Annotated in this window: 48 protein-coding genes (2 of these 48 running past the window's edge); 22 read left to right on the forward strand and 26 right to left on the reverse strand. The window is 73.1% G+C overall.

Annotation, left to right across the window (positions count from 1 at the left end; translation table 11 throughout):
- The 3 genes from ITX44_RS29780 to ITX44_RS29790 form a co-directional block, all read left to right on the forward strand.
- Positions 1-288, forward strand: partial view of a helix-turn-helix domain-containing protein gene (locus ITX44_RS29780; RefSeq protein WP_205360923.1) — the end only. It extends 582 nt beyond the left edge of the window; the window shows 288 of its 870 coding nt (coding positions 583-870); the start codon falls outside the window, past its left edge; the stop codon is at positions 286-288.
- Between the two features lie 78 nt (positions 289-366).
- Positions 367-858 (forward strand): FBP domain-containing protein, encoded by a 492-nt coding sequence (locus ITX44_RS29785; protein ID WP_205360925.1) that lies wholly within the window; start codon positions 367-369, stop codon positions 856-858.
- 180 nt (positions 859-1,038) lie between these two features.
- The gene (locus ITX44_RS29790) at positions 1,039-2,085 is read left to right on the forward strand and encodes an aldo/keto reductase (RefSeq protein WP_205360927.1); all 1,047 of its coding nucleotides are present in this window, start codon (positions 1,039-1,041) and stop codon (positions 2,083-2,085) included.
- Positions 2,086-2,126: 41 nt separating this feature from the next.
- Here the strand turns inward: ITX44_RS29790 and ITX44_RS29795 are convergent, their stop codons facing one another.
- The 7 genes from ITX44_RS29795 to ITX44_RS29825 form a co-directional block, all read right to left on the reverse strand.
- Positions 2,127-2,345 (reverse strand): hypothetical protein, encoded by a 219-nt coding sequence (locus tag ITX44_RS29795; protein WP_205360929.1) that lies wholly within the window; start codon positions 2,343-2,345, stop codon positions 2,127-2,129.
- Positions 2,342-3,166 (reverse strand): TMEM165/GDT1 family protein, encoded by an 825-nt coding sequence (locus tag ITX44_RS29800; protein ID WP_205360931.1) that lies wholly within the window; start codon positions 3,164-3,166, stop codon positions 2,342-2,344. Before ITX44_RS29800 ends, ITX44_RS29795 begins: the two co-directional genes overlap by 4 nt.
- Positions 3,167-3,290: 124 nt before the next feature.
- On the reverse strand, positions 3,291-3,653 hold the full coding sequence (locus ITX44_RS29805; protein ID WP_205360934.1) for a hypothetical protein: 363 nt from the start codon (positions 3,651-3,653) through the stop codon (positions 3,291-3,293).
- On the reverse strand, positions 3,650-4,513 hold the full coding sequence (locus ITX44_RS29810; protein ID WP_205360935.1) for a DODA-type extradiol aromatic ring-opening family dioxygenase: 864 nt from the start codon (positions 4,511-4,513) through the stop codon (positions 3,650-3,652). Before ITX44_RS29810 ends, ITX44_RS29805 begins: the two co-directional genes overlap by 4 nt.
- A 65-nt stretch (positions 4,514-4,578) precedes the next feature.
- Entirely contained in the window at positions 4,579-5,481 is a 903-nt protein-coding gene (locus tag ITX44_RS29815; protein ID WP_205360937.1) for a citryl-CoA lyase, read from the reverse strand.
- Complete coding sequence (locus tag ITX44_RS29820) at positions 5,474-6,649, reverse strand: CaiB/BaiF CoA transferase family protein (protein WP_205361068.1); 1,176 nt, start codon at positions 6,647-6,649, stop codon at positions 5,474-5,476. Before ITX44_RS29820 ends, ITX44_RS29815 begins: the two co-directional genes overlap by 8 nt.
- Positions 6,650-6,958: 309 nt before the next feature.
- Positions 6,959-7,768, reverse strand: coding sequence for an IclR family transcriptional regulator domain-containing protein (locus ITX44_RS29825; protein ID WP_205360939.1), 810 nt, complete (start codon positions 7,766-7,768; stop codon positions 6,959-6,961).
- Positions 7,769-8,061: 293 nt separating this feature from the next.
- Here ITX44_RS29825 and ITX44_RS29830 point away from each other — a divergent pair, with 293 nt between their 5' ends.
- On the forward strand, positions 8,062-9,516 hold the full coding sequence (locus ITX44_RS29830; RefSeq protein WP_205360949.1) for an amidohydrolase family protein: 1,455 nt from the start codon (positions 8,062-8,064) through the stop codon (positions 9,514-9,516).
- An 81-nt stretch (positions 9,517-9,597) separates the two neighbouring features.
- On the opposite strand, the gene ITX44_RS29835 is transcribed toward ITX44_RS29830, so the two are convergent.
- Together ITX44_RS29835 and ITX44_RS29840 are read right to left on the reverse strand one after the other, a co-directional pair.
- Entirely contained in the window at positions 9,598-11,247 is a 1,650-nt protein-coding gene (locus ITX44_RS29835; protein ID WP_205360951.1) for an ABC-F family ATP-binding cassette domain-containing protein, read from the reverse strand.
- A gap of 270 nt (positions 11,248-11,517) precedes the next feature.
- The gene (locus tag ITX44_RS29840) at positions 11,518-12,036 is read right to left on the reverse strand and encodes a hypothetical protein (RefSeq protein ID WP_205360953.1); all 519 of its coding nucleotides are present in this window, start codon (positions 12,034-12,036) and stop codon (positions 11,518-11,520) included.
- A 246-nt stretch (positions 12,037-12,282) separates the two neighbouring features.
- Between ITX44_RS29840 and ITX44_RS29845 the strand changes: the two genes are divergently transcribed.
- From ITX44_RS29845 to ITX44_RS29860, 4 genes are all read left to right on the forward strand, one after another.
- Positions 12,283-12,996 (forward strand): hypothetical protein, encoded by a 714-nt coding sequence (locus tag ITX44_RS29845; RefSeq protein ID WP_205360955.1) that lies wholly within the window; start codon positions 12,283-12,285, stop codon positions 12,994-12,996.
- A 107-nt stretch (positions 12,997-13,103) separates the two neighbouring features.
- Positions 13,104-14,267 carry a sensor histidine kinase gene (locus ITX44_RS29850; RefSeq protein ID WP_236061974.1) on the forward strand — a complete coding sequence of 388 codons (1,164 nt, stop codon included), beginning with the start codon at positions 13,104-13,106 and terminating at the stop codon, positions 14,265-14,267.
- The gene (locus tag ITX44_RS29855) at positions 14,237-14,953 is read left to right on the forward strand and encodes a response regulator transcription factor (protein WP_307795555.1); all 717 of its coding nucleotides are present in this window, start codon (positions 14,237-14,239) and stop codon (positions 14,951-14,953) included. Before ITX44_RS29850 ends, ITX44_RS29855 begins: the two co-directional genes overlap by 31 nt.
- Before the next feature lie 160 nt (positions 14,954-15,113).
- Positions 15,114-15,641, forward strand: a complete 528-nt coding sequence (locus ITX44_RS29860; protein WP_205361071.1) for an NUDIX hydrolase family protein — start codon at positions 15,114-15,116, stop codon at positions 15,639-15,641.
- A 46-nt stretch (positions 15,642-15,687) separates the two neighbouring features.
- Here the strand turns inward: ITX44_RS29860 and ITX44_RS29865 are convergent, their stop codons facing one another.
- Positions 15,688-16,305, reverse strand: coding sequence for a TetR/AcrR family transcriptional regulator (locus tag ITX44_RS29865; protein ID WP_205360958.1), 618 nt, complete (start codon positions 16,303-16,305; stop codon positions 15,688-15,690).
- A gap of 228 nt (positions 16,306-16,533) precedes the next feature.
- Between ITX44_RS29865 and ITX44_RS29870 the strand changes: the two genes are divergently transcribed.
- The 6 genes from ITX44_RS29870 to ITX44_RS29895 all read left to right on the forward strand — a co-directional run bounded on the left by ITX44_RS29870 (position 16,534) and on the right by ITX44_RS29895 (position 22,123).
- Positions 16,534-16,902, forward strand: a complete 369-nt coding sequence (locus ITX44_RS29870; protein ID WP_205360959.1) for an STAS domain-containing protein — start codon at positions 16,534-16,536, stop codon at positions 16,900-16,902.
- A gap of 176 nt (positions 16,903-17,078) precedes the next feature.
- Positions 17,079-17,561: an ATP-binding protein gene (locus ITX44_RS29875; RefSeq protein ID WP_205360960.1), complete on the forward strand. Its 483-nt coding sequence runs from the start codon at positions 17,079-17,081 to the stop codon at positions 17,559-17,561.
- A 176-nt stretch (positions 17,562-17,737) separates the two neighbouring features.
- Positions 17,738-19,387, forward strand: a complete 1,650-nt coding sequence (locus ITX44_RS29880) for a PP2C family protein-serine/threonine phosphatase (RefSeq protein WP_372441028.1) — start codon at positions 17,738-17,740, stop codon at positions 19,385-19,387.
- Positions 19,384-20,520, forward strand: coding sequence for a cobalamin B12-binding domain-containing protein (locus ITX44_RS29885; RefSeq protein ID WP_205360963.1), 1,137 nt, complete (start codon positions 19,384-19,386; stop codon positions 20,518-20,520). Before ITX44_RS29880 ends, ITX44_RS29885 begins: the two co-directional genes overlap by 4 nt.
- On the forward strand, positions 20,517-21,026 hold the full coding sequence (locus tag ITX44_RS29890; protein ID WP_205360964.1) for an STAS domain-containing protein: 510 nt from the start codon (positions 20,517-20,519) through the stop codon (positions 21,024-21,026). Before ITX44_RS29885 ends, ITX44_RS29890 begins: the two co-directional genes overlap by 4 nt.
- A gap of 386 nt (positions 21,027-21,412) precedes the next feature.
- On the forward strand, positions 21,413-22,123 hold the full coding sequence (locus tag ITX44_RS29895) for an HAD family hydrolase (RefSeq protein ID WP_205360966.1): 711 nt from the start codon (positions 21,413-21,415) through the stop codon (positions 22,121-22,123).
- Between the two features lie 84 nt (positions 22,124-22,207).
- Here the strand turns inward: ITX44_RS29895 and ITX44_RS29900 are convergent, their stop codons facing one another.
- Positions 22,208-22,969 (reverse strand): SDR family oxidoreductase, encoded by a 762-nt coding sequence (locus ITX44_RS29900; protein ID WP_205360968.1) that lies wholly within the window; start codon positions 22,967-22,969, stop codon positions 22,208-22,210.
- Positions 22,970-23,145: 176 nt separating this feature from the next.
- Here ITX44_RS29900 and ITX44_RS29905 point away from each other — a divergent pair, with 176 nt between their 5' ends.
- The 4 genes from ITX44_RS29905 (at position 23,146) to ITX44_RS29920 (ending at position 26,821) form a co-directional block, all read left to right on the forward strand.
- Positions 23,146-23,562 carry a hypothetical protein gene (locus ITX44_RS29905; protein ID WP_205360970.1) on the forward strand — a complete coding sequence of 139 codons (417 nt, stop codon included), beginning with the start codon at positions 23,146-23,148 and terminating at the stop codon, positions 23,560-23,562.
- 87 nt (positions 23,563-23,649) lie between these two features.
- A complete protein-coding gene (sigJ, locus tag ITX44_RS29910; RefSeq protein WP_205360972.1) occupies positions 23,650-24,594 on the forward strand; it encodes an RNA polymerase sigma factor SigJ in 945 nt (314 codons plus the stop codon).
- Positions 24,595-25,066: 472 nt separating this feature from the next.
- Positions 25,067-26,314, forward strand: coding sequence for an NAD(P)/FAD-dependent oxidoreductase (locus tag ITX44_RS29915; protein ID WP_205360980.1), 1,248 nt, complete (start codon positions 25,067-25,069; stop codon positions 26,312-26,314).
- Positions 26,315-26,350: 36 nt separating this feature from the next.
- Positions 26,351-26,821 carry an SRPBCC family protein gene (locus ITX44_RS29920; protein WP_205360981.1) on the forward strand — a complete coding sequence of 157 codons (471 nt, stop codon included), beginning with the start codon at positions 26,351-26,353 and terminating at the stop codon, positions 26,819-26,821.
- A gap of 324 nt (positions 26,822-27,145) precedes the next feature.
- Here ITX44_RS29920 and ITX44_RS29925 read toward each other — a convergent pair whose 3' ends face one another.
- The 6 genes from ITX44_RS29925 to ITX44_RS29950 form a co-directional block, all read right to left on the reverse strand.
- A complete protein-coding gene (locus ITX44_RS29925) occupies positions 27,146-28,210 on the reverse strand; it encodes a LacI family DNA-binding transcriptional regulator (protein ID WP_205360982.1) in 1,065 nt (354 codons plus the stop codon).
- Between the two features lie 217 nt (positions 28,211-28,427).
- The gene (locus ITX44_RS29930) at positions 28,428-29,483 is read right to left on the reverse strand and encodes a LacI family DNA-binding transcriptional regulator (RefSeq protein ID WP_205360983.1); all 1,056 of its coding nucleotides are present in this window, start codon (positions 29,481-29,483) and stop codon (positions 28,428-28,430) included.
- Positions 29,484-29,790: 307 nt separating this feature from the next.
- Positions 29,791-31,803: an ATP-dependent zinc metalloprotease FtsH gene (ftsH, locus tag ITX44_RS29935; protein ID WP_205360988.1), complete on the reverse strand. Its 2,013-nt coding sequence runs from the start codon at positions 31,801-31,803 to the stop codon at positions 29,791-29,793.
- Between the two features lie 123 nt (positions 31,804-31,926).
- A complete protein-coding gene (locus ITX44_RS29940; protein ID WP_205360990.1) occupies positions 31,927-33,375 on the reverse strand; it encodes a caspase, EACC1-associated type in 1,449 nt (482 codons plus the stop codon).
- Positions 33,372-33,854: a hypothetical protein gene (locus ITX44_RS29945; RefSeq protein ID WP_236061953.1), complete on the reverse strand. Its 483-nt coding sequence runs from the start codon at positions 33,852-33,854 to the stop codon at positions 33,372-33,374. The genes ITX44_RS29940 and ITX44_RS29945 overlap by 4 nt, the downstream gene beginning before the upstream one ends.
- 74 nt (positions 33,855-33,928) lie before the next feature.
- Positions 33,929-35,293 carry a cryptochrome/photolyase family protein gene (locus tag ITX44_RS29950; protein WP_205361075.1) on the reverse strand — a complete coding sequence of 455 codons (1,365 nt, stop codon included), beginning with the start codon at positions 35,291-35,293 and terminating at the stop codon, positions 33,929-33,931.
- 676 nt (positions 35,294-35,969) lie between these two features.
- Here ITX44_RS29950 and ITX44_RS29955 point away from each other — a divergent pair.
- The 4 genes from ITX44_RS29955 to ITX44_RS29970 all read left to right on the forward strand — a co-directional run bounded on the left by ITX44_RS29955 (position 35,970) and on the right by ITX44_RS29970 (position 41,349).
- Positions 35,970-37,571 carry a right-handed parallel beta-helix repeat-containing protein gene (locus ITX44_RS29955; RefSeq protein WP_205360991.1) on the forward strand — a complete coding sequence of 534 codons (1,602 nt, stop codon included), beginning with the start codon at positions 35,970-35,972 and terminating at the stop codon, positions 37,569-37,571.
- A gap of 411 nt (positions 37,572-37,982) precedes the next feature.
- A complete protein-coding gene (locus tag ITX44_RS29960) occupies positions 37,983-39,155 on the forward strand; it encodes a PP2C family protein-serine/threonine phosphatase (RefSeq protein ID WP_307795556.1) in 1,173 nt (390 codons plus the stop codon).
- A 185-nt stretch (positions 39,156-39,340) separates the two neighbouring features.
- Complete coding sequence (locus ITX44_RS29965) at positions 39,341-40,882, forward strand: sensor histidine kinase (protein ID WP_236061980.1); 1,542 nt, start codon at positions 39,341-39,343, stop codon at positions 40,880-40,882.
- On the forward strand, positions 40,879-41,349 hold the full coding sequence (locus ITX44_RS29970) for a response regulator (protein WP_205360993.1): 471 nt from the start codon (positions 40,879-40,881) through the stop codon (positions 41,347-41,349). Before ITX44_RS29965 ends, ITX44_RS29970 begins: the two co-directional genes overlap by 4 nt.
- Before the next feature lie 89 nt (positions 41,350-41,438).
- On the opposite strand, the gene ITX44_RS29975 is transcribed toward ITX44_RS29970, so the two are convergent.
- The 9 genes from ITX44_RS29975 to ITX44_RS30015 all read right to left on the reverse strand — a co-directional run.
- Entirely contained in the window at positions 41,439-45,140 is a 3,702-nt protein-coding gene (locus tag ITX44_RS29975) for a discoidin domain-containing protein (protein ID WP_307795557.1), read from the reverse strand.
- A gap of 125 nt (positions 45,141-45,265) precedes the next feature.
- Positions 45,266-48,154: a glycosyl hydrolase family 95 catalytic domain-containing protein gene (locus tag ITX44_RS42375; protein WP_205360996.1), complete on the reverse strand. Its 2,889-nt coding sequence runs from the start codon at positions 48,152-48,154 to the stop codon at positions 45,266-45,268.
- 497 nt (positions 48,155-48,651) lie between these two features.
- Positions 48,652-49,623: an acetylxylan esterase gene (locus tag ITX44_RS29985; RefSeq protein ID WP_372441031.1), complete on the reverse strand. Its 972-nt coding sequence runs from the start codon at positions 49,621-49,623 to the stop codon at positions 48,652-48,654.
- 7 nt (positions 49,624-49,630) lie between these two features.
- The gene (locus ITX44_RS29990) at positions 49,631-50,545 is read right to left on the reverse strand and encodes a carbohydrate ABC transporter permease (RefSeq protein ID WP_205360998.1); all 915 of its coding nucleotides are present in this window, start codon (positions 50,543-50,545) and stop codon (positions 49,631-49,633) included.
- Between the two features lie 10 nt (positions 50,546-50,555).
- On the reverse strand, positions 50,556-51,488 hold the full coding sequence (locus tag ITX44_RS29995; RefSeq protein WP_205361000.1) for a carbohydrate ABC transporter permease: 933 nt from the start codon (positions 51,486-51,488) through the stop codon (positions 50,556-50,558).
- Entirely contained in the window at positions 51,485-52,876 is a 1,392-nt protein-coding gene (locus ITX44_RS30000; RefSeq protein ID WP_205361002.1) for an ABC transporter substrate-binding protein, read from the reverse strand. Before ITX44_RS30000 ends, ITX44_RS29995 begins: the two co-directional genes overlap by 4 nt.
- A 46-nt stretch (positions 52,877-52,922) precedes the next feature.
- Positions 52,923-54,020, reverse strand: coding sequence for an enolase C-terminal domain-like protein (locus ITX44_RS30005; RefSeq protein WP_205361004.1), 1,098 nt, complete (start codon positions 54,018-54,020; stop codon positions 52,923-52,925).
- A gap of 126 nt (positions 54,021-54,146) precedes the next feature.
- Entirely contained in the window at positions 54,147-57,200 is a 3,054-nt protein-coding gene (locus tag ITX44_RS30010) for a discoidin domain-containing protein (protein ID WP_236061982.1), read from the reverse strand.
- A 408-nt stretch (positions 57,201-57,608) separates the two neighbouring features.
- Positions 57,609-57,671, reverse strand: the 3' portion of a protein-coding gene (locus tag ITX44_RS30015) for a FadR/GntR family transcriptional regulator (RefSeq protein ID WP_307795558.1). It continues 789 nt past the right edge of the window; 63 of the gene's 852 nt are visible here — the last part of the coding sequence; its start codon lies beyond the right edge, outside the window; it ends in the stop codon at positions 57,609-57,611.

Below are 57,671 nucleotides of genomic sequence, written 5' to 3' on the forward strand. Positions count from 1 at the left end.
GATCCGCGGCTGGCCGAGCTGGTGGGCGAGCTGTCGCTCCAGGATCCCGACTTCCGGCGGTGGTGGGGCGCCCATCACGTCGCCGGCCCGGGTTCGGGCACGAAGACCCTGAACCATCCGGTCGTCGGACAGCTCACCCTCGACTGGTCCTTCCTCACCAGCACCGACGATCCCGACCAGCGGCTCGTCACCTTGACCGCCGAGCCGGGCACGCCCAGCCACGACCGGCTGCGCATCCTCGCTTCCTGGACCGCGCAGGCCGCCGGCCAGCCTTCGGCGGACCACTGAAGCCCATCACCTTCCCCCCACCCAACGACAACCATATTCCATTTGCCTAAAGTATTTAGGCAAACTAGCCTCGGGTTCATGAAGCCACTGACCGAGCGGGAGATCCGTGCCGCCTTCGTGAACTGCAGCAAGGGCGAGGCGAAGCGCCTGTCCGTCCCGCACGACCTGGCCGAGCGGCCCTGGGACGACCTGGACTTCTTCGGCTGGCGGGACCCCCAGGCCGCCGAGCGGGCCTACCTCGCCGCCGAACTGGACGGCCGCCTGGTGGCGCTCGTGCTGCGCGCCCCCGGCGCCGGCTCGTGGCAGACGCGGCGCAGCATGTGCTCGATGTGCATGACCGTCCACACCGGCGGCGTCTCGCTCATGGTCGCCACCAAGCCGGGCCGGGCCGGCCAGCGGGGAAACAGCGTGGGCACGTACATCTGCAGCGACCTCGCCTGCCCGCTCTACGTACGGGGCAAGAAGGACGCCGGCGCCGGCGCACGCCTCCCCGAGTCCCTCACCCTGGAGCAGAAGATCCAGCGCACCGTCACGAACCTCGCCGGGTTCGTCGCCAAGGTCACCGCATAACGGCACCACGTAAAGGCAATCGCTCACGCGCCGCTCGCCGCGCCGCCGGTGCGGTGGGTCGCCCGAGTGGCCGGGGCAGGGGGTCGGCCCTACCGTGAACCGGGGGAAGGGCGCGCCCGTCGAGACGGTCGGCCGGGACGGTGAACGGGGACGAGGACGGCGAGCGAGCGGAGGACCCCCATGGAGTACCGACAGCTCGGCAGGTCGGGCCTGCTGGTGTCCACGGTGGCGATGGGCACGATGACCTTCGGCGGCAAGGGCATGTTCCAGGACCTGGGACACACGGACGTGGCCGGGGCGCGGCGGCAGATCGACATGTGCCTGGACGCCGGGGTGAACCTGATCGACACCGCCAACATGTACTCGTCGGGCACCGCGGAGGAGATCCTCGGGGAGGCCCTCGCCGGGCGCCGCGACCAGGTGCTGATCTCCTCGAAGGTGCGGATGCGGATGGGGACGGGGCCCAACGAGGAGGGCGTGTCCCGGCTGCACATCCTCGAGCAGGTCGAGGGGAGCCTGCGCCGGCTGGGCACGGACCACCTGGACATCTACCACGTGCACGAGTGGGACGGGCTGACGCCGCCCGAGGAGACCATGGAGACCCTCGACGGCCTGGTGCGCTCCGGCAAGGTCCGCTATCTCGGTGTGTCCAACTACAGCGGCTGGCAACTGATGAAGGCGCTGGCGGTCGCCGACGCCCGCGGCTACCAGCGGTTCGTCAGCAACCAGATCTACTACTCGCTCGAATCCCGCGACGCGGAGTACGAGTTGGTGCCGGTGTCGATCGACCAGGGCCTCGGCGTGATGGTGTGGAGCCCGCTGGCCGGCGGGCTGCTCAGCGGGAAGTACCGGCGCGGGCAGCAGCCGTCCGACGGCCGTCGCCTGACGGAGTGGTCCGAGCCGCCGGTACGCGACGAGGAGAAGCTGTACGACACGATCGAGACCGTGGTGGACGTGGCGAACGCGCACGGTGCCTCGCCCGCACAGGTCTCGCTCGCCTACCTGCTGGCCAAGCCCTGCGTGACCTCGGTGGTGGTGGGCGCCCGCCGGGACGAGCAGCTCGCCGACAACCTGGGCGCGCTCGACGTCCACCTCACCGGTGCGGACATGGACCGGCTCGACAAGGTCAGCGCGCCCGACCTGATCTATCCGCACTGGCACCAGGCGAACCTGGCCGCCGGCCGCTTCGGCCCGGCCGACCTCGCGCTGCACGGCCCGGCTCGCTGAACCGTACGGCCGCTGACCTGCGACGTACGACCCCGGCGCCGCTACTTCCCGCGCCGCCGCACGTCCACGAGCAGGCCGACGGAGAAGGCGAGGACCACGAGCGCGCCGCCGAGCAGGGCCAGGCCGTGGTCACCGAGCAGATGGGTCTCGAGGGCGGCCGGCAGGAGGCCGAGGGCGCAGGCCACGCCCGCGGCGATCTTCCAGTCGTCGCCGATGACGAAGTCGTACCAGAAGCGGGCGAAGGCCCGGAGGAACCTCATCGTGTCCTCTCCCGGTCCGGGGCGTCGGCCCGCGCGGCCCGGTCCGGCGCGCCGGAGCTGCTCTCCGGGCCGGCGGGGACGCGCAGTACGGCGACGAACAGGCGGCTGAGCAGGAACCACACCGCGAGCAGGCCCAGGACGGCCGCCTCGCCGCCGGGCCAGGCCAGACCGTGCCGGCCGGCGCGGAAGACGCCGATGCCCTCCACCGCCCAGAAGGTGCCGAAGGAGGCGAGCAGCAGCCCGACACCGTACTTGAGCAGGTTCTCGTCGATCATCGACAGCGGGCGGCGCACCGCGAAGGCGAGGCCGAGCACGGCGACCACGGCGGCCGCGGCGCCGACTCCGGCGGCGGGCACGTCCTTCGCGTTGAGCCCGAAGGTGATCACGATGAAGACCACTTCCATGCCTTCGAGGAAGACGCCCTTGAAGGACACCATGAAGGAGAACATGTCGAGGCCCGTTTCGCCGCGGCCGGCCGCCTCGGCGGCGGCGGTCCGCTCGCGGTAGATCGCGTCCTCGTCGTGCACGGCCTTGCGGCCCGAGGCGCGCAGGATCGCCTTGCGCAGCCATTGCAGGCCGAAGATCAGCAGCAGCCCGCCGACCACGAGCTGGAGCGCGGTCTGCGGGAACCAGCGGTCCAGGGCGTAGCCGGCCGCCGAGGTGACCACGACGAGCAGGCCCAGCGCGGCGGCGACGCCGGTCAGCGCCGACCGCCAGCTCCGGGTGAACCCCATGGCCATGACGATCGTCGTGGCCTCGACCATCTCCACGAAACAGGCGGCGAAGGTCGCGGCGACGAGTCCCCAGGTTGCGGCGGACACGGCGGCTCCTTCCGTCTCCGGAGGGTAGCCCGTCCGGGCCCGCCGCCGGGAGGGCCGTACCACGCTCAGCCGGTCAGTTCACCCGGCCGCGCACATCACCCGGCCGCGCACGTCACTGGTCCGCTCACGTCGCGATGTCCGGATACGGCAGCGTCATGTGCGACAGCCGACGCGCGTACTCGTGCTGGAAGCCGAGCGGCTCGGGGTAGTCCCGTTCGAACATGCCGATGAAGAGGGTGAGGGTCAGGAAGGGGTGGGCGCCGAGGGCGAACAGGGCCGGGTAGTCGTGGGCGGTCAGCGCGGCGCGCTCGGCGTCGTCGAAGGCCAGCCAGGTGGTGGCCTCGTCGCCGACGCAGTTGAGCAGCCGGCCGGCGTACTCGGCCTCCCACCGGGCCACGGCGCCGGCCGGGTCGGTGCGGTAGCGTTCGACCAGGTCGGGGTCGCGGTCGACGGTGTACAGGAACTTGTTCAGCAGGTACTTGCTCACGCCGGCACTCCCTTCGGGTACCAGGTGAAGTAGGCCTCCATGGTGTGGAACAGGTCGTACGTGTCCACGTAGTCGGCCTTCCGGCCCCCGCCGGCCACGCCCATCATCAGCATGAAGTCCATGAATCCGTGGGTGGCGTTGCCCGGCAGGTGCAGGCTCTCCAGGCTGACCTGGCCGAGGCATTCCTCGATGTCGCCGCCGGCGATCCAGCCGACGGCCTTGCGGTCGAACTCCGGGTCGGGGCCGGCCGGGCCGAACTGGCGGGGGCCGCCGAGCTCCAGCGAGAGGTGCCCGGTGCCGATCACGGCCACCCGCAGGTGCGAGGGCCAGGACTCGACCATCTCCCGGATCGCGCCGCCGAGCTGGACGAAACGTTTCGGCTGAGGCAGCGGCGGCGCGAAGATGTTGGTGTAGATCGGCACGATGGGCAGGTCGGCCTCGGGGCGCAGGGTGATGATCGGGCACGTGATCGAGTGGTCGATCCGCAGCTCGTTGGAGAACGCGAGGTCGAAGCCGGCGTCCAGGCCCTCGCGCAGGATGTGCGCGGACAGGTCCTCCTGCCCCTTGAGCAGCATCCTGGGCAGCCCGAACTCGCGTTCCTCGTTGTAGAAGTTCGCGTCGTACATGGGCGCCTTGCCGACCAGGAACTGCGGCATGTTGTCCAGCCAGAGCTGGTGGAAGTGGTCGGAGCCGACCATCACCAGCACGTCGGGCGCGGCGCGGGTGAGGGTGGCGCGAAAGGCCTCGATCTTGCGCACCCACTCGTCGGCGAAGGGCGGCCGGTCGGGCCCGACGGAGGTGCTGGCGCGGTAGTAGAAGGGATGGTGGGTGGACGCGATCACCGCGACCAGCTCGGCCATCTCGGCTCTCCTTCCTGTACTGCCGGGTGCCGGGGCACCCGGATTCCCCGGGGACGTGCCCGGGGTCAGTGCTGCTCGCGTTGCTCGCGGGGGTCGGGGTCGGGCGGAACCGACCGGTTGTTGAGGTCCACCGACAGGAAGATGTCGTTGGCCACCGGATGCCGCAGTTCCTCCGCGAGCTGGCCGATCAGTCCCGCGGTGCGGGCCAGCAGCGCGAAGGCACGCAGCAGTTCCATGGGCAGGCCGAGGTCGGCCAGGGCCGCGCCGCAGACGCCGGCGCCGTTGAGCGGCAGGGTCCGGCCCAGCACCCGCGGGTGGACCCGGCCGATGGCGGCGAACAGCGACAGGTGCGGCCCGTACAGGCCCTCCTCGGCGGCGATGGCCATCAGCCGCGGGGTGCGCGGGTCCTCCTGCTTGTGGACATGGTGGCCGAGACCGGGCACGAAGGCGTCGGCCGCGCGCCGATCGGTCACCGCGCGCAGCGCCAGCTCGTCCCAGCCGGCGTCGTCCCGCGGCAGCCGCTCCTCGCCGGCCAGTGCCTCGTGCAGGAAGTGCGCGCAGTCCTCGGTGACGCCGAGGAACCGCGAGCCGCCGCCCAGCAGCCCGGCGGCGAGCGCGCCCTGCACGGAATCGGGGGCCGACAGGTACGTCAGCCGGGTCACGATGGCGGTCGGGGTGAACCCGTGATCGGCCAGCGCGGCCAGCACCGCCTCGAACAGCCGGGTCTCGCCCTTGGTGGGCCGGCGCTGCGCCGCCAGCCAGAAGGCCAGCTCGCCGAAGCCGACCTCGCCCATGATGTCGCGGGCCAGGTCGTGGCCGAGCAGGGTGATGGCGTGCGCGGAGGAGGCGCCGAGGGCGGTCTCGTACGTGCGGCGGGGCTCGTACGGGGGGCGGGCGCCGGCCGTCGGGGAGGGTTCGGGGCCGGAACCGGGGGCGGGCGCGGAGTCCGGGGGCTGCTGCTCAGGCACGGTCGTCCTCCTCGGGAGCGGTCAGCCAGGCCCGCAGGTCGGCGCCGTGCTCGTCCAGCGCGGGCGGGGGCAGCCGGTAGCCGACGGGGGTGGCGGAGAAGCGGATGGGGTTGCGGGTGGTGGGCACCGCGCGGTCGCCCTCGCCGACCACGACGACCGGATCGAGACCGAAGCGCTCGGCCATGGCGAAGCCGCCGTCGATGGTGTTGATGGGCCCGCACGGCACGCCCACCGCGGTCAGCGCGTCGAACCAGTCCAGCGCGCCGCGGGTGGTCAGCCGCTCCACCAGCAGCGGACGCAGCTCCTCCCGGTTCTTCGTACGGTCCGCGTTGTGCGCGAACCGCGGGTCCCGGGCCAGATCGGGGACGCCCAGCACCTCGCACAGCCGGCCGAACTGCCCGTCGTTGGCCGCCGCGACGATCAGGTCGTTGTCGGCGGTGGGCAGTGGTTCGTACGGGAAGACGCTCGGGTGCGCGTTGCCCATCCGGTACGGCACCACGCCGCCGGCGGCGTAGGCGGAGCTGTGGTTGACCAGGCCGGTCAGGGCGGAGGAGAGCAGGTTGATCTCGACGTGCTGGCCCAGGCCGGTGGCGTCGCGGTGCCGCAGGGCGGCGAGGACGCCGATGACGGCGTGGTTGCCGGCCATCACGTCGAACACCGATATCCCGGCCCGGTACGGCGGTCCGTCCGGGTCGCCGGTCAGGCTCATCAGGCCGGAGACGGCCTGCACCATCAGGTCGTAGCCGGGCACGTGGCGGCCGGCGCCGGAACCGAAGCCGCTGATCGAGGCGTAGACGGCGCGCGGGTTGGCCCGGCTCACGCTCGGCCAGTCCAGGCCGTACTTGGCCAGGCCCCCGGGCTTGAAGTTCTCGATGACCACGTCGGCGCGGCGGGCGAGTTCGCGGGCGATCCCGGCGTCGGCCTCGTCGTGCAGGTCCAGCGCGATCGAGCGCTTGCCGCGGTTGACGCCGAGGTAGTACGTGGACACGCCCTCGCGCACCGGGGGCATCCAGGTGCGGGTCTCGTCGCCCTGCGGGCCCTCGACCTTGACCACATCGGCGCCCATGTCGGACAGCAGCATGGTGGCGTAGGGGCCGGCCAGCACCCGGGAGAAGTCCGCGACCAGGAGGCCGGAGAGCGGGCCGCGTGAGGCTGCGGGGTCGTCCACGGGGCCGGGACCTCTTCCGGCCGCGGCACCGGCTCCGGTCGCCCGCGCCGTGGAGTCGCCGGCCGTCGCGCGGTCCGGCTGGCCCGGGTGATCCGGCTGGTCCGGCTGGTCCGTGGAGTGGTGCGTGGAGTCGTCCACCGTGGTCTCCGCCTCACGTATCCGCTCAGCGGACAATTGTCCGCTGAGCGGCAGTCTCACCCCGCGCCTGCCCGAAGGTCAAGGTCCGGCGGCACGCGACGCGGCGACGCGGTCCGCGCGTCCATGGTCGCGGTTTTCCGGCGGAGCCGCGGCCCCGTGGCCCGGCGGCGGTCATCCGGCGGCCGAGACCGTCACGTGCGGCACGTCCTGAAGGCGCGCGAAGTCCGCGCTGATGTCGGCCGCCGCCTTCAGCAGCAGCGGCAGGTGGTGGTCGAGCAGGTACTCCACCGAGGTCTCGGCGGCGTGGCAGTTGACGTTGACCGCCGCCACGACGCGGCCGTCGCCGTCCCGCAACGGGGCCGCCACCGAGCGGATGCCGGCCGCGAGTTCCTCGTCGGTGAGCGCCCAGCCGCGGGCCCGCACCTCCCGCATCTCCGCGTCGAACTCGGGCTGACCGGCGGTCCTGCGCGGCACCAGTCCGGAGCGGGACGGCTGGGCCAGCACGTCCGCGAGCTCGGCCGGCGCCAGGGCGGCGAGCTGGACCTTGCCCAGCGAGGTGACGGCCGCCGGGAAGCGGGTGCCGATCTGCACCGCCAGCGACACGATCTTGGGCACCGCCACCCGGGCCACGTACACGATGTCCGACCCGTCGAGCTGGGCGATCGAGCAGGACTCGCCGGTCTGCGCGACCAGGCGCTCCATGTGCGGCCGGGCCACGTCCCACAGCCCCATGGAGCGCACGCCGGCCACCCCGAGCTCCAGCACCCGCGGGGTGAGTGCGTAGCCGCGCTCGCCGGTACGCACGTACCCCAGCTCCTCCAGGGTGAGCAGGATGCGCCGGGCGGTGGGGCGGGCCAGCCCGGTGGCGCCGGCCACCTCGGCGAGCGTCATCTCCGGCCGGCCGGGCCGGAACGCCGTGATGACCTCCAGCCCGCGCGCCAGCGCCTCGATGAAGTCGGGACCGGTTCCCGCACGCGGCATGTGACGACCTCCTCGCGGCTCGGCCGCGTCATGGCGACGGCCGGCCCTGTCTGAACCTTTCCGGCACCTTCCCGACCTGCCTGTCCGAAGCGTAGCCGCCGGACGGGGACAGGTGTCCGCGAGCCGGACCGTAGCCATGGCGCCCGGAAGCTGTGCGCCGAACCCGCGTCCATTGACACCGGCAGCACCCTGAGCGAGGGTGAGGTTCGGCCGTCGGTGTCCGTACAGCGGACAGATGTACGGAATCACGCCGGGCGGCGGAACGCAACGACGCGTCAAGGGAGTGCGATGCCATGAGCGAGCCCACTGGCGGCGGCACCGAAGGCCGGCCGGTCGTCCTGCGCAACGGCACGGTGGTGACGGCCGACGCGGCCCGCCGCGTGCTCACCGGCCACGACGTACTGGTGATCGGCGACCGGATCGCCGCGCTGGGCCCCGGTCTGCCGGTCCCGGACGGGACGGTCGAGATCGACGCGAGCGGCGGCATCGTCATGCCCGGCATGATCGACACCCACCGGCACCTGTGGCAGACGGCGATGCGCGGCTACGGCGCCGACTGGACGCTCACGCAGTACTTCGTCTGGTACTACCTGGAGTGGGGCAAGGTCTTCCGCCCGCAGGACGTCTTCGCCGGCAACCTGCTGGGCGCGTGGGAGGCACTGGACGCGGGCGTGACCACCACCGTGGACTGGTCGCACGGCCTGCGCACCACCGAGCACGCGGACGCGGCCGTGGACGCCCTGGAGGCGGTGCCCGGCCGTTTCGTGCTGGCCTACGGCAACATCCAGGAAGCTCCGGCCGTCTGGACCGACACCCCCGAATTCCGTGACTTCGTCACCCGCCGGATCACCGGCGGCGACATGCTCGGCTTCCAGCTCGCCTTCGACGTCACCGGCGACCCCGCCTTCCCCGAGAAGCCCGCCTTCGAGGTGGCCCGCGACCTCGGCGTCCCCGTCACCACTCACGCCGGCGTGTGGGGCGCGACCGGCGACGACGGGATACGGCTGATGCACGAGCACGGCTTCATGACCCCGGAAACCGTCTACGTGCACGGCGCGTCGCTGTCGGCCGACTCGTACCACCGCATCGCCGCGACCGGCGGGTCGGCGTCGGTGTCCACCGAGAGCGAGCAGAGCGCCGGCCAGGGCTACCCGCCCACCTGGCGGCTGCGGGCCCACGGCATCCCAGTGTCGCTGTCGATGGACACCTCGGTGTGGTGGAGCGGCGACCTGTTCACCGCGATGCGCACCACGCTGGGCGCCGACCGCTCCCGCGAGCACCTGGAGGCGCACTCCCGCGGCGAGACGGTGACCCATGCCGCGCTGCGCGCCGACCAGGTGGTGGAGTGGGCGACCAGGGGCGGCGCCCGGGCGATCGGGCGCGAGGCGGACCTCGGCAGCGTGGCGACCGGCAAGAAGGCCGACCTCGTCCTGATCAAGAACGACGCCTCGCCGGTCTCCTTCCCGCTGCTCAACCCGCACGGCCACATCGCCTTCCAGGCCCAGCGCGGCGACGTGCACACCGTCCTGGTCGACGGCCGGATCGTGAAGCGCGACGGCCGCCTGGTCGGCGTCGACCTGCCCGCGGTCCGCCGCACCGTGGAGGACACCGTCTCCTGGTTGCGCTCCCAACTGGGCCCGCAGGCCTGGGAGAGCGGCATGAACCCGGAGATTCCCGCGACCAAGGTGCTCGACAACCCGTACACGTACACCGACTACCGCAGCGGCAGCACGCACGAGCGCCGCTGATCAGGTCCCCCTGTTCCCAGCCGCCGGATCGGCCGCCGGACCCCGCAATCGGTTCGGCGGCCGCCGCCATTGCCGCGGGATTTACGGCGCCTCCTGCGCCCCGCTCTCCAGCAGGCGCCCGTCCGTCAGGGTCAGCCGGCGCTCGACCCCGATCCGGGCGAGGAACGGCTCGTCGTGGCTGACCACCACGAAAGCTCCCCGGTAGGCGCCGAGCGCCGCCTCCAGTTGGGCGACGCTGACCAGGTCGAGGTTGTTGGTCGGCTCGTCCAGCAGCAGCAGTTGCGGCGCGGGTTCGGCGCACAGCACGCAGGCCAGCGTCGCGCGCAGCCGCTCGCCGCCGGACAGGGCGCCGACCGGCAGGGCGGTGCGGGCGCCGCGGAACAGGAAGCGGGCCAGCAGGTTCATCCGGTCCGCCGCGGGCATCCCCGGCGCGTACGCGGCCAGGCTGTCGGCCACCGTGCGGTCGGGGTCGAGCAGGTCGAGCCGCTGCGAAAGGTACGCCGTACGGCCCGCGGCGCGGGCGGCCGTACCGCTGTCGGGCTCCAGATCGCCGCCGATGAGCCGCAGCAGGGTGGACTTGCCGGAGCCGTTCGAGCCGGTCAGGGCGATCCGTTCCGGGCCGCGGATCACCAGGCCGGCGCCCGGCGCGGCGAACAACTCGCGCTCCCCGTACCGGACGTGCATCCCCTCGCCCGCGAACACGGTGCGTCCGGCGGGCACGGCGGTGGCGGGGAGGTCCAGCACGATGCGCTGGTCGTCGCGCAGGGCGCGTTCGGCCTCGGCCAGCCGGGCCCGGGCGTCGCCGACGCGGGCGCCGTGCGTGCCCTCCGCACGGCCGGCCGACTCCTGGGCGCGCCGTTTGAGCCCGCCGGCGACGATCTTGGGCAGCCCGGCGTTCTCCAGGTTGCGGCGGGCGGTGCCGGCGCGCCGCGCGGCCCGTTCCCTGGCCTGCTGCATCTCCCGCTTCTCGCGGCGTACTTCCTGCTCGGCGTGCCGCACCCCGCGCTCGGCGGCGTCCTGCTCGGCGCGTACGGCCTCCTCGTACGCGGTGAAGTTCCCGCCGTGGAACCGGATACCGCCGCCGTCGAGTTCGGCGATCCGGTCCATCCGGTCCAGCAGCGCCCGGTCGTGCCCGGCCACCAGCAGGCAGCCGTTCCACTCCTCCAGCACCGCGTAGAGCCGGCGGCGGGCCGCGAGGTCGAGGTTGTTGGTCGGCTCGTCCAGCAGCAGGACGTCCGGCTCCTTCAGCAGTTGGGCGGCCAGGCCCAGCGAGACCACCTGGCCGCCACTGAGCGTGCGCAGCGGCCGCTCCAGGCCGACCGCGCCCAGCCCCAGCCGCTCCAGCTGGGCCCGGCTGCGCTCCTCGACGTCCCAGTCGTCGCCGATCACCGCGAAATGCGCCTCATCGGTGTCCCCCGCCTCGATCGCGTCCAGCGCGCGGATCACGTCCGCCACGCCGAGGACTTCGGCGACGGTCAGGTCCCCGCTCAGCGGCAGGCTCTGCGGCAGGTGGGCGAGCACCCCGGAGACCGTCACACTGCCGGAACGCGGCCGGTACTCCCCCGCGATCAGCTTGAGCAGTGTGCTCTTGCCCGCGCCGTTCGGCGCGACCAGGCCGGTGCGGCCCGGGCCCAGCGCGAAGGACAGATCCTCGAACACCGGGATGTCGCCGGGCCAGGAGAAGGACAGATCGGTGCAGACGACGGACGCGTCGGCCGTACGAATGGACATGGCAGGAACCTCGACAAGGGGTGAACGGGCGCTCGGCATCGCCGATGCCACGCCCGGCGGCGAACTGGATCAGGGCCGGTCCAGGCCGCGATCAGGCCTGGATCAGAGGACGACAAAGCAGCCACCCCGGCGGCGCCACTGCGCCCACCGGTGGCCGGCACCCTCCGGGATCACCCGGAGATGTCGTCGTCACCCGCCACGTTCGCTCTCCCTGCTCGACGATCACACGTCGCCACCCACTGTAACAGCGGGGCCGCGCGGGGAACCGGATCAGACCGCCGCCGGGGCCGCGGGGAGGCGGCCGGCGCGGAGGGCCAGGGCGGCGGTGCGGGTGAGGAGCATGGCGACGGCCATGAAGATCAGGCTGTCGGTGACGGCGGCGGCGGAGACCTGGTGGGCGGCGCACCAGTGGGCGAGTTGGCGGGGGAACCAGTGGACGGAGCCGTAGGAGAAGGCGGTGCGGGCCGCGATGATCACGATCCAGAGGAGGGCGTAGGGGGTGGTGCTGCGGGTGACCGGGCGGCCGGTGCGGGGGCTGCGGTAGACGGCGGTCAGGGCGGTGGCGGCCAGGCCGCCGAGGAGGCCGGCGGCGATCGCGAGCAGTTCGAGCAGCAGGCCGGTGCCGTGGCCGGCCGGGCGGTCCAGGAACAGCGGGACGACGGCGGCTCCGATGAGCACCGGGCGCAGCAGGCGCAACGGGCCGATCCTGCGGTGGGCGCCCAGGTCGCTCTCCAGCACTGCGACCAGCACCGCGCCGTTGACGATCAGGGCCTGGGTCAAGGGGGACATCACGGGGCTCCCTGGGGAAGGTCTGCGGGGGTTCTGTGGCATTTCCGGGTCCACCCTCGGCGCGGGCGGCGCCCGGCGAATCGGAGCGCGGGTCCAGATCCGGTACGAGACCGCGGGGCCGGGGGTGACCGGCACATCACCCCGTACGTCACCCCGTGGTGTGACGCCCGCGAGCCGGCGGATTCCTAACGTCGCAGGTGACGGGCCGAACGGTCCGTATCGCCTGAGCTCATGGAGGGCTGCCGCATGCTGGACGCGCTGGCTGTGATCGCGATCGCGGCGTACGTCATCGGGCGCCAATTGTTCGGGGAGGCGCTGCGCGGCAAGCGGGTGATCCTGCTGCCCGCGGTGCTGGCGGTGATCGGCGTGACCCGGCTGGGCGGCCCCGGGCGGCCGGTCGAGCCGAAGGACGTGGCGCTGCTGCTGGTCAGCGGCCTGATCGCCGCCGCCATCGGCCTCGGCCAGGGCGCGATGATGCGGCTGAGCAGCCGCGACGGCGGGCTCTGGGGCCGGATGCCGCTGCGCGGCCTGTGGCTGTGGGCCGCCCTGGTCGGCTCCCGCGTGGTGGTCATGGTGCTCGCGAGCGCGCTGGGCGCCCATGTGGCGGCCTCTTCGGCACCGATCCTGCTCATGCTGGGCGTCAACCGGCTCGGCCAGGCCGCGATGATCGTCCGCCGGGCCCACCTGGCCGGCATCCCCTTCACCCGCGAGAAGGACGGCTCGGTGTTCCTCGCGGACCGGCTGCGGACGCTCAACGCCCAGCTGGACGGCCGGTCGGACGAGCGCACCGGCGGCCCCCGGCCGGGCACGGGTCACCCGCACGACGGGACGGGCGTACGGCCGCAACCAGGCGGGGCGCGGCGGCCGTACGACGACGGGCACTTTCCGCGCGACACGTCCCCGTACGACCCCCGCAGCGCCCGGCGGGTTCGGCGTTCCGCGCGCGGCCGGCGGCGGTGAGCGTGCGCGCCATCGCGGCCGGGACACGACGCGGCACGGTCCGGGCCGGTGTGCGCGGACCGGACCCGGCCGACGCAGGCGGCGACTATCGTGAAGTCGTGCTGCGTATGGTGTCCTGGCTGCTCAGGGGCGCGGCCCTGGTCCTGGTCGGAATCGATGTGTTCCTCGCGCCGCTGGGCCCGGTGGCGCGGCCGCTGACGGTCGCGGCCTACCTCGCCTGCGGGCTGCTGCTGGCCGGCTGCGCGGTCCTCGAGCACCGCGGGACCCGGGACGGCCGGCTGCCGGTGGCGCTCGGCCTGATCGCGGCCCTATCGGCGGCGGCATCGGTGCAACAGGACCTGAACTCCCTGCTGGCCCTGGCCGCGATCGCGGTCATCGACGCCGGGACCGAGCCCCGGCTGGCCGCCGGGTGGGGGGTGTTCGGCGCGGGCGTGGTCGCGGTGGCCTTCGGGGCGCTGGCGGCCGGCACCGGCGCGGAGAAGGCCGTCGAGCTGTGCCTGATCCTGGCGCTGGCCCTGCTGATGGGCTTCAACCGCCGCGCCTACCGGGTCCGGGCCGAGCAGAACGCGGCGCTGCTCGCGCAGGCCGAGCAGTTGCGGACCGAGCAGCGGCGCACCGCCGTACTCGACGAACGGGCCCGGCTGGCCCGGGAGATCCACGACGTGCTCGCCCACTCGCTGGGGGCGCTCGGCATCCAGATCCAGGCCGCCCGCGCGCTGCTGGAGGGGAGCGCCGGGGCCGAGCGGGTGGGCCGCGCCGACGACGTGCTGGCGGTGGCCCAGCGAATGGCCTCCGACGGCCTGACCGAGACCCGGCGCGCGGTGCACGCGCTGCGCGGCGACCGCCTGTCGCTCGGCGAGGAACTGGGCGCCATGGCCGCCGCCCACGAGGAGCGGCACGGCACGCCGGTGGCGGTGGACGTGACCGGCGGCCCGGTCCCACTGCCGCCCGACCAGACCCTGGCCCTGGTGCGTACCGCCCAGGAATCCCTGGTCAACGCGGCCAAGCACGCCCCGCACCGGCCCGTGACCCTCCGCCTCAGCTACCGGGACGAGGACGTGACGATGAGCATCACCAATCCGCTGGGACCGCCCGGGGACGGTACGGGCGCCGCGGCCGGTACCGAAGACTCCGGCGCGCGGCTGGCCACCGTCGACGGCGGTTACGGCCTGACCGGCATGCGCGAGCGGCTGCTGCTGCTCGGCGGCACGCTCACGGCAGGGTGCGCGGACGGGCGGTCGTGGACGGTCACGGCGCGGGTGCCGCGGTGACCGGCGAGCCGCCCGCGCGGGCGCTGCGGGTGGTCGTCGCGGACGACCAGGCCAGCGTCCGGGAGGGCCTGGCGCTGATGCTCGACCTGCTGCCGGACATCGACGTGGTGGGCACCGCCGCGAACGGCGCCGAGGCGCTGGAGCGGGTCGCCGAGCACCGCCCGGACGCGATCCTGCTCGACCTGCACATGCCGGTCCTGGACGGCACCGAGGCCACCCGGCGGCTGACCGCCGAGCACCCCGAGGTGGCGGTGGTGGTGCTGACCACCTACGCCGACGACCGCTCCGTGCTGGACACGCTGCGGGCCGGCGCCCGCAGCTACCTGACCAAGGACGCCGACCGGATGCACATCGCCCGTACGCTGCACAGCGCGGTGGCGGGCCTGACCGTGCTGCACCCGACCGTGCAGGCCACGCTGCTGGCCGCCGCCGAGCAGGCCGCGCCCCGGCCCGCGAGGGACGACGGGCCGGACCGGGCCGCGGGCGCCCTGCCGGACGGACTGACCCGGCGCGAGGCGGAGATCCTCGCCCTCATCGCCCGCGGCCGCAACAACGCCGAGATCGCCGCCGAACTCTTCCTCAGCGGCAACACCGTGAAGACCCACATCAACCGGGTGTTCGCCAAGACCGGCTCCCGCGACCGCGCCGCCGCCGCCCGGTACGCGCGGGAGCACGGGCTGGGCTGATCCGGTTCGGGCTCATACGGTCCGGGCCGAGGGCACCCGGCGTACCGGGTACGGCGCACGCGGGCTCCGCGCGCCGATGCGGCCCACCCCACCGGGTGTGATACCCGTCACCTGCCGGTGGCGACGTGGCCGGTCAACGTACGATCGCCCAATGGCTGACATGACCGAAACCACGCCCGGTTGGCTGGCTCCCGAGGAACTGGAGCTGACGCGTGCCCGCATGCCGATCCTGTACGTCGACGCCGTGCCGGTGCGGGTCGACGAGGGCGGTGAAGTCACCCGGATCGGGCTCCTGTTGCGCATCGGGCCGGACGGAACGGTCAGCCGGACCCTGGTCTCCGGGCGGGTGCTGCATCACGAGCGGGTACGGGACGCGCTGATGCGGCACCTGGAGAAGGACCTCGGCCCGGTGGCGCTGCCCCGGGTGCCGGCGTCGCTGCAACCGTTCACCGTGGCCGAGTACTTCCCGACGCCGGGGATCACGCCGTACCACGACCCGCGCCAGCACGCGGTGTCATTGGCGTACATCGTCCCGGTGGCCGGCGACTGCCGCCCCCGGCAGGACGCGCTCGACCTGGTGTGGTTCACCCCTCAGGAAGCCGCCTCGCCGCAGTTGCAGCAGGAGATGCCGGGCGGCCAGGGGGTGCTGCTCAAGCACGCGCTGGCGCACGTGGGGTACGCGCCCTGAGCCGTACGAACTGTCCCGGCCCGCGAGCTGGTGCGGGGTGGAGCCGTCAGCCCGCCGGACGGCGGAAGGCGCCGTGCCAGACAATCCGGGCCAGCTCACCGGCGAAAGCGGCGTCGCGGTCCGGGCCGTGCGCGCTCAGGTGGTGCAGGATGGCCTGGCTGCCGCCCCAGACGATCAGCGTGCCGGCCGCCTCGGCGTCCAGGTCGGCCGGGGCCAGCCCGGCCCGCTGATCCCGGAGCAGCCGGGCCCTGGCGCCCTCGGCGGCCCGCTCGACCTGCGCGCGCCAGCTCTCGCGGACCCGCGCGTCGTACGCGGAGACCTCGGCGACCGCGGTGACGACGGCGGCGTGCTCGCGGTAGAGCGCGACCAGCCGTTCGTAGAGCGCCACCAGCCCGGGCAGGCCGGCCACGTCGTCGGCCTGCCAGGCGGCGACCAGCCGGACCGAGCGCTCCTCGAAGGTGCGGGCCAGCCGCAGCAGCAGTTCGGTCTTGTCGCGGAAATGGGTGTAGAAGCTGGACCGGCCCACCCCCGCCTCGTCGGTGATCAGCTTCACGCCGAGTTCCGTGAAGCCCGCGCCGCGGTCCAGCAGCCGCTTGGCGGCGGCCAGCAGGCGTGCCTCGACCTGCGCGCGCCGGTCGGCACCGGACCCGGCTCGTCCCGTCACCGAGGCCATTTCACCGAGGCCATCTCAGGATTCCCCTCCTCGCACGGCACCCAGCCTAACCGGCTGACGCACCGTCAGATCCTGGTACGGCACAGCGTGAAAAGCGGTGTGCGGGGCGGGGCAACCGGAGCGTCACGGATGCTGGTTAGGATGACCGCCGGTCCGCGGCTGCGGGCTCCCCCGAGCGCGCGGCGGGCGTGGGCGCGGGCACGAAGGAGAACACGTTCGATGACAGGTCAGCAGGGCGGCGCGGCCCGCGTGGTCCGGGCGGGCGCCGAACTGGACTGGGAAGGCAGTCAGGAGTTCGCCCGGCAGGTGCGGGACGCGGTGGATTCCGGCGGCGCCGGCCTGGTGGTCGACCTGTCGGCGGTCGCCTTCGCCGACTCCTCGGCCCTGCACGTGCTGCTGGAGGCCCACCGCGACCTCGCCGACGGCGGCGGGCGCCTGGTGCTGGCCGGCCCGCTGCGCCCCGAGGTGGACCGGCTCTTCGAGGTGACGATGACGGCCGGCCACTTCGAGTTCGCCGACGACGTCCGGGCGGCGCTGCGCGCCCTGGATTCCGGGCGCGGCCTGCCGACGGGCACGGACGCGGACTGAGCGCGGACTGAGCCGGGCCGGCCGGCTGCCGTCGCCCCCCGGGGGCGGCGCCCGGCGTGAACACGCCGGACGGGTACGGTGTACGCCCGCGGTCACCGGGCAGGCGAGGATGCGCCCCGGGGTCCCCCCACCGGCCTTCGGGCCGTCCGCCGTCGAGCAGTTCACGAGGCCATCGCATGTCCGACCAGTTCCTCCCGCCGGGTTCCGGTGCGGACGGCCCTGACGGCACGAGCAATTGGGGCAAACCGCACAGATCCGGCGGCCGGGACGGGCCGCCGCCGCACCCGCCGCACGTCGCCGCCGACGCCCGCCGGGCGGTGCTGCGAGTGCTGGACGGCGCGCCCGGCCTGCCCGGCGACGGCGACCGGATACGGGCGGACGCGAGCCTGGTCGTCTCCGAGTTGGTGAGCAACGCGGTCCAGCACGGCGGCGGGGTCACGGGTTTTCGTGCGGACCTGATCGACGACGGCGCGGGGCTGCGCCTTGAGGTGGACGACGCGAGCACCGCCCGGCCGGTCGCCCGGCGGACGCTGGGCCCGGACCCCGCCGTGGTCGGCGGTTTCGGCTGGCCGATCGTGCAGAGCCTGGCGTCCTCGGTGACCGTCGAAGTCCTGCCGGCCGGCGGCAAACGCATCGTGGTGGTGCTCCCGCTGGGCTGACCCGTGTGTGACCACAACGGTGTTCCGGGGCCGTCCGGCCGACACCGGCGGGACGGGGGTGGGTTGCCCGTACGGGGTGGGGTGCGCGATGGTGGAACGAGGTCGGCCAAGGTCAACCTCCGTCGTACGCCCGTCGTCGCCGACTCCTGAGAGGTGAGGGTCACCGAGCCCGCGTTGTGGTCGTTTCCCGAGAACCCACGCCGTACAGCGATGTTCCAGGCGGTGTCGCACTGGACACCGCCCCGTACCCGGTGCTGCTCCTGAGCGGCAACGGCAGCCTGCTGGAGGCCAGTTCATCGGCCCGCACGCTGCTCGGGAACCTGCCCGCGGGAGAGCCGGACGCGCTGGGCGACGTGGCCCCGTGGCTGGCCCGGGCGCACCGGGACATGGTGGTGGCCGGCTCCCGTCCGGACACGGACGTGCGCGGCGCGGTCGGCGACCGCAGCGTACGGGCCCGCGCCTCGGCCCGCACCGACGGTTCGGTGGTGTGGTGGCTGCTCGACGACACCGAGCAGCGGCTGGCCGAGCAGGCGCTGCGCGTGGAGCGGGAGCGCACCGCGTTCCTGGCCGAGGCGTCCAGCAAGCTGCTGGCCTCGCTGAACGTCGAGCGCTGCATGGACGTCACCGCGCAGGAGGCGGTCCGGCGGCTGGCGGACGCGGCCGTGGTGATCGGGCCGCGCTCCGGGCACCGGATGCGGTTCGTGTCCTGCGTGCGCGACGGCCGGCCGGTCGCCGGTACCACCGGTGCGGGCCCGGACACGCTGCCGGGGCTCGCCGAGGCCCTGCAGGGCTTCCCGCCGGTGCCCTCGCGCTGGATCGACCCGACCTCCGCCCCGGACTGGCTGGTGCCGGAGGGTTTCGGGCCGGTCGGCTCGCTGGTGGTCACGCCGCTGCCCGGGCACGGGGTGCCGGCGGGCGCGCTGGTGCTGCTGCGGCACGGCGACCGGGAGGTGTTCGACGAGGCCGAGGAGGTGTTCGCCCGGCTGTTCGCCGCCCGGGCCGGCGCCGCGGTGTCGGCCGCGCGCCTTTATGCCGAGCAGGCCTCGATCACCGAGACGCTGATGCGGGAGTTGCTGCCGCCGACCCTGAAGCAGCACGGCGGCATCGAGTTCGCCGGCGGCTACCGGCCGGCCGGCGAACGGGACCGGGTCGGCGGGGACTTCTACGACGTCCACCCGGACGCCGGGCCGGACGGCGAGACCCTCGCGGTGCTCGGCGACGTGTGCGGCAAGGGCCTGGAAGCGGCCGTGCTCACCGGCAAGATCCGCAACACCCTGCACGCCCTGCTGCCGCTGGCCGGTGACCACCAGCGGCTGCTGAGGCTGCTCAACCAGGCGCTGCTGACCTCCCCGCACAGCCGGTTCGCCACCCTCGTGCTGGCCTCCGCCCGCCGCCTCGGCGACACCGTGGTGCTGCGGGTGTCCAGCGCCGGTCATCCGGTCCCGTTGGTGATCCGTTCCGACGGACGTGTGGAACAGGCCCGGACTCGGGGCACGCTGATCGGTGTGCTGCCGGAAGTGACGACCACGACCGACACCGTGACCCTCGACCGCGGGGAGTCACTGGTGCTGTTCAGCGACGGCATCGTGGAGGCGCGCGGCGGGCCGCTGGGCAACGCGCTGTTCGGCGAGGACCGGCTGCGCGCGGCCCTGTCGGCCTGCGTGGGCATGCCCGCCGAGGCGATCGTGGAGCACGTGCAGATGCTCACCTCGCAGTGGGTGGGCGGCCGGCGGCACGACGACATGGCGGTCGTGGTGGTCTCCGTACCGCACGGGGCGCGGCTGTCGATGGTGGGCGGTACGGGACGCGGGAGGTACACCGCATGAGCGAGGGGTCGGGTACGGACGCGGGGCATCACGGTACGGGCGCGGCGCCCGAGGCCGGGAATCCGGCGGCCGGTGCCTGGGCGGCGAAGCTGTGGGACGCGGTCGCGGCCGGCGACGAGCCGTCCGCCGTCGAGGTCGTGCTCGCCGCGCTGGACGCCGGCAGCGACACCGAGAGCGTGCTGCTGGACGTGGTGGGCGCGGTGCAGGCGCGGGTCGGCGCCGAGTGGGCGGCCAACCGGCTGAGCGTGGCCCAGGAGCACGCGGCGACCGCGATCAACGACCGGGTGGTGGCCGCCGTCGGCCGGCACGCCGCGGGCGCCCGCAGCGGACCGCCCCGCGGCCGGGTCACGGTGGCCTGCGTGGACGGCGAATGGCACGCGCTGCCGGCCCGTTTGCTGGCCCAGGTACTGAGCCTGCGCGGCTGGCAGGTGGACTACCTGGGCGCGCAGGTGCCCACCCCGCACCTGATCGGGCATCTGCACCGTACGGCCCCGGACGCGGTGGCGCTGTCGGCGTCGCTGGTCACCCGGCTGCCCGTCGCCCACGCTGCGGTGACCGCCTGCCAGGCCACGGGCACACCGGTGATCGCCGGGGGCGCGGGCTTCGGCCCGGACGGCCGCTACGCCCGGCTGCTGGGGGCCGACGCCTGGGCGCCGGACGCGCGGTCCGCCGCCGACCGGCTGTCCCGCGGACTGCCCCCGCCGGTGGCCGACCACCAGCCGGTCGACGATCTGCCGCACCTGGCCGACCAGGAGTACACGCTGGTCACCCGCAGCGCAACCGCCCTGGTCGGCGCGGTGACCGCGGGGCTGGAGAACCGTTTCCCCGCGATGCGCGACTACTCGGAGCAGCAACGGCATCACACCGCCGAGGACATCGCGCACATCGTCGACTTCCTGGGGATCGCCCTCTACACCGACGACGAGGAGCTGTTCACCGGATTCCTCGCCTGGACCGCGGGCATCCTCACCGCCCGGGGCGTGCCGGCCGCTTCCCTGCTGCCGGCCCTGGACCTGCTGACCGTGGAGCTGAAGGACTTCTCCCGGGCCCTGGCGCTGCTCGCGGCCGGCCGCGGTACGGTCGCCGCACTCGTCTCTCCCCCGCCCGCCGCTGCCGATGGACCGACCGCATGAGTACCGAACCCGCAGACTCCGCCACCGAGGCCGAGGCAATCGCCGCGGCCGCCGACCGTACGGCGCCGGCCGTGGACGCCGCGGCCGCCCTGAGCGCCCCGGCCGGGAACACCGGCACCGACTGGGCTCCGGCCGCCTCGGGCTTCGCGGACGACGACTACTTCGCGCTCGTCACGGCGCGCCCGCGGGCGGACGCGATCGTGATCACGGTGCGCGGGCCGCTGGACTACGAGACCTCGGACGACCTGCTGACCACCGTCACCGAGGAGCTGAACACCCCGCCCGCGGCGGCCGGTCTGTCGCTGGACCTGGCCGGGCTCACCGTGTGCGACTCGATGGGCCTGGCGGCCCTGCTGACGATCCGCCGCCGCACCGCCGCGAGCGGACTGCCGCTGCGCCTGCTGCACCGCCCGGACACCCTGGACCGGCTGCTGGACCTCACCGGCACCACCGAGTACCTGCTCGGCGACGAGCACGACGGTCCCGGGGAGCACGGCGGGTCCTGAGCGCGCGGCTCTCGCCCTCGCGCCGACCCCAACTGCCGTACGCACAGGCCGAAATGGGATGCGGCCTCGGCCTTTCGCCGAGGCCGCGGACTCGGTACGGAAATCCCGCGCGGGCAATTCTCCCCGGACAAGCGGGAGTTGTTGTCCGTCACAGCAGTCCCGCTCACCTCACCGACTTCTCACTTTTGGTAGTGGCTTGACTTCTTTGTGTAGTTGCCCATAACGTGGTGAACGTCATCTAACGGTGGACAACCGGACGCCGAAGTTTCGGCCCCGTCCGCCGCCAAAATCCCTTGCCGTGTCCGAAACAGCCGCCGACCTGTGTCTTCAGTCATGGCGGAGCCGGGCCCGGGCGCCCCTCGGGAATTCCCCCAAGGGAATGAGTCATGACTCCTCACCGCATTCTCGCCTGGACTCCCGCGGCCATCGTCTTCGACTGCGACGGCACTCTGATCGACAGCGAACGCCATTGGCAGACCGCGCGGGATCAGACCATCAAGGAATTCGGGGTACGAACGGAACCCGGATTCGCGGAGCGCACGAAAGGGCTGCACTACACCGAATGCGGCCGACTGATGGCCGAGGAAGCCCAACGGCCTTATCTGGCACCGCAATTGGCCGAGCGCATTCTCAGCCGGTTCCGCGTCCTGTCCATGGCGGCGCCGCGCACGATGCCCGGCGCACGTGAACTGGTACAGAATGCAGCGAAGTTCGCGCCGCTCGCCGTCGCCAGCAATTGCCCGCTGGAGGTGGTCGAGGACAGCCTGGGCGCCGCGAAACTGCGGGACTACTTCGACCACATCGTGGTGCCCGACGATCTGATCCGCCCCAAGCCGCACCCCGACGTCTATCTGACGGCGGCGCGCTTCTGCGGGGCCTCCGCCTCCGACACCCTGGCGGTCGAGGACTCCCGCGCCGGCGTACTCGCCGCCGCCGCTGCCGGCCTGCGCGTCCTGGGCGTCGGCCCCTGGCCCGGCGAGGACCTGGCCGCCAGGGTCGACCTGTGGGTCACCTCGCTCGACGAGCCCCGCGTCTTCGAATGGGCCAGCGCCCGCATCATCCCCGGCACCCCGCACCAGGCCGTGTCCGACAACTAGCGCAATCAGCGCCGTCCGCATACGGACCCGTGCCCGGCACGGCCCTCCGCCGTGCGGCCACTCCCCGCCCCGCCCCGGTCCGCGTCAGACGGCGTCCTCCTGCCGGGCCGCCGCGTCCTCCTCCACCCACGCGTCGAAGGTCTGCGCGCCCAGGGTGGCGTCTCCGAGCGGCAGGAGACCGCCGCCCGCCACCGCGCGGCCGGCGGCGCCGGGGATGCGCAGGGGGACGACGGGGCGGCGGCCACCGCGGGCGTGGTGCAGCCGGCGGATCATGGACACCATCTCCTGTTCCTCGGGGCCGGCCAGGTCGGGGGCGAGGCCGGCCGGGCGGTCCACGGCCAGGTCGAGCAGAGCCTGGGCGACCTCCGTCAGGGCGATCGGCCGGCAGAGCATGCGCGGCGCGAGGACGATCGGGCCGCCGCGCGCCAGCATCTGCGCGGCGAACTCGTGGAACTGCGTGACGCGCAGGATGCTGTACGGCACCGGGCCCGCCGCCACCAGGGCCTCCTGGCGGCGCTTGCCGTAGTAGTAGCCCAGGTCGACCCGGTCGCAGTTGACGATGGAGAGCACCACATGGTGGCCGACGCCCGCCGCCTGCCCTGCTTGCAGCAGCCGGCCGGTGGTGGCGGCGAAGAATTCCTCCGCCTTCGCCCGGTTCGTGGTGACGATGTTGGTCGTGTCGACCACCACGTCCACGCCTGCCAGGGCCGCGTCCAGCCCCTGCCCGGTGGTCAGGTCGACGCCCTGGGACCGGGCGATCACCACCGCTTCGTGCCCGGCCTCCCCGATGGCGTCGACGACCAGCCGGCCCGCCCAACCGGTGCCGCCCGCGACCGCGATCCGCATGTTCCTCGTTCCTCTCGTCCGTGCCGCCCGGCTTCCCCGCTGCCCGGCGACGTGCCGTACCGCCGTGGAGACGGGAGGGTCCCGCCGGATGTGACGCGGGCCGGGCGCGGCGTACGTCACATCCGCCGCGGCGGCCGGCGCCGTCACACTCGCGGCCCCTGCCCCGTCCACAGGGCATGAACGTTTTCGCACGCCGCGCCCTGCTGCTGGTCCTGGCCGTGGTCGCGGCCTTCGTCGGCGGCTGGGCGTATTTCGCCACCGCCTCCTGGTACCGCTCCTTCCCCGGTCTCGGCCTGCACTGGCTGCCCGTGCTCGGGCCGTACAACGAACACCTCGCCAAGGACGTCGGCGCGATGTACCTGGCCCTGGCGGTCCTCAGTCTCACCGCCGCACGTCGGGCCGCCGACACCCGGCTCGCCCAGGCGGCGGGCCTGACCTGGCTGGTGTTCAGCGTCCCGCACTTCGCGTACCACATGGGGCACCTCGATATGTACGGCGCCCGCGACAAGGCGCTCAATGTCGTCACCCTGGGCCTGTTCGTCCTCGCCGGCGCCGCGCTCCTGCTGCCGGCCGGGGAGCGCCGCACGCCCTGACGGCTCCCGGCCCTGTCACGTTCCGGCCGCCCGTCTCGTCCATCCTGGAACAGCGGGTACGGACGACGAGGAGCCGAGGGAAGCGCGATGGCACGGTTGGCGGTCTTCGAGGAGCACCGGGACAGGCTGTGGGGCATCGCCTACCGCCTCACGGGGTCGGTCGCGGACGCCGACGACGCCGTGCAGGAGACCTGGCTGCGCTGGCAGCGGCAGGCCGACGACGAGGTCAAGGACCCGCGGGCCTTCCTGACCACCGTGGTCAGCCGGATCTGCTACGACCAGTTCGCCAGCGCCCGCAGCCGCCGCGAGGTCTACGTCGGGCCCTGGCTGCCCGAGCCGCTGGTCACGGACGCGGCCACGCCGGAGGACCGGGTGACGCTTGACGAGTCGGTGGGCCTGGCGATGCTCGCGGTGATGGAACGGCTCACCCCGGCCGAGCGGACCTCCTTCATCCTGCACGACGTGTTCGCGATGCCGTTCCCGGAGATCGCCGGCGTCGTGGGCCGCACCCCCGATGCCGTACGGCAGCTCGCCTCCCGGGCCCGGCAGCGCATCCGGGCCGAGGCACCGCGCCGTACGGTCGACCGCGCCGCGCACCGGGCGGCGGTCGCCGCGTTCCTCGGCGCGGTCGGCGACGGCGACCTCGAACGCCTCACCGCGGTGCTCGACCCGGACGTGGTCTGGCACTCCGACGGCGGCGGCCAGGTCTCCGCGGCCCGCGTCCCCGTCGTCGGCCGCGACAAGGTCGCGCGCTTCGCGCTGGGCCTGCGCAAGTACATCGACCCCACCACCACGCAGCTGCGCCCGGCCACCGTGAACGGCGCACCCGGTGTCGTGGTCGCCCAGGACGACGGGACCGTCGTCGGCGTCATCGCCCTCGCGGTGGCCGACGGCCTGATCGTCCAGGCGGACGTCGTCGTCAACCCGGAGAAGCTGCGCCACCTGCACGGGCTGGGGTTCGCCGATCCGGCCTCCGGCGGCGACCCGGGCGGGGACACGGGCGCGGACTTCGGTACGGAGCCGGGCCGCTGAAAGGTGGCGGGAGCGGCGGGGTGGCTCCGGTTCGTGCCGGCGGTAGCTGTACGGGCCGGGTTCGCGGATTCGGCCGCGGACAGTGAACCGGGCGGGGTCCGGCCACCGACCTCTGTACCGGGTCACTGATGGGCGGCGGGGTGGCTCCGGTTCGTGCCGGCGCCACCTGCACGGGCTGGGGTTCGCCGGTCCGGCCTCCGGCGGTGACCCGGGCGGGAACACGGGCGCGGACTTCGGTACGGAGCCGGGTCGCTGACGGGCGGCGGGAGCGGCGGGGTGGCTCCGGTCGGCGCGGGCGGTACCTGTACGGGCCGGGGTTAACCGATCCGGGCGCGGACCTGGGTGCGGAGTTCGGCCGGGGTGCCGGCCACTGATGTCGGCGGGGCCGACGGGGTGACTCCGGCTCGCCCGCGGGCGCTGTCCTGGCCGGGAGGGGGAAGGCTGGGGCGGGACGGGAAGGCGGTGGGCGGTCATGGCAGACGTGTTGGTGGTGGGGGCGGGGGCGGCGGGGCTTGCGTGTGCCGGGGACCTGGTGGCCGCGGGGTTGCGGGTCGGGGTGCTGGAGGCGGGGGACGCGGTGGGCGGGCGGATGCGCACCGATGTGAGGGACGGGTTCCGGCTCGACCGGGGGTTCCAGGTCGTCAACACGTCCTACCCGCAGGTGCGGGCCCGGCTGCGATTGCGCGAGCTGCGGCTGCGTCCGTTCACGCCGGGGGTGCTGGTGCACGGGCCGCGCGGCCGGCTGCGGGTGGCGGACCCGACCCGCCGGCCCCGGGACATCGCGGGCCTGGTCAGCGGGCGGCAGCGGGCCGGCCTGCGCGACCTCGTGGCGCTCGGGGTGCTCGGCGGCCGGGACCTGCTCGCGCCGCCGCGCCTGCTGACCCGCGGGCCGGACCGTACGACACGCACCGAGCTCGCGGCCGCCGGGATCTCGGAGGAGCTGGTCGAGACCTTCTTCCGGCCCTTCCTGTCCGGCGTCTTCCTGGAGGACGAGCTGGAGACGTCCAGCCGCTTCTTCCACCTGATCTGGCGTTCGATGCTGCGCGGCACGCTGTGTCTTCCCGCGGCGGGCGTGGCCGCCGTGCCCGAGCAGCTCGCCGCCGGCCTACCGCCGGGCACGGTCCGGCTCGGCACCCCGGTCGAACGGCTCACCGACGAAGGTGTGCTCCTCGCCGACGGCCGCGAGGAGCCGGCCGGCGCGGTCGTGGTCGCCACCGGCCCGGCCGCCGCCGGGCGCCTGCTGCCCGGGCTCGCCGTCCCGGCCGTCCGCGCGGTCACGACGTACTACCACGCGGCCCCCGCCTCACCGCTCGCCGAACCCACCCTGCTCACGGACAGCGCCCGTCGCGTCCTCAACACGGTCGTGCTCAGCGAGGTGAGCCGCACGTACGCGCCCGCCGGCCGCGCCCTGGTGGCCACCTCGGTCCTGGGCGCCTCCGATGTCCCCGGCGAACGCGCGGTACGCAACGTGCTGGCCGAGCTGTACGCCACCGACACCTCGGGCTGGGAGCCGCTGGCCCAGTACCGTGTCCCCGAAGCCCTCCCGGCGATGCCCCCGCCCTGGCCGCTGAGCCGCACCACCCGGTTCGCCCCCGGCCGCTACGTCTGCGGTGACCATCGCGCCACCGGGTCCCTCCAGGGCGCCCTCGCCTCCGGCGCCCGCGCCGCCCGCGAACTGCTCACCGACCTCGCGGACATGGCGGCGCCGCCCGTACGGTGAGGCCCGCACGCCCGCACGCCGCCTACGCTGGGCGTCGTGGCCCTGTTCGAGCTGTCGCGCACCGTCGCCCTCACCCCGGAGCGGGCCTGGGGACGGATGACCGACTGGCCGCGGCACTCGGCCATGCCGTTGACCCGGGTGGGGGTGAGGCCGGGTACGGGGGCCGGAGTGGGCGCCGTGGTCGTGGCCCGGACCGGAGTCGGACGGTTCGGGTTCGACGACCCGATGGAGATCGTCGTCTGGCGGCCGCCCGCGCCTGGGGTGCCAGGACTGTGCCGGCTGGAGAAGCGCGGGCGGGTCGTGCGCGGCTGGGCCGAACTGCACGTCCGGCCGGCCGGCCCGGCGGAAACGAGCGGCCCGGACGGTTCGTACGGCGTCGGTGGCAGCCTGGTGCGCTGGCGGGAGGACATCCGGTGCGCCGGGCTGCCGGCCGCGGCGAACTCCCTGCTGGCCGCGGCCGGCCGACCGCTGTTCGGCCGCGTGCTGGACGCCCTGCTGGCCGGCTGACCGCGCCCGGTCGGGACGCGACCCGCACGATCACGCGCTGAGCGGCGTCGTCCACGCGGCCGGCCGGCCGATCCCGCCCACGCCAACCATGCGGAGGCATCGCCGACGTTCCGCGGCAGCGACACTCGTTCCCGGACCGGACCCGCAGATCGTGCTCGCCCGCATCCCATGCCACGCCCGGCACCTGCCAGCGCCCGCCAGCTCCTGTACGCCGGTCGTCGCCCTGGTCCCGTGGGCCGGGGCAGCCTGAGGATCAGCAGCCCGGACCGGCCACGCCACCCGTCGTCGACCCGGATGATCCGGGAACCTCCGGGGACCCGGGGCTCAGGGGCGGATGGTGCTGGCGCGGACGATCAGGCGGGGTTCGATGACGACGCGCTCGTCGTCGCCGGTCTGGACGGTGGCCGCTTCGAGGCGGCTGACCAGGAGGCGGATGCTGGCCTGGCCGACGGCCGCGAAGTCCTGGCGGACGGTGGTCAGCGGGGGCGCGAAGAACTCCGCCTCGGGGATGTCGTCGAAGCCGGCTACGGCGACCTGCGCGGGTACGGACAGGCCGGCCTCGCGCAGGGCACGGGTCACGCCGAGGGCCATCTGGTCGTTGGCCACGAAGACGGCCGTGACCTCCGGACCCCGGCCCCGTACCCGGCCTGCGGCGGCCCGTCCGGCCAGTTCCTGCCCGGCCCGGTAGCCCGACAGCGGCGTCCAGTCCCCCACCAGCGGCTCGGGCACCTCCGCGCCCGCTTCCCGCAGGGCCGCCTGCCAGCCGGCGATGCGGGCCTCGGCCTCGAGCCAGCCGCCCGGGCCGGCCACGTGCCAGACCGTACGATGCCCCGCCGCGAGCAGGTGCTCGGTGACCAGTCGGCCGCCCAGCTCCTGGTCCACGGACACGCCGGGTATGGGCAGGGAGTGCCCGCCCTCGACCGTGACGACCGGGAAGGGCAGCCGCAGTTCGGCCAGCGCGGCGACCGCTGCCCGGTGCGGCACTATCACCACGATCCCTTCCACGCCCCACTCGCTGAGGTGGTCGATGGCCTCCTCCAGCGCCTTGGGAGTGAACTGGCGCAGGGTCACCGCCGAGACCAGGTAGCCCTCGTCCCGGGCGGCCTCCTCCAGCCCGAACAGGGTGCTGGCCGGGCCGAAGAGCGTCGGATTGCACGCCACCACACCGAGGGTCAGGGTCCGCCTGGTCACCAGCGCCCGGGCCGAGGAATTGCGCCGATATCCCAGCTCCTCGATCGCCCGCAAGACCTCCGCCCGCGTGGAGTCCCGCACGTTCGGGTGATGACTGAGCACCCGCGACACCGTCTGGTGCGACACCCCGGCCCGCTGCGCGACATCCGCCATCGTGGGCGCCCGGCGCACTCCCGTGCTCTCGGGGGTCTGGGACATGACTCTCCGTTCCGTGGGGAGTGCCATCGTTAGCGTTCACAGCCAGGTCCGTCAAGTCCGGTCCGTCCCGGGTGATCGGCGCCGGTCACGCTGGGTGGTTCCGCCGACTCGGGTGCGCCGGGCCGGAGTCGGGGACGGACAGCCGGACGGCAGGCGCGCCCTCGTATGTGAGCGCTCCCACACTCCCGGAGAGGCAACCTTCCACCCCGGATTTCCCTCAGCCCTCTCCCGGCAGCGGGTCCGGTTCGTGCCAGGGCCGGCAGCTGCGGCGGATCACGAACTCGTACGGCAGGACGCGCGGCCGGCCCGGAGCCGGCTGGTCCGGGGCGGAGACCAGGCGGGCGGCCTCCACGCCCATCCGGCGAGCGGGCTGGGCGACGACGGTGACCGGGGGCGTGACCAGCCCGGCCCAGGGCACGTCGTCGAACATGACCAGGGAGATGTCGTCGGGGACGGTCATGCCGCTGTCCCGGACGGCGGCCAGCGCGGCCTCGCCGAGCACGTTGTTGGTGGCGAACAGCGCGGTGGGCGCGGGGCGGCCGTGGATGAGCCGCAGCGCGCTGGCGTACGCGGTGTCGCGGGTGAACCGGGTGCGGACCACCAGGCTTTCGTGCACCTGCGCCCCGGCGTCGTGGTGGGCGGCGCGGAAGCCTTCCTCGCGCTGCTGTCCGCTGGTGAGGGCCTGCGGGCCGCCGAGGTAGCCGATGCGGCGGTGGCCGAGGGCGAGCAGGTACTCGGTGGCGGCGCGGCTGCCGCCGATGTTGTCCACCATGAGGGTGGGCACGTCGAAGGACTCCACGATCCGGTCGACGAACACCATGTTGACGCCGAGCCGCCGGGCGCCCTGCCAGACGTCGGTGTTGTGGCCGGTGGGGAAGGCTATGACACCGTCCACCCGCTGCTGGAGCAGCACTTCGGCGTATTCGCGCTCGGTCGCCGGGTCCTCGCCGCTGGCGCAGACGATGACGTGCTTGCCCAGGGCCTTGGCCGCGGACAGCACGCCCTCGGCGAACTCGCCGTAGAAGTTGTTGGCGATGTCGGCGACGATCAGGCCGATGTTGTTGGTGCGCTGGAGCTTCAGGCCGCGGCCCAGGGCGCTGGGGCGGAAGTCCATCGCGCGGACGGCGGCCAGCACGCGCTCCCGGGTGGCCGTGCTGACCTGCCCCTTGCCGCTGAGCACGCGCGAGACGGTGCCCACGCCCACCCCGGCCGCCTCGGCCACGTCCTTCATGGTGCTGGCCCTGCCGCCACCGGTCCGTCCGGTCTCCACCACGCCGGCGCCCCTCCGATCCGCTCACGCAACTGTCCCCCGGCCGTACCCGGTACGACACCGGGCGCACACCGTCCCCCGCAAGAGGGATACACCAGGAGGAGCCGGATCGGCGCGGACACCCCGAGCGCCGCCGAACAATCCGGACAGGGAGCGGACAGGGAACGGACAGGGTGTGCGGACCCGGTACGGGCAGGCGGCCGAGGGTGTGCCGCCCGCCCGGCTCCCGGCCGGGCGGGCGGCACACCCCTTCGGTCCCTTCGGCCCTTTCGGCCCACCGGTCCGCGCGGGGTCCGCGCCCCGCGCCCGGTCAGGCGGTGTGCGGCGCGCTTTCCGTACCGGAGCGGGCCGCCTCCTTGGCCGGCGCGGTGAGCGGGACCGCCGGGGCCGGGGCGGTGGTGTCGTCGACCGGCGGGTGGGGGATGCCGGCTATCTCGTAGACCGCGGTCTCCTCCAGGGTCTCGGCCTCCAGCAGCGCGCCGGCCAGGGCGTCGAGCCGGGAGCGGTGCTCGGCCAGCAGCGCCTTGGCCCGGTCGTAGCACTCGTCCACGATCCGGCGGATCTCGGCGTCCACGATGTCGAGGGTCGCGGGCGCGGCGGACAGCCCGTACGCCTGCTGGGCGTCGTTCGGGATCGCGCTGAGCCGGCCCACCCGCTCGCTCATGCCCCAGCGGCCGACCATGCCGCGGGCGATGTTGGTGACCTGCTCCAGGTCGTTCTCCGCGCCGGTGGTGATGACGCCGAACACGACCTCCTCGGCCGCCATGCCGCCCAGCGCGCCGATGATCCGGCCGCGCAGATATTCCTCGGTGTACGCGTAGCGGTCCGCGTCCGGGGTGGACAGGGTGACGCCGAGCGCGCGGCCGCGCGGGATGATGGTGATCTTGCGGACCGGGTCGGCGCCGGGCTGGAGCATGCCCAGCAGGGCGTGCCCGGACTCGTGGTACGCGGTGCGCCGGCGCTCCTCCTCCGGCATGACCAGCGGGCGCTCGGTGCCCAGCTGGATGCGTTCCAGGGCGTCGGACAGCTCCGCCTGGCCCACCACGGGCTTGTCCCGCTTGACCGCGAGCAGGGCCGCCTCATTGGCGAGGTTGGCCAGTTCGGCGCCGGTCATGCCGGGGGTGGAGCGGGCGATCCGGTCGAGGTCGGCGTCGTCGGCCAGCGGGATGTTCCGGGTGTGGATGCGCAGGATCGACTCCCGGCCGGTGCGGTCGGGCGGGCTGACGTTGACCGTGCGGTCGAAGCGCCCGGGGCGGGTCAGCGCGGGGTCCAGGATGTCGGCGCGGTTGGTGGCGGCGATGACCACCACGCCTTCGGCGCCGGAGAAGCCGTCCATCTCGGTGAGGATCTGGTTGAGGGTCTGCTCGCGCTCGTCGTGGCCGCCGAGCCCTCCGTTGCCGCGCATCCGGCCGATGGTGTCGATCTCGTCGATGAAGATGATCGAGGGGGCGACCTTGCGTGCCTCGGCGAACAGCTCCCGCACCCGGCTCGCGCCCACGCCGACGATCATCTCGATGAACTCCGAGGCCGACGCCGAGAAGAAGGGTACGTCCGCCTCGCCGGCCACCGCGCGGGCCAGCAGCGTCTTGCCGGTGCCGGGCGGGCCGGCCAGCAGGACGCCGCGGGGCAGCCGCGCGCCCACCGCCCGGTACACCTCGGGCCGCTTGAGGAAGTCCACCACCTCGCTGAGTTCGGCCTCGACCTCGTCGATGCCCGCCACGTCCTCGAAGGTGGTCCGCTTGCCGTCCTCCACGGTGACCGGCTTCGGCGGCGCCTTGCGGCCGATGCCGCCCAGTCCCCCGCCGCCGATCGCCGAGCCCAGCCGCCGGGCCAGCAGCGTCCACAGCACCACGATGATCGCGACCGGGGCGAGGGAGACCAGCAGGTTGTAGAGGAACCCGTGCTCGGTGACCACCGGTTCGGCGGTGACCGTCACGTCGTTCTTCGCCAGGGTCTGCCACAGCTTGTCGTCGGCGAACACCGGGCGCTGGGTCTTGAAGCGGGTGTACGTGCCCGAGCCGTCGGAGTTCTTGCCCTCCTTGCGCAGCACGCCCTCGATGGCGTCGCCCTTGGAGTAGACGGTCTTCACGTTGTTCGCGGTGAGCTGCTTGTCGAACTCGCTGTAGGAGACGGTACGGATGCCCGAGCCGCCGAACATCAGCAGGCCGAGGTTGCTCAGCAGGTAGACGACGAGGACGGTCAGGATCAGCGAGCGCCAGGCGTGGATGCCGCGTCTGGGCCGTTGCGGCGGCCCGGACGGCGGCGCGCCCTCCGAGCGCCAGGGGTCCTGGGGACTGCGGCGCGGTGGCATCGGATTGGTCATGGGTCTTCCCTCGGCCGATGTGCGGTGCTCCGGCCCACCGCACGACCCGAGTCACAATAGGTGACCGCAAGGCCATGGCCGTAGGCCGTGGGTCACCCCCGTCCGGCGGGAGCCCGGCTGCGCTCAGGGCGTCGGTTCGACCCGCACCAGGAGGTCGCCCCGCTCCCGCTCCCAGAGCCGGCGGGCGCCCAGGCCGCGCAACCGCAGCAGCTTGGCGGGGTCGTGGCCGGGGGCGACGCGGATGTTCCTGGGGCCGTCGAAGGTCTCCACCGTGACGGTGCCGCCCTTCTCGGCGACGCGGCGGGGGATGCGCTCGACGACCACGAAGTCGTCGCCCCGCCGGGTGTAGCGCGGGTCGGGGAGCTCGACGATCTCCACGTACAGGTCGGCCGCGGGCCCGCCGCCCGGCCCGATCTCGCCCTCCCCCGCCAGCCGGATACGCGTGCTGTTGTCGACACCGGGCGGGATCCTGACCGTCAGGGTGCGGCGGGCGGGAACCCGGGCGTGGCCCTCGCAGACGGGGCACGGGGCGCGGAAGACCGTGCCGGTGCCGTCGCACGGCCGGCAGGTCCCGCCGTCGCGGACGATCCCGGCGCCGTGGCACGCGGCGCAGGCGATCTCGGGTGAATCCCCCACGCGGCCGGTGCGCCGGCACGGGTCGCACGGCACCGCGGTGTCCACCACGACCTCCTTGTCGACGCCGAACGTCACCTCGCGCAGGGTGAGTTCGAGCGGGATCAGCGCGTCCTTGCCGCGCCGGGCCCGGGTCGGCCACGGCGGCTCGGCGGGCGGCGGCTCCGGTGGCGGTCCGGGTGGCGGCTGCGGGGCGGGCCGCGGCGGCACCCGGGCGATCACCACCTGGTACTCCACGTCCGCCCACATCCTCGGGGTCTGCCGGGCCCCACTGCGGCGCACCTCCTCGTACACGTAGTCGTACAGTTCGGTGACGGTGATCCGCCCGTCCCGGTTGAGGTCGGCGGCGCCGCCGCGCAGTCCGCTGACCAGCGCACCGGTGAAGCGCGACAGTTGCGGGTCCAGCGACTCCAGGCGATCGCCCTCCCACGCGTATTCGGTCCGGTTGGTCGCGGTCAGCACCACCCGGCCGTGGCCGGCGAGTTCCTCGCGTACGTGCACGCTGCCGTCGCCCTTGGCGCCGGCCAGGAAGGCGCCGCTGTAGCAGCAGTCGAGCAGCACCACGATGCTGCGGGCCCGGCAGCGTTCCATCTGCGCCTGCACGAAGGCGGCGGATACGGCGGTGGAGGCGGGCAGGTCCTTGTCGGTGTCCTCGGTCGCGAAGTACAGCCGGCCGTCGTCGTCCTTGATCCCGTGGCAGGACAGGTGCAGCAGCAGCGTGTCGTCCCGGCCGCGGCCCCGGAAGAACTCTTCCAGGGCCCGGGTGACCTGGTACGACGGCGCGTCGGTGACGGTCCGCACGCGGAAGCCGCCGATGGCCGGGTCGCCGAGCACGGCCGCGAGGCCGTCCACGTCCTGCACCGGTGAGCGCAGGGTGCGCAGCGCCGGGCTGTCGTACCTGCCCGTGGCGATGAGCAGGGCGTCGCGTTCGCCGGTCAACCCCGGGGACCTCCGGCGCCGGGCTCGGCCGCCGCATCGGTGCCGTCGGTGCCGTCCGTACGGTCGGTTGCGCCGGCGCCCTCGCTGCCGGCCGGGTCCGCCGCGGCGGTCTCCCCGGCCCGCACGAACTCCTCGATCAGCCGGCGCTGGTCCTGCGCGGACGCCGCGCCGAGCTCGATGGTGCGGCCGGACAGTTCGAGGCGCACCGTGCGCACCGGCCGGTTCCGCAGCCACTCCTCGACGCAGCGCAGCACCGCCCGCAGCAGTACGGGGGCGGCCGTCAGCACCAGGGCACCCACCGCGACGGTCCCGGCCGGCTTGGCCCCCTGCGGCGCCTGGCCGCCCGCGGCCGGGCGCACGTCGTCCACGTCCAGGTCCAGCAGGTGCCGCCGCAGGCTCAGCGTCAGCTCCTGCAGTTCCTCGTCGTCGACATCGGCCGCGCCCACCACTTCGAGCACGATCCTGTTCGGTGCCGGCACCCCGCCCCCTCGTTTCGGTGCCCGGCAGTCTAGGCGGCGGGCGGCCGGGCCGGGGGCGGTTGCGGGGTACAGGCTCAGGTCAGGCCGCGGCCGACGCGGAAGCGGGTGAGGGCGGTGGAGAGGTCGGCGATCGGGGGCGGGTAGCCGCGGGGCGGGCCGGACGGGGAGGTCCAGGGGCGGTGGACGGCGGGGGCGGCCAGGTCGCGCAGTTCGGGGACCCAGCGGCGTACGTACGCGCCGTCCGGGTCGTAACGGCGGGCCTGGGCGAGGGGGTTGAGGACGCGGTTGGGGCGGGTGTCGGTGCCGGTGCCGGCCACCCACTGCCAGTTGAGCTGGTTGTTGGCGATGTCGCCGTCGACCAGGAGGTCGAGGAAGTGGCGGGCGCCGGTGCGCCAGTCCACGTAGAGGGTCTTGGTGAGGAAGCTCGCGGTGAGCAGGCGGGCCCGGTTGTGCAGCCAGCCCTCGTGGGCCAGTTGGCGCATCGCCGCGTCGATCACGGGGTAGCCGGTGCGGCCCTCCCGCCAGGCGGCGACGTCCGGCTCCGCGTCGGCGCCGCGCCAGTCGTCGTGCCGCGTGCGGTAGTCGGCCGCGGCGGTGGCCGGGCGGGCGGCGAGCACCTGCTGGTGGAAGTCGCGCCAGGCCAGCTGCCGGACGAACGCCTCGGCGCCGGCGCCCGCGTGCCGGCGGGCCCGGTGCGCCACCTCGACCGGGGACAGGGTGCCGAAGTGCAGGTGCGCGGAGAGCCGGGAGGTGGCGTCGCCGGCCAGGTCGTCGTGCCGCTCCTCGTACGCCTCGACGCCCCGCCGCAGCCAGGCCGCCAGCCGCTTGCGGCCCTCGCTCTCGCCGCCGGCGGCCAGCCCCGGTGACGTGCCGGGGACGCCGGCCCGGTCGGGCAGCCGCTCCGAGCCCAAGCCGTCGGGCACGCTCACCCGGCGCGGGGCGGGCACCGGGGTGCGCAGCGCCTGGGCGGACCACTGCCGGAAGTACGGTGTGAACACCGCGAAGTGGTCCGACCCGGCGGGGGTGACGGCGCCCGGCGGCACCACGCAGGTCACGGCGTCGTGCACGACCAGCCGGCCGCCCTGCGCCGCCAGCTCCTCGCGCAGCCGCCGCTCCCGCTCCTGCGCATAACCGCTGGGCCCGGCCGCCATGTGCACCTCGGCCGCGCCCGCCTCCCGCGCCAGCCGGCACACCTGCGCCACCACCGCGCCGCCGCGCACGACCAGCCGTCCGCCGCGCTCGCGCAGCCCGGCGTCCAGGTCGCGCAGGCAGTCCGCCAGGAACGCCCGCCGGTTGGGCACCGCGAACCCGGCCGCCTCGATCGCCCGGTCGCGGACGAACAGCGGTACGACGTGATCCGCGGACCCGGTGGCGGCGCGCAACGGCGGATGGTCGTGCAGCCGCAGGTCGGCGGTGAACAGGACGACCGAGACGGTCATAAGGGCGAGCTCCCAGGGGGTGGTCCGCGTGGTCCGGGGTCCGAAGGTCATGGGGTCCGGGGGGCCGGGGGTTGGGGGGTCCAGTGGGTTGGGTGGTCCGGCCGCGGGACGCCATGCCGTCCCGTGGCCGGGCGGGGCGGTCCCGGGTCCGGTCCGGGGCCGCCCCTTGCCGCTCAGTAAAGCGGCGATCCGGCGGCAACCGGCAGGAATATGCCAATACTCCCCCGTTCGGCCCCTTCCGCCGTTTCCGGTACGAAGCGGCGGGCGCCGGCCGGGCGGGCCGGGACCGTGGGCGGGAGGGGACAACTCCGGGCCGGGCACCCGCAGTTGTGCCGGAAAGCGGCTCGCGCCACGGCGTGCCGCCTGATCAGGCGAGCGTCAGCAGGCGCGGCCCCGCCTCCCCCGCAGCCCACCAGGACGCGCAGACATCCGATCACCCAGCGCCGTACAGGCACGGCCGCAAAGTCACCGCTGTCTCAGAACGCAGCTCTCTTCCCAAGAGCCGCCCGCCCGCTGCACCATAGCTCCGACGTTCCGCGACAGGTACGCGGCCGGCGCGCGATCCCTGAGCCCGTGCGCCGGCCGTCAGGTCCCGCACACCCCCACCACGGGCACCGACATCGGATGTCCGGCGGTGCCCCGGCGCGAACGCGCTCCCCCCACGGAGGACTTCACCATGCCCAAAGCCCCATGGCGCCACAGGCACGACGACCACCGGCCGGCGGCTCCCGCCGTCCCGCGTCCGCCCCGCCTCCGCCGTGCCTACCCCGCCCACCTCGCCGCGCTCGGCCTGGTCCTGGCCGCCCCCGGCGTCGCCCAGGCCGCGGCGCACCCGGAGCACAACGCGGCACCCCGCGCCGCGGCCGCCTGCATCGCGTCCGGCAACGTGGCCGGCATCACCGCCGCGCTCAACGGTCAGGGCGCCGAGGCGGTCCTGTGTCCCGGCGCGACCTTCAACCTCACCACGCCCATCGGCTTCACGGCGGCGAACCAGAAGATCTACACGCAGGGCCTGCCCACCGACGGCACCCGGGCCACCCTCGTGGTCACCGGCGCGAGCCAGTCCACGGCCGTCCAGGGCAACAACCAGTCCGGGGTCGTGCTGGAGAACCTGCAGATCAACGGCAACCGGCCCGCCCTCGGCCGGATCGCCGGCGGCAGCGGCCTGATCGAGATGGGCGGCAGCGGCAGCAACGAGACCGTGCAGTACGTCAACGCGTACCAGACGCGCGGCTGGTCCACCCTGCACATGGCCGAGGGCCCGGTCACCGACTCCACCCCGACCTGCCAGAACGCCAAGATCCTCAACAACCGCATCGCGCAGGCCGGCACCGGCTCGCCCAGCGGCACCTGGGCGGACGGCATCTCGCTCGCGTGCGGGCACAGCCAGGTCGAGAACAACACCGTGGAGGACGCCACCGACGGCGGCATCGTCATCTTCGGCGCGCCCGGTTCCACCGTGCAGAACAACACGATCACCGCGCTGACCCAGACCGAGCTGGGCGGCATCAACATGGTCGACTACGCCCCGATGAACGGCAATTACACCGGTACGGTGGTCAGCCACAACACCATCGACGGCAAGAGCGCGTTCATCAAGGTGGCCATCGCCATGGGCCCGCAGATCTGGGGCTGCGGCACCGGCACGAACTACGGCGCCTCGGTCACGAACAACACCGTGCAGGGCCAGAACATCGGCTTCGGGTACGCCGTCAACGGCGTGACGAGCTGGACGGTGACCGGCAACACCGACACCGCCCGCCACGTCGGCGTCACCGCGGGCGCCTGCGGCGGGCCGACCTCGCGGCCGGGCGCGTTCCAGTACCAGTCGGCGGGGTCCAGCACCCTGCAGAGCCAGTTCGTCGGCGGGCAGCAGCTGGAATACCTGCTCGGCGTGTCGGAGCCGGACATCCTCAAGGCGGCGACCGCGTCCACCGCGTGCGGGACGCTGCGGGCCGGCCAGGGCCTGTACCCGAGGCAGGCGCTGACCTCCTGCGACGGCCGCTTCACCCTCAACCTCCAGGGTGACGGCAACCTGGTGCTGCGCCAGGGCAGCACCGCCCTGTGGTCCGCCGGCACCGCCGGCAAGGGCACCGCCGAGGCACTGCTCCAGGGCGACGGCAACTTCGTGCTGTACGACGGCACCGCAGCGGGCGTGTGGACCAGCGGCAGCGCTGGCAACTCCGGTGCCTGGCTGAGCGTGCAGAACGACGGCAACACCGTGATCTACTCGGCTGGCGGCACCCCGCTGTGGAGCTCGGGCACGGCCGGCCACTGAGACCGGCGGCCACTGCCCGTCAAAGCCCGACGCGGCGGTCCCGAAGCCTCCGGAACCGAGCCCGACAATTCCGGGCGTGAACTCCGGCGGAGCGGGCAGAAGCCTGCCCGGCACGGATGAGAGCCGGTTCCCCTCCGGCAGACGGGGGAACCGGCTCGCCGTCCGTGCCGGCCGGCCGCCGCGACCTGTGCGGGCGGAGGGCCGCTGGGGCCGGTGGGTATCCTCCGGGGAGTTGCCGCGCGGCAACCCCGCGTGCCGGGGGCGAAGGGGAGGACACAGCCGATGATGCCCGTCCGGCAGGTACATGCCGGGGATCGTCCGTCAGGCGGTGCGCGGGCCGGCCAGGACCCGCGCGGCGCGGCGGCCCCGCCTCCACTGCTCCCCCAGCCCCGGTCCGCGGCCGGCGACCCCGTGCCCGTCGATCCCCAGGAGCCGCTGGTCCTGCTGGTCGAGGACGACCCGGCCGACGCGCTGCTGGTGGAGGAGCTGGTCGCCGACTGCACGCCCGGGATGCGGCTGGCCTGGGCCCGGTCGATGGCCGAGGCCCGGCGGGAGCTGGCCGCTCGCCCGCCGGACTGCGTGCTGCTGGATCTGCACCTGCCCGACGCGCAGGGTCTTGAGGCGGTGGCGGAGATCCAGCGAGCGGCGGTCGGGCTGCCGGTGGTGGTGCTGACCGGCCTGGCCGAGGAGCAGACCGGGCTCGCCGCGGTGTCCGCCGGGGCGCAGGACTACCTGGTCAAGGGCCGAGTGGAGGCCGAGCTGTTCGGCCGCGCGGTGCGGTACGCGATCCAGCGCAAGCAGGCCGAGCACGCCGCGGTGGCGCTGCAGGCCAGCCGGCTGCACGCGCGGGAGAACGCCCGGCTGGAGCGCGGCCTGCTGCCCACCCCGCTGCTTCGCTCGTCGGGCCTTGAGGTGGTGGCCCGGTACCGTCCCGGCCGCGCCCACGCGCTGCTCGGCGGCGACTTCTACGACGTGGTGGAGACCCCTGACGGCACCGTGCACGTGCTGATCGGGGACGTCTCGGGGCACGGCCCGGACGAGGCCGCGCTCGGCGTCGCGCTGCGCATCGCGTGGCGCACGCTGGTGCTCAGCGGGGTCGCCGGGGACCGCCGGCTGCCGATGCTGGAGGAGATACTGGTGGCCGAGCGGGAGGCCGAGCACGTCTTCGCCACCTGCACGATGCTGGCGCTCCCGCCGGACCGGCGGCACTTCGAGGTCGCCCGGGCCGGCCACCCGGGCCTGCTGCTGCGCACCGGCCGGGGCGTGGAGTGGGTGGAGCCGCCGGGCGGCCCGGCGCTGGGCCTGGTGCCGTCGGCGGCGGACTGGCCGGTGCACGAGGTCGAACTGCCCGGCGGGTCGGCCGTGGTGCTGTTCACCGACGGGCTGTACGAGGGGCGCACCGGCCCGGACGGGCAGCGCCTCGGGGAGGACGAACTCCTCGAACTCGCCCGGGCCGCCCACGGACTGGACACCCAGACGTTCGTGGACACGCTGATCGGGCGGGCCGAGGCGCTGGCCGAGCCGTACGGCGGGCTCGCCGACGACGTGGCCGTGGTGCACGTACGGTGGACGGGAGAGGCATGACCGGCACGAGCGGCGTCACTGCTGAGCAGTACGCCGAGCAGAATCCGGACCGGCGGCCGCCCGAGGGTCCCGCGGAACCCCGTCCGGACGACCGGTCCCGGGAACCGCACGCGGTGCGGACCTCCCTGCGCCGGCGCGGGGCGCGGCTGACCGTGCAGAGCTGGTTCCACCTCGCCCTGGCCCTGATGGGCGTGCTGGTGATCGTGGGGACCGTGGTCGGGTCGCAGCTGCTCGCCCGTACCGCCCATGTCTCGGACCGGATGATCTCGCACCTGGACCCGGCGACGACCGAGGCGTACCGCCTGCAGACCGCGCTGGTGGACCAGGAGACCGGTGTGCGCGGGTACGCGATCGCCGCCGACGCGCAGTTCCTCCAGCCGTACACCACGGGCCGGCAGATCGAGCGGCAGTCCGCGGACCGGATCCGTACGGTGCTGGCCGGCCGGCCGGACCTGCTGGCCGACCTCGACGCGATCGAGAAGGCGGCGGACGTCTGGCGGCGGACCAACGCCGAGCCGCTGATCGCCCATGTGACGCCGGGCACCCCGCGGCCGGTGGACCGCAGCACCGCCGAACGCGGGAAGGCCGCCTTCGACCGGGTGCGGTCGCTGTTCGCCGCGCAGAACACGCACCTGACGCAGGCCGGCGCGCAGGCCCACCGGGACCTGGTGCACGTGCGCACGGTGCGGGACGCGGTGCTGGCCGGCATGGTCGCGGTGTTCCTGCTGACCGGGGCCGCGCTGGCGGTGCTGCTGCGGGTGCTGGTGGTACGCCCGCTGCACCGCCTGCGGACCTCCTCGCAGCGGGTGGCCGACGGCGACTTCGTGCACCGGATCAGCGCCTACGGCCCGCAGGACCTCCAGACGGTGGCCGAGGCGGTGGAGGGGATGCGCCGCCGGATCCTGGCGGAGCTGGACTCCTCGCGCGCCCAGCAGGACACGCTGACCCGGCAGGCGGCCGACCTGGACGCGCAGGCCGAGGAGCTGCGCCGGTCCAACTCCGAGCTGGAGCAGTTCGCCTACGTCGCCTCGCACGACCTCCAGGAGCCGCTGCGGAAGGTCGCCTCCTTCTGCCAGTTGCTGGAGAAGCGGTACGGCGACCGGCTCGACGAGCGCGGGCTGCAGTACATCGACTTCGCGGTGGACGGCGCCAAGCGCATGCAGGTGCTCATCAACGACCTGCTCACCTTCTCCCGGGTGGGCAGGGTCAACGACGCCTGGGAGCCGCTGCCGCTGGCCCAGAGCCTGGACAAGGCGCTGGCGAACGTCGACCTCGAGGACAGCGGCGCGGTGATCGAGCGTCCCGAAGAGCTGCCCCAGGTCACCGGTGACCCGACGCTGCTGGTGATGCTGTGGCAGAACCTGCTGGGCAACGCGCTGAAGTTCCGCGACCCGGACCGGCCGCCGGTCGTCTCGGTGACCTGCGAGCCGGAGCCGGACACGCCGGGCATGTGGCGGCTGTGCGTGAGCGACAACGGCATCGGCATCCCGGCGGAGTTCACCGAGAAGGTGTTCGTGATCTTCCAGCGGCTGCACGGGCGGGACGCGTACGGCGGGACGGGTATCGGTCTGGCGATCGCCAAGAAGATCGTCGAGTACCACGGTGGCAGGATATGGATCGACACGGCCCATGCACCGGGGGCACGGTTCTGCTTCACTCTTCCCGCCGCCGAGGTCCCGGCCGAGGCGGAGCCCGACCACGCCGCCGCGCCAGGAGTCCCTTCATGAGCACGTCACCGAGCCCGTCATCGAGCCAGTCCAGTGCCCGGCCCATCGACGTCCTGCTGGTCGAGGACGACCCGGGCGACGAGCTGATGACGCGCGAGGCGTTCGAGGACAACAAGATCCGCAACACCCTGCACGTGGCGCGGGACGGCGAGGAGGCGCTGGACTTCCTCTACCAGCGCGGCGACCACGAGCAGGCGCCACGCCCGGACCTGATCCTGCTGGACCTCAACCTGCCGAAGTACGACGGCCGGCAGATCCTGGAGCAGGTGAAGTCCGACCCGGAGCTGTCGCACATCCCGGTGGTGGTGCTCACCACCTCCTCCGCCGAGGAGGACATCCTGCGCAGCTACCGGCTGCACGCGAACGCGTACGTCACCAAGCCGGTGGACCTGGACCAGTTCATCGCCGCGGTGCGCCAGATCGACGACTTCTTCGTCCAGGTGGTACGGCTGCCCGGCCGCCGCTGACCGGGCCGCCGGGGCCTGCCCGTCCGGCCGGCCCGCCCCCGGACGGGGACGGGCCGGCCGGACCTACTTACCGGGCCGCCGTACCGGACTCAGCCGGTGTAACTGCGCGGCACGTTGAAGCCCTCGACGACCACCTGCGGCAGCCGGCCGTCCGAGGTCGGGTGCGGCCAGTTGGCCGTGAGGGCGTGCTCCTCACCGGGCAGCAGCCACAGGTAGTTGTCGCCGACGTAGGCCGGCAGGATCCGCCGGCCGGTCGCGCGGTCGCGCAGCGAGATCCGCACCATGGCCGCCACGGCGGTGCCGGTGTTGCGGACCGTCGCGGTCAGCGCGCCGGCCTGCTGCCCGCTCGCCCGCACCCGGCGGGTGCCGGTGACCGCCACGCGTGCGGCGGACAGCGAGGTGAGGGCGGTCAGGTCGGCGGGACGCCGGTAGCGCCAGTAGGTGTTGGCGGACAGGGCCGTCCCGTCGGCGCCGGTCAGCTCCAGCCGCACCAGGTGCGGGGAGGGGAAGGCGTCCGGGAAGGGCGCCACCGGGCCGGTCGCGGTGGCCGAGGACGCGAGGTCCGCGGTCGCGGTGACCGGGTCGGCCAGCCGGTTTCCGAGCAGGTCGTAGGCGGTGGCGGTGACCGTGACGCCGGTCAGCGCCGCCGGGGTGTGGTTGACCGCGGTGATCTGCCCGTCGGAGGGCCGCAGTTGGACGTGGACGGGCTCGCACGCCTTGCGGGCGCCGTGGTAGAAGCCGTTGGTGTCCAGGTCGTAGTCGTAGGTCTGCCACACCGTGCTGTACCAGGCCGGGTGGGACATCCACAGCAGCAGGCCGGAGGCGTTGTTCCACAGCGCGCTGTTCCACGCCTCGAACATCGCCCGCGCGTTCTCGTAGTTGACCAGTTGCGCCTTGGCGGTGAAGGTGTCCAGGTCGCCGGAGGTGCCGAGCCGGTCCTCGATGGCCTGCTGGTAGCTCTGCGGCGACTGGGCGCCGTTGCGGGCCCAGTCGTGCGCGCCCCACACCTCGCCGATCGGCCAGGCCGCCTCGTCGCCGGCCAGGTTGCGCATGGTGTCGGCGACCGGGAGGACGGGCATGCCGATCTCGGTGTGGAAGCCGAAGTTCCCGGTGCCGTAGTAGCTGCCGGGGTCGGTCCAGCCGTAGGGGCCGTGGCCCTTGACCACGCCGTCGGCGGAGGAGCCGAGGTAGAAGGCGTCGGGGTGCTCCTGCGCGACGGCCTGCTTGACCCCGTCGTCGATCGGCGCGGGCGGCGCGCCCTCGTTGGCGCCGCACCACACCGCGAGGCTCGCGTGGTTGCGGAAGGCGCGGATCGTGTCGCGGGCCAGCGCCAGGTACGTGGGGTGGTCCGGCGGGTCCATGGACCAGCCGTCCCAGAAGTCGTTCCACACCAGCAGGCCGTTCTCGTCGCAGGCGGCGAAGAACTCCTCGCGGTTGCTGCACCCGGTCCAGTTGCGGATCATGGTGAAGTTCTGGTCGCGGTGCAGGGCGACGGTGTCGGCGGTGCGGGTGCCGAGCACGCGCCGCAGGAGTTCGTCGAAGCCCCAGTTGCCGCCGCGGCAGAACACCTTGGTGCCGTTGACGGAGATCTCCAGCGGCTGGACCGGGCGCTGGACGACGTGTGTCGCGTCGGTCCACTGCTGCCCGTCCGGCGAGACCTGGATCGTGAAGTCGGTGGCGTACGCGACCTCCCACTCGATCACGACGTGGTCGATGTCCGCGCCCGCGCCGAGGTCGAGCTGGATCCACTGGTTGTCGGCATAGCCGGAGGACCAGCGGGTGTTCGAGTCGCCGTCGGTGACGTTGCCGGGCGGGCCGGCGCTGGAGTCGGTGGAGGACGCGGTGGCGGGCTTGCCGCGCGCGAGGTCCGTGGTGTGGTCGCCGGCCGCGTACACCGACAGCGTCCACATCGAGATGCCGTACTGGGTGGCGCGGTGGGCCGCGGTCAGCCGTACGTACCGGCCCTGCACGGCGGTGAAGTCCAGGGTCTGCAAGCCGTGGCCGTTGGTCATCGGGATCGGCATGCTGAAGTCGAAGCCGAACTGGCGGATGCCGAACCGGAAGGTGCGCTCGTCGCTGTCAGCGCCGTCGACGGCGGCGCTGACGGTCATGTCGTGCAGCACCGGGTCGCCGTAGCCGTTGGGCCACCACAGCCGAGGATGGTCGACGCGCAGCGCGGGGAAGCGGTCGGGGGCGAGCACCACGTCCTGGGTGGCGCCGGCCGGCACGGTGACGGTGGTGCGGACGCTCGCCCTGCCGGAGCCGGCGTCGAAGGCGGCGGTCACGGTGACCTGCTGGTCCTGCTCCGCGGTGTTGGTGACCGGCACGGTGACGGTCAGCTCGGCGGTGGACAGGTGGCCGGGCAGCTTGGTGGACACGTACGGGTCGGTGACCACCGCGGTGCCGGTCGAGCGCAGCCGCACGTGGTTCCAGATGCCGGTGGCGCGGTCGCGGACCGGCGGCATCCAGTCCCAGCCGGAGATCGACATGTACGTCGGGGAGTTGCGGTTCATGGTGCCGCTGCCCGCGTCCAGCCAGGAGTCGCCGGTCTGGCCCTTGTCGGCGGGGCTGCCGGGGTACGGCATCGGGTCGACACGGACCGCGAGGACGTTCTCGGCCTCTCCGGGGCGCAGCAGGCCGGTGATGTCGAAGGCGGCGCGGGCGAAGGGGTGGGTGATCTCGCCGAGTCTGCTGCCGTTGAACCAGAACTCGGCGTGGTGGTTCACGCCGTCGAACTCCAGCCGGACACGGCGGCCGGCCCGGCGGTCCAGGCCGGCCGGCAGGCGGAAGACCCTGCGGTACCACCAGGAGTGCCGGGACAGGGCCTCGGGGATGCGCAGGTTGTTGCGGCCGCGCACCGGGTCGGGCAGTTTGCCCTGCTCGACCAGGGCGGCGAGCACCGTACCGGGGACGGTGGCGGGCAGCCAGTCGGAGACGTCCACGCCCTGGCCGGACAGCACGGCGCCGTCCGTGGAGGGCGCGAAGTCGTCGGTGGTCACGCTCCAGCCGGACTCGACCGGCACCGTGCCGTCGGCGGCGACGGTCAGCTCCGGCGGCGGGCCGGGCGGGGTGTGCCAGTCGGTCCAGCCCTCGGCGTCGGGCCGCCGGCCTGCCGCGGTGCCGTGCACGCGCAGCCCGTTGAGGCCGAGCGGCGCGGCGCTGGACCGCTTGGTCGCGGTCATCCGCACGTACCGGCCGCGGGCCGGCGGGTCCAGCGGCAGGGTGACCGTGCCGCCGCGCCCGTCGTCCTCCTGGTGGACGGTGCGCCAGGTGGAGTTGTCGGTGGAGACCTCCAGGGTGAACGCGGTCGCGCAGCTGGACTGGATCTCGTTGCCGAGCGAGCCCTCGCGGGAGTGCGCCCCGGACGGCGGCAGGTAGGGCACGTCGCTCGCGGTGGCCTCGAAGACCAGGTCGACCGCGGTGACGGTGCAGACCGCCTCCAGGTCGACGGCGATCCACTGCGGGTCGCCGGGGCCGGCCCGCCAGCCGCTGCCGCGTACTCCGGTGGCGTCGAAGCCGTCCACGGCGAAGGACGGGACGGTGGCGGCGTAGGCCTGCGAGGAGACGGTCACCGGGCGGTAGCGGGCCAGGTCCGCGTCGGGGCCGGAGCCGGCGCCCGGTTCGGCGGCGCGGGCGAGGGCGGCGGGCAGCAGCACGCCCGCTCCCCACGCGGCCAGCACGGTGGTGTTGGCGGCCAGGAACCGGCGGCGGGACAGCCCTGAGCCGCCGCCGGACTGATCGCTCGGCGGCTCCCCGGGGGACGGTGCCTGCGGCGGTACGGGGTCGCGCACGGGTAACTCCTTCATCGGTCGCGGGAATGGTGGGGTGCGGTGGTTCCTGATGCCGGGTTCCTGACGCGGGACGAAGCCGGCGGGCCTGACGGGGCGTTGCTGACTGCCCGTTGCCGGGGCAGCGCTCAGGACCCGTAGACCTCCACGTCCCACAGCGAGAAGCCGTAGGAGGTGGCGCGCGTGATCAGGTCCAGCCGCACGTAGCGGCCGCTGACGGAGAGGTTCGGGAAGTCCATCCAGCCGGACGCGGTGTTGCCGGTCACGTTGGTGACGGTGGTCCAGGTGTGCCCGTCCGCGGAGACGTCGATCGCGAAGTCCCGGGCGGTGGCGGTCTCCCAGTTGAGCTTGACCTCGGTGAGCGAGTGCACCGCGCCGAGGTCGATCTGCAGCCACTGGTTGTCGGCGTAGTCGCTGGTCCAGCGGGTGGAGCTGTTGTTGTCGACGGTCTTGTCCGGGGTGACGTCGCCGTCGGAGGTACGAGTGGAGGAGGCGGTGGCGGTCGCGCCGTAGGACAGCAGGACGGCGGTGGGCGGGGCGGCGATCGGGGTGAAGGACAGCGCGACGCGGGTGCGGCCGGCCGGAAGGGTGACGCGGGTGCCGGTGCGGCCGGCGGTGCCGAGCGGGCCGACCTGGCGGCGGCGCGCGCCGACCGTGAGCGCCACGTCGGACAGGCCCGGCGGCAGGGAGAGTTCGACGCTCTGCCGGGTCCCGGAGTGCAGGGTGGCGGTCACGGTGCCGGACGGGTAGTCCCAGACGAGTTCCTCGACGGTGACCCGGCCGCGGGCCAGGATGCCGCGGATGGCGCCGGTGCCCAGGGCGCTGGGCAGGGCGGGCAGCAGGTCCAGCCGGCCGGGCGCGGAGAACACCAGCGCGTTGTGCAGCACGGCCGGGATGCCGCCGCTGGCGTCCACGTTGAACACGTTGAGGTTGTCGTAGTGCGAGGGCACCAGGCTGGTGTGGAAGACGCTGTCGGCGGCCATCAGGGTGAGGAAGTTCCAGATGTCGTCGCCGCGGCCGAGGCGGGCCGCGCACAGCGAGGCCTGCATGCGGTAGTGCGACTCGGACTCGCCGACGCTGCGGATCTTCTTCTCGTAGCTCCTGGCCGCGGCCGTCCACAGCTCGGGGGTGTCCTCCGGGCTGAACTCGTGGCTGACGAAGAGCGGGTAGAGCGAGGACAGGTGCCGGTGCGCCGGGAATTCCAGCATGTTCGGCTCGATGAACTCCTTGAGCGAGCCGTCCGCCACCGCCTTGACGCCGGTCTCCATCTGCCAGTTCGGCGGCGGGGTGCCGCCGGTGGTCCGGGCGGTGTTGATCATGTACGCCGGGAAGTGCGTCAGCAGTTCGCGCCAGCGGGCCACGCCATCGGCCTCGATGCCCAGGACGGTGCAGCCCTCGATGAGGTTGGTCAGCACTTCCTTGGCGACCGCGAAGTCGATGGTGGCGTTGTCGGCGAAGGCGCACTCGTAGGAGAAGGAAGGGGTGGAGCGCAGGGTGCCGTCGGCGTCGCGGACCCACCAGTCCTCGTAGAACAGCGCGCATTCCTTCAGGTACGGCAGCGCCCGGTCGCGCAGGAAGCGCAGGTCGCCGGTGTAGCGGTACTGGTCGTAGAAGTAGTGGCCGAGCCAGCCGGCGATGGAGACCTGGTTGAACCACTGCCAGTCGTGGTTCTGCTGGAAGTACGTGCCCTGGTCCTGCATGCGCGCGGGGTAGAGGATGCCGCGGCAGCCGGCCAGCTTGGTGGCACCCTCCTGCCAGGAGGGGACGCCGGACTCGATCAGCGAGAAGAAACCTTCCATCAGCTCGGGCATGGCGCCGCTGACCGTGGAGTCCACGGCGAGCTGGAGGTTGGCGTCGGCGCTGTAGTCGCTGTGCCACGGCGGGGACCAGTTGCCGTTCCAGATGCCCTGGAGGTTGGGCGGCAGGTCGCCGCTGGCGGAGAGGACCACGTAGCGGCAGGCGTCGTAGACCTTCTCCAGCAGGGCCTTGGGCATGGTGCGCTCGCGCACGGCTTGGGCGAGCAGGGCGTCGGTGGTCAGGCCGCGGTCGGCGCCGCCACCGAAGTCGACGCTGACCCGGTTGTACAGCTCGCCGTGGACGGCGGCGTGCGGGCCGATCAGGCCGTTGTAGTCCGCGGGCAGCCGGTGCAACTGGCGGGCGAGTTCGTCCACTCCCCCGGTCTGCGGCGGGCGCCAGCGCTCGATGCGGATGAGGACCAGGATCTCGTCGGCGCCCTGCACGGTGGCGGTGCCGTTGTCGACGGCGAGGGTGCCGCCGCGGGTCCGGAAGGTGACCACGCCGTCGTAACCGCCGTTGCCGGGGGCGTAGAGGTTGTGGAAGCCGATCCAGTCCGGGCCCTGGGCCGGGCCGGGGGTGATCTGCTTGGTGCCGACCGGGCCGAGGGAGAAGGTCGCGCTGAGGGCGCCCGCGCCGGGGCCGGTGAACTGGATTACGACAACGTTGTCGGGGCGCGAGGCGAACGCTTTTGTGGCGAAGGAACCTGCCGTGCCCTGCCAGGTGGTGGTCACCTCGCCGGTCTCGAAGTTCTCCGCGCGCCGGTAGTCGCTGGCCTGGTCCGCGCCGGTGAGGGAGCAGTTGAGGAACAGGCCGGGGTGGTAGTCGATGGACTCGTCGGGGGCCAGGCCGTGCGCCTTGGACTGCTGGAAGGACCAGTCGAGCATCGCCGCGTAGCCCTGGTCCTTGATCGTCTCGCGGATCTGGGGCACGAAGGCGGCGGTCTCGGCGATCGTGCGCTGCTCCGGGGAGTACTGCGAGGTGTACAGCTTGCTGTTGTTGACCAGGACGACGGGGCTTTCCGGGCGGCCGTACAGGACGGCGCCGAGGTTGCCGTTGCCGGTGACGAACCCGCTCTCCCAGTTCTCGGTCCACGACGTGCTGACCGCGCCGCGCGGCCCGGCCTGCGCGGCGTCGCCGGGTCTGCCGGCCGTGCCGGATGCTCCGGCGTCGTCCGCGCGGGCCTGGCCGGCGGTGGCCAGGGGCACCACACCGGTCGCCACCGCCCCTCCCGCCACCTGGAGGAATCCCCGTCGACTGACTCTGCTGCCCATACGGCTCACCAACCGCCTTCCATAGAAGAGCGATACATCGGATGACTGAGCCTTGTATAGGGCGACGGGTGGGGTGTGTAAAGGGATTGCGCAAGGTTCGGTCACAGCACCCACCGTGACCTGCGGGACCGTACGAGGCGTCAATACGCCAGGCTCTCGGGGCTGTGCGGGTGCTGTGAGGCGACGAGCGGAAGCGGCCGCGAGGGCCGGCGGGGTGCACGAATGACCTGGGAGGGATCCCACCTGAGCAGTAAGGCTTGACGATTCATCGGATGAACCGATAGGACTGCCGTTGGTCGGCACAGACGGGGGCGTCCCGGCGGGGCGCCCCCGGCCGGACTACGGTGCACGCGGCGATGTGTTGCGCGGTCCCGGTGCGCCGGGCGCGCCGGGAGACGGCCTCGCCGGTCCCATGCCGGCGATCGGGCGATGGGCGGTACCCGCGGTCAGGCCAGCGTCGCGGCCAGGAACCGGAACTGCTCGGCGGTCTGGTGCGCCGCGCCGCCCTCGTGCCCGTCGAAGGGCCACACCGTGATGTCCTTGGCCGCACCCGCCCAGCGGTTGTAGGCCGCGAAGACCGTGGAGGGAGGGCAGGTGGTGTCCATCAGGGCGACCGAGAACAGGGCCGGCGCCGTCGCCCGGGCGGCGAGGTTCATCCCGTCGAAGTAGTCCAGCGTGGCGAACGCCCGCTCCACGGCGTGCCGGTGGGTACGGCACCAGGTGGCCAGTTCGCGGTAGGGGTGGTCGTCGGTGATCCGCACGGCCCGCCGTACATGGCACAGGAAGGGCACGTCGACCACGGCCGCGGCCACCCGGTCGCCCAGGGCCGCCGCGGCGATCGCGGTGCCGCCGCCCTGGCTCGCGCCGAGCACCGCGATCCGGTCCGGGTCGATCCGCGGGTGGGTGCGGGCGGTGTCCACCGCGCGCACCGCGTCGGTGAACAGCCGCCGGTAGTAGTACGTCTGCGGCGAGCCGATGCCGCGGGTGAGGTAACCCGGCGTCTGGGGCGCGCCCGAGGGGTCGGGGTCGGCGGTCACCGCGTGGGTGTGGCCGTCGCTGCCCTGGCCGCGGTTGTCCATCACCAGGTGGGCGTAGCCGGCGGCCGACCAGGTCAGGTACTCGTGCGGGAAGCCGCGGCCGCCGTTGTAGCCGACGAACTGCACCACGCAGGGCAGCCGCCCCTCGATGTGCCGGGGCAGCAGCAGCCAGGCCCGCACCGGCTGCCCCGCGTACCCGCCGAAGGTCACGTCGTACACGTCCACCGTGCGCAGCCCGCTGTCGTACGGCTCGAAGCGCGCCGCTCCGGCCGCCGCCCGCGACTCGGCGAGGGTGGCCCGCCAGAAGGCGTCGAGGTCGGCGGGCCCACTCGGCTCGGGCCGGTAGGACCGCAGCTCGGACAGGGGCAGGTCGAACAGCACGGGCAGGTCACTCCTTGGTCGCCCCGGCGAGCATCCCCGAGACCAGGGTGCGCTGGGAGAACAGGAACAGGACGAGGACGGGCAGGATCGCGACGATGATCGCGAGCGACAGCTCCGGGATGGTGATGTTCAGCCCGGCCCCGGCCACCGGGTTGAAGGACGGGGTGGAGGACAGCAACTGGTTCAGGCCGACCTGGATCGGAAACTGGTTGCTGTTGGGCAGCACCAGGTAGGGCAGGAAGAAGTTGTTCCAGTTGCCGACGAAGCTGAAGAAGGCCACCAGGCCGACGACCGGCTTGGCCAGCGGCAGCGCGATCCGAGAGAAGAGCTGCCACTCCGAGCAGCCGTCGATGCGGGCGGCGGACAGCAGGTCGCGGGGCAGGCTGGTGGCGAAGTAGATGTACACCAGGTACACCCCGAACGGGTAGAACGAGAACGGCAGGATCACCGACCAGACCGTCCCGATCAGGTGGAACCGGTTCAGCTCCAGGAAGATCGGCAGCACCAGCGTCGCCGACGGCATGATCATGCTCACCAGGGTGATCACGAGCAGCGTCTTGCGGCCGCGGAATCTGGTCAGCGCCAGCGCGTAGCCGGCCGGCACGCTGGTCAGCAGCGTGAGCACCAGCGAACCGGCGGAGTAGATAGCGGAGTTGCGCAGCCACACCAGCAGGGCATGGTCCTGGAACGAGAACAGGTGCCGCCAGGCCCGGCCGACCTGGGCGAAGGAGCCGAAGGACAGCGGATTGTCGTGCACGATCTGGTCGGCGGTCTTGGTGGGCGCCAGCAGCAGCCAGATCACCGGCAGCACGAAGAACACCAGGAGGACGGCGAGCAGGAGACCGATCACCAGGAACGACGCGGCCCGGGAGGGCGTGGCGCGCAGCCGGGCGGAACCGCGGGCGGGGGCGAGTTGGGTCATTTCTCAACCGTCATTTCTCGTCCAACGTGAACATGTTCGAGCGGGCCACGAGGAGGCCGGCGCACAGCAGGCCGAGGACCAGCAGGAAGACGGAGATGGCGGCGGCGCCGTTGAAGTCGCCCTGCTGGAAGGCGTAGACGTAGGCGAGCTGGTTGGGCGACCAGGTGGGGCTCACCCGGCCCAGGCTCGCGGTCTGCAGCAACTGGGGTTCGACGAACAACTGGGTGCCGCCGGCGAAGGCCAGGATCGTCATGTACGCGATCCACTGGCGGATCATCGGGATCTGCACGTACCAGGCGGTGCGCCAGGGACCGGCGCCGTCCATCCGGGCGGCCTCCAGCACCTCGTCGGGGATGTTGTTCAGCGCCCCGTACATCACCACCATCCAGCCGCCGGCGCCGGTCCAGAAGGCGATCAGCATGAAGATCCACGGCAGGTTGCCGGGGGCGAGCACGGCCGCGAAGCTGTGCATGCCGAGCGCGCTGAGCAGCCAGGACACCGGGCTGACGTCCGGGTCCAGCATGAACAGCCACACCAGGACGCTGGCCACACCGGCGAGCGCGCCCGGGATGTAGTAGAGGAACCGGAAGAGCGCCGACACCCCCGGGCGGACCCGGCCGCGCAGCACCACCGCGACCAGCACGGTGAGCACGACCAGCGTCACCAGCCACAGCGCCAGGTAGACCAGGACGTGGCTGAAGGCCGGCACGAAGCGGTAGTCGCGGGCGACCTTGGTGAACTGGTTGATGCCGGTGAACTGGCCGCGGTCGTTGGTGAAGGCCAGGTAGAAGGCGTAACAGGTCGGGAAGACACCGAAGGCGAGCAGCAGCAGGGTGTAGCCCGCGACGAAGAAGTAGCCGGCTCTGCCCCCGGCCCGCCGCCGCGGCGTGTGGCCGCGGCGGCGGGCGGGCAGGGAGACCGGCCGGGTCTCCAGCAACGTCATTGGTTGGTCACCTGGTATCCGTCGGCCTTGGCCTCGTCGCTGATCGCGCTCTGCCAGGCCGGCAGGGTCGCGGTGAGCGTCTTGCCGGCGGTCAGGGCCGGCAGCACCACGCTGGACCAGGCGGTGGCGTCGGAGAACTTGGTGTTCGACCAGCCGGTCCACACCTCGTTCGCCGCCTGCTGGAAGGGGCCGCTCACGTCGGTGGCGAAGTAGTCGCGGTTGGCGGGGTTGGCCAGCCACGCGGTCGCGGCCGGGGCGTAGGCCGGGTAGGTGGGGGCGGCGGCCTGGTTGTCGTTGGAGGTGGTCAGCCAGGTCACCAGGTCGGTGGACGCCTTGAGGTTGGCGCTGTGCGAGGAGACCATCCACACCCCGCCGCCGACGTTGCCGGTGCTGGGCGTGGTCTCACCGGGCCAGGTCAGCGGCGCGGACGCGGCCATCTGCTTGGCGGGGGTGTTGAAGGCCGCCTTGAACAGGTACTGGCCGTACCAGGAGGGGCCGTAGGCCATGAGCACCTTGGAGCCGCTGCTCTTGGCGAAGCCCTGGCTGAAGAAGCCCTCGGTGCTGACGGCCTTGGCGGCGATCAGCTTGTCCAGCAACGTGGACATCCGGGTGCACTTGGGGTCCTTCAGGGCCACCCGCAGGCTGTTCGGGCCGGTGGACTGGAAGGCGGGGCACTGGCTGGACCAGAAGTACGACTCCTGGGAGTTGGTGTCGCCCACCGAGCCGACCAGGTAGCCGGGGTGCTCCTTGGCGACCTTCTCGCCCAGGGCCTCGTACTGGTCCCAGGTGGTGGGGACCTGGTAGCCCCACTTGTCCATGAGGGTCTTGTTGTACCAGAGCACGACCTGCGCGATGTCGTTGCGCATGCAGTAGGTGTGGCCGTTGAACTGGCAGGGAGCGAGCGAGCCCTTGGCGAAGCCGGCCAGGGTCGCCTGCGGCACCAGGCTCTGGTCCAGCGGCGCGGCGAACGGCTTGGCACCCGGCTTGGTCGGGGCCGAGGCCCAGGTCACGTCGGTGGGCGAGCCGAAGACGACGTCCGGCCAGCCGCTGCCGGTGCGGTCGAAGAGCTGGACCTTGGTCTGCAGGTACGTGGAGCCGTCCGCGCCGCCGTCGTAGGTGACGATCTTCATCTTCACGTCGGGGTGCGACTTCTGGTACGCCTGGACCGAGGGCAGCCGGGTCGAGTCCGCCCACACCGTGATCTGGGCGCCGTCCTTCTGGCCGGCCGGCTTGAAGGTCGCGCTGCCGGACCCGGAGGGAGTGGTGGAGGTGGAGGCGCTGGCGCCGCAGCCGGCCAACGCGACCACGCCGGCCAGGGCGGCGGCCAGCGCGCCGATGCGCGCCCCGCGGCGGGGGGAGGCGGTTCTCGGGGAACCGGTAGACCTCATCGTCTTGCCTTTCCGATAGGTGCAGGAGGGTGCGTCAGGGCCCAGGTCAGCGCGGCTGCTCGACGAAACGCCGCAGCTCACTGCCGTACCCGAAGTCGAGCGGGAGGGCGATGCCCGGCCCGGCGGGAGCGTGCACGAGTCCCTGGTCGTCCACGTGGCGCTCGCGGACGACGGTGGCCGAGGTGACCAGGGACTCGTAGTAGGTGGTGTTGGAGATCGCCATGCACAGGTGGTGGTTGGGGATGTCGGAGCCGTGCACCTCGGCGCGCAGCCGGAAGGCGTCGGCGAGGTGGGCGGTGCGCATGGCGCCGGTGATGCCGCCGCGCAGCGTGGTCCCGGCGCGCACCCCGAAGGTGGCGGCGCCGGCCTTGATGAAGTCGGCGGAGTTCATGTGCGCGCCGTCGGAGGTCTCGGCGACCAGCAGCGGGACGTGGACCGCGTCGGCGAGCCGCTGGTAGGCGCTGACGCTGAACTCGCGCATCGGCTCCTCGTACCAGAGGTAGTCCGCCTCGGACAGCGCGTGCCCGAGGTAGATCGCGTCCGGCAGGTCGAAGCCGGCCGACCCGTCGTACATCAGCGGCACATCGGGGCCGACGTGGGCGCGCAGCGCCTGGCACAGGGCGGCGTCGCGGCGGGCGTCGCCCCAGGCGTGCAGCTTGATGCCCCGGTAGCCCAGCGCCAGGCACTGGTCGGCGACGTGCAGGAACTCCTCGGTGGTGGCGAAGGTGGAGGTGGAGGCGTAGGCCGGGATGGCCTCGCGGAAGCCGCCGAGCAACTGCCACACCGGCTGCCCGCTGACCCGCCCGGCGAGGTCCCACAGGGCGATGTCGATCAGGCCGAGGGTGGGCAACGGCAGTTCGTGGATCCGGTCGAGCTCCCAGATCCGGTGCCAGAGCCATTCGCGCTGGAAGGGGTCGGCGCCCAGGAGCTCGTCCCGGAACACCCGGTCGACCAGATCCCGCAGGGTGACGGCGGCCCCCGGCCGGGCGAACACCGCCACCCCCTCGGCACCTTCGTCGGTGCCGATGTGCAGGACCGCGCCGTCGCCCACCACCGGGCTGCCGCTCAGCCCGTCCCTCCAGCGGAAGGGCGGGTCGGCCGCCGGAACGTCGATCCGGTGGACTTCGACATGAGTGATCTTCATCGTGACTTTCTTTTCGGTCGGTCGGGTCGGCCGGGTCCCGCCACGGGGTGGCCCAGAAGGCCGTGACTCAGCAGGGCGTGTTCAGCAGGCCGTGGCTCACAAGGCCGTGGCTCAGCGGGCCGTGACTCAGAAGCCGCCGTACGCCTGGAGCTCGTAGATGCTGCCGCCGTTCCAGCTCGACGCCGTGACGGTCAGCCGCAGGTAGCGGGCGGAGACGGGAGCGGGGAGGAAGGAGTAGTCGGCCGAGGAGGAGGTGTAGTTCGCGGTGTGGTCGTCGAAGGTCGACCAGTTCGTCCCGTCGGCGGAGTACTCGAGCAGGTACTTGTAGCCGCTGGGCTTCTCGAAGGTGGTGACCACGCTGGAGACCGAGGTCACCGAGCCGAGGTCGACCTGGATCCAGGACGGGTCGGGCAGGCCGAGACCCTGCGCCCACCGGGTGGACAGATCGCCGTCCACCGCGAGGTCCGGGGTGTTGGGCTGCGAGAAGGAGGACACCGTCACGGCCTTGTGCAGGGCCAGGTCGTTGTCCGCCGGCATGGTGATGGCCGCCGCGGGGCTGGGGTCGGAGGCGTTGAGCGCCGCGTCCCTGGCCACGACCGTGAAGGAGTACGCCGTCCGGGGCGTCAGACCCGTGACGCGCAGGTGGGTCTGGGTCTGGTCGGTGACCGCGATGCGCTTGCCGTCCTGGTAGACCTCGTAGCTGGTCACGCCGGTGTCGTCGGTGGCGGCCGGCCAGGTCAGGTCGAGGGCGCTGGGCAGCAGCGGGGTGGCGGTGGGCTGCCCGGGCGCGGCCGGCGGGGTGTGGTCGGTGCTGGGCGGCAACGGCGTGCCGTAGACCTGGAGTTCGTAGATGCTGCCGCCGTTGGAGTTGGAGCCGGTGACGGTCAGCCGCACATAGCGGCCGTCGGTCTCCTGCGCGGCCGGCGAGTAGTTGGTCTGCGCGGTGGTCGCCGAGCCGGTGTGGTCGTCGAGGGTGGTCCAGTGGACCTCGTCCGGGGAGACCTCGATCTTGTACTTGTAGCCGTTGGCCTTCTCGAAGGTGGTGATCGCGCCGGTCACGTCGTACTGCGCGCCGAGGTCGACCTGGATCCAGGACGGGTCGGGCAGGCCCAGGCCCTGCGCCCACCGGGTGGACAGGTCGCCGTCCACCGCGAGGTCCGGGGTGTTGGGCTGGGAGTACGAGGACTCGGTCACCGGCTTGTCGAGCGCGAGGTCGGTGCCGGACGGCATGGTGACGGTGAGCGGCGGGCTCGCCGGGGACTCGTTGCCGGCCGCGTCGCGGGCGGTGACGGTGAAGGTGTACGTGGCGCCGGCGGTCAGGTCCGGGATGCGGACCGAGGTGCCGGTCGAGGCGCTGGCCAGCTTGCCGTCCTGGTAGACGGCGTAGCCGGTGACGCCGGTGTCGTCGGTGGCGGCCGGCCAGCTCAGGTCGGCGACCGTCGGGAAGTCGGTGACGGCGCTCGCCTTGCCCGGCGCGGTCGGCGCGGTGCGGTCGGTGACCACCGGTCCCGGGTCCAGGTGCTGGTACGCGGGCTGGAGGCCGGCGTTGTCCACGATGGAGGCGGGCAGTTGCTCGCAGCCGTCGACCGTCGGGTTGTGCCCGATCGTGTCGTTGGTGCTGTTGAACTGGGTGCTGAAGGCCGGCTGCGTGGTGAAGTTGCCGTCGGCGGTGATGTCCATGCCGTGGTTGAGCAGCAGCCACTGGTAGGCCACGTTGCAGAACGCGTTGCCGGTGGTGTGCCAGTAACGGCTGCCCTCGTCCTGGTAGATGGCGCCGTAGGCCGGGGGCGGGACGTCGGAGACGTAGTTGCCGGAGACCACGCCGCCGGGGTTGGCGCTGAGGGTGTAGATGGCACCGCCGTCGGCCTGCGACTTCATGATGTCGTAGATCCGGTTGTCGCTGACGACGTTGTCACGGCTGGTGGTGGGGGTGTTCCAGACCGGGACGCCGGAGTTGCCCGGGTAGTTGCTGTCGCCGCCCTGGTCGGTCAGGCCCCAGCCCCAGCCCACCGAGATGCCGCTGTACGGCAGGTCGTAGACCTTGTTGTGGGTGATCACCGTGTGGTCGGTGTAGCCGGCGAAGATGCCGAGCGAGCCGTTGTACTGGTCGGCGACCTGGGTGACCACGTTGTTGTCGACCGTGGTGTCCTTGGTGATGTCCCGCGGGTCGCTGGGGTGGGCGTCGATCACGTCGGTGCCGCCGACCTGGATGCCGGTGCCGGCGATCTCCTTGAAGACGTTGCCCGTGATGTCCGACCCTTGCGTGCCCGTGTTCAGGTTCAGGCCGACCGCGCCCAGGTGGGTGAAGGTGTTGTCCTGGAAGCCGATGTCGTGCCCGAAGCCGACGTTGACGGCGCCGGGGGTCTTGACCCACTTCAGCCGGGTGGAGTCGAAGTCGGGGTTGTCCGAGCCCACGATGCGGAAGCCCGCCTGGCCCTCGATCAGGCCGTCGCTCGAACTGGGGGCGAGCCAGGTGGAGTACGAGAAGGTGATGCCGCGGAAGGACACGCCGGTCACCGGGTGGTCGGCGGTGCCGTTCACGTCGACCAGGTCCTGCACGCGCGGAATGGTCACGTCGGCGGTGGCCAGGTCCTGGCCCTGCTTGGGCATGTAGTAGAGGTCGCCGGCGGACTTGTCGAGATACCACTCACCGGGGGTGTCCAGCAGTTCCTTGGCGTTCTCCAGCCAGGTGGGGTTCTGGATCTCCTCGCCCTGGTGCAGGTTCGCGTTGTGGAAGCACGGCTGCTGGATCGTCATCGTGTCGCCGGATATGGACTGCACCGGGCAGCGCATCAGCATCCAGCCCCAGGCGCTGACCACTTCCATGTCCGACTGGTTCCTGTACGCGTCCAGGCTCGTGTCGGTGATCTTGTAGCCGGTGGCGGTCTTGGTGAAGCCGGCCGGGTTCTTCCCGCTGCGCGCCCGGGTCTCGAGCTCGCCGTTGACCCACAGCTGCCGGGTGTCGACGTTCCCGACGTGGGCCTTCCAGATGTTGTGCGTCTTGTCGTCCAGGGTCCAGCCGCTCACCTGCGAACCGCCGCTGACCACCGGGTGGGCGCCGGGAGCGGCCTCGTACACGATCCGGTGGCCGTTGGTGCCGGAGTCCTGGCTGCTCAGGGTGAAGGTGCTGGTGAGCCGGTACGTGCCGGAGGCCAGCTCGACGTGGATGTCGCGCTGCATGTCCTGGTCGATGGACCGCACGAAGTCACGGGCCTCGGTCAGCGTACGGAAGGGGTGGTCCGCGGTGCCGGCGCCGGTGTCGAAGCCGTGCTGCGGCGACACGTAGACGTAGCGGACGGGCGGGGCGCCGGCGGTGGTGGCCTGGGCGTGCACGGCGGTGAGCGGAAGTGCCGCGGCGGCCAGCGCAAGGACGGCCAGCGCGCTGCTTCTCCGGGGTCCTCGTCGGGGTCTCTTTCGGGACGTCACGGAGTGACGCGTGGAGGGTGTGGACACGGAAATCCAATCGCCTTCGGGGGTCCCCCGGCGGGGCCGGGGAGCGGAGGTGAACGGGCGGCGGTCCGGGACAGCCCGGACCGCCGTGGCAATTGACGGCTCAATTCCCCGTGGTCCCCGCCGGGACGGCGCACGTCAGGATGCGGACGTCCGCGGCGGGGAAGTGTTCACGGCCCCGGCGTCGCGCACGGGGGCGGG

The sequence above is a fragment of the Actinacidiphila acididurans genome, assembly GCF_016918855.1.
GTDB lineage: Bacteria > Actinomycetota > Actinomycetes > Streptomycetales > Streptomycetaceae > Actinacidiphila > Actinacidiphila acididurans.

Coding starts and splice junctions, on each gene's coding strand:
- ITX44_RS29785 (WP_205360925.1), top strand. CDS start 367: ATGAAGCCACTGACCGAGCGGGAGATCCGTGCCGCCTTCGTGAACTGC.
- ITX44_RS29790 (WP_205360927.1), top strand. CDS start 1,039: ATGGAGTACCGACAGCTCGGCAGGTCGGGCCTGCTGGTGTCCACGGTG.
- ITX44_RS29795 (WP_205360929.1), bottom strand. CDS start 2,345: ATGAGGTTCCTCCGGGCCTTCGCCCGCTTCTGGTACGACTTCGTCATC.
- ITX44_RS29810 (WP_205360935.1), bottom strand. CDS start 4,513: ATGGCCGAGCTGGTCGCGGTGATCGCGTCCACCCACCATCCCTTCTAC.
- ITX44_RS29825 (WP_205360939.1), bottom strand. CDS start 7,768: ATGCCGCGTGCGGGAACCGGTCCCGACTTCATCGAGGCGCTGGCGCGC.
- ITX44_RS29830 (WP_205360949.1), top strand. CDS start 8,062: ATGAGCGAGCCCACTGGCGGCGGCACCGAAGGCCGGCCGGTCGTCCTG.
- ITX44_RS29835 (WP_205360951.1), bottom strand. CDS start 11,247: ATGTCCATTCGTACGGCCGACGCGTCCGTCGTCTGCACCGATCTGTCC.
- ITX44_RS29840 (WP_205360953.1), bottom strand. CDS start 12,036: ATGTCCCCCTTGACCCAGGCCCTGATCGTCAACGGCGCGGTGCTGGTC.
- ITX44_RS29845 (WP_205360955.1), top strand. CDS start 12,283: ATGCTGGACGCGCTGGCTGTGATCGCGATCGCGGCGTACGTCATCGGG.
- ITX44_RS29850 (WP_236061974.1), top strand. CDS start 13,104: ATGGTGTCCTGGCTGCTCAGGGGCGCGGCCCTGGTCCTGGTCGGAATC.
- ITX44_RS29860 (WP_205361071.1), top strand. CDS start 15,114: ATGACCGAAACCACGCCCGGTTGGCTGGCTCCCGAGGAACTGGAGCTG.
- ITX44_RS29870 (WP_205360959.1), top strand. CDS start 16,534: ATGACAGGTCAGCAGGGCGGCGCGGCCCGCGTGGTCCGGGCGGGCGCC.
- ITX44_RS29875 (WP_205360960.1), top strand. CDS start 17,079: ATGTCCGACCAGTTCCTCCCGCCGGGTTCCGGTGCGGACGGCCCTGAC.
- ITX44_RS29885 (WP_205360963.1), top strand. CDS start 19,384: ATGAGCGAGGGGTCGGGTACGGACGCGGGGCATCACGGTACGGGCGCG.
- ITX44_RS29890 (WP_205360964.1), top strand. CDS start 20,517: ATGAGTACCGAACCCGCAGACTCCGCCACCGAGGCCGAGGCAATCGCC.
- ITX44_RS29895 (WP_205360966.1), top strand. CDS start 21,413: ATGACTCCTCACCGCATTCTCGCCTGGACTCCCGCGGCCATCGTCTTC.
- ITX44_RS29900 (WP_205360968.1), bottom strand. CDS start 22,969: ATGCGGATCGCGGTCGCGGGCGGCACCGGTTGGGCGGGCCGGCTGGTC.
- ITX44_RS29905 (WP_205360970.1), top strand. CDS start 23,146: ATGAACGTTTTCGCACGCCGCGCCCTGCTGCTGGTCCTGGCCGTGGTC.
- sigJ (WP_205360972.1), top strand. CDS start 23,650: ATGGCACGGTTGGCGGTCTTCGAGGAGCACCGGGACAGGCTGTGGGGC.
- ITX44_RS29915 (WP_205360980.1), top strand. CDS start 25,067: ATGGCAGACGTGTTGGTGGTGGGGGCGGGGGCGGCGGGGCTTGCGTGT.
- ITX44_RS29925 (WP_205360982.1), bottom strand. CDS start 28,210: ATGTCCCAGACCCCCGAGAGCACGGGAGTGCGCCGGGCGCCCACGATG.
- ftsH (WP_205360988.1), bottom strand. CDS start 31,803: ATGACCAATCCGATGCCACCGCGCCGCAGTCCCCAGGACCCCTGGCGC.
- ITX44_RS29950 (WP_205361075.1), bottom strand. CDS start 35,293: ATGACCGTCTCGGTCGTCCTGTTCACCGCCGACCTGCGGCTGCACGAC.
- ITX44_RS29955 (WP_205360991.1), top strand. CDS start 35,970: ATGCCCAAAGCCCCATGGCGCCACAGGCACGACGACCACCGGCCGGCG.
- ITX44_RS29965 (WP_236061980.1), top strand. CDS start 39,341: ATGGGCGTGCTGGTGATCGTGGGGACCGTGGTCGGGTCGCAGCTGCTC.
- ITX44_RS29970 (WP_205360993.1), top strand. CDS start 40,879: ATGAGCACGTCACCGAGCCCGTCATCGAGCCAGTCCAGTGCCCGGCCC.
- ITX44_RS29990 (WP_205360998.1), bottom strand. CDS start 50,545: ATGACCCAACTCGCCCCCGCCCGCGGTTCCGCCCGGCTGCGCGCCACG.
- ITX44_RS29995 (WP_205361000.1), bottom strand. CDS start 51,488: ATGACGTTGCTGGAGACCCGGCCGGTCTCCCTGCCCGCCCGCCGCCGC.
- ITX44_RS30000 (WP_205361002.1), bottom strand. CDS start 52,876: ATGAGGTCTACCGGTTCCCCGAGAACCGCCTCCCCCCGCCGCGGGGCG.
- ITX44_RS30005 (WP_205361004.1), bottom strand. CDS start 54,020: ATGAAGATCACTCATGTCGAAGTCCACCGGATCGACGTTCCGGCGGCC.
- ITX44_RS30010 (WP_236061982.1), bottom strand. CDS start 57,200: ATGCAGCGCGACATCCACGTCGAGCTGGCCTCCGGCACGTACCGGCTC.